This window comes from Microbacterium sp. As-52 (assembly GCF_049949185.1).
Classification (GTDB): Bacteria; Actinomycetota; Actinomycetes; order Actinomycetales; family Microbacteriaceae; genus Microbacterium; species Microbacterium maritypicum_A.
On the sequence record NZ_CP188171.1, the window covers coordinates 3,883,183 to 3,938,809 of the forward strand.

The 55,627-nt window shown below is 68.0% G+C and carries 53 protein-coding genes and 4 tRNA genes (2 of these 57 running past the window's edge); 24 read left to right on the plus strand and 33 right to left on the minus strand.

The window, feature by feature from the left end; genetic code table 11:
* From ACLFA2_RS18735 to ACLFA2_RS18765, 7 genes are all read right to left on the minus strand, one after another.
* Positions 1-456, minus strand: partial view of a shikimate dehydrogenase gene (locus ACLFA2_RS18735; protein WP_401121430.1) — the 5' portion only. 399 nt of this gene lie to the left of the window's left edge; only the first 456 of its 855 coding nucleotides appear in the window; it begins with the start codon at positions 454-456; its stop codon lies off the left edge, out of view.
* Positions 419-1,939, minus strand: a complete 1,521-nt coding sequence (mltG, locus tag ACLFA2_RS18740; protein ID WP_426621794.1) for an endolytic transglycosylase MltG — start codon at positions 1,937-1,939, stop codon at positions 419-421. Before mltG ends, ACLFA2_RS18735 begins: the two co-directional genes overlap by 38 nt.
* Positions 1,940-1,941: 2 nt before the next feature.
* Positions 1,942-2,415, minus strand: a complete 474-nt coding sequence (gene ruvX / locus ACLFA2_RS18745; RefSeq protein WP_021200626.1) for a Holliday junction resolvase RuvX — start codon at positions 2,413-2,415, stop codon at positions 1,942-1,944.
* Positions 2,412-5,072 (minus strand): alanine--tRNA ligase, encoded by a 2,661-nt coding sequence (gene alaS, locus ACLFA2_RS18750; RefSeq protein WP_029259262.1) that lies wholly within the window; start codon positions 5,070-5,072, stop codon positions 2,412-2,414. The genes ruvX and alaS overlap by 4 nt, the downstream gene beginning before the upstream one ends.
* Before the next feature lie 55 nt (positions 5,073-5,127).
* A complete protein-coding gene (locus tag ACLFA2_RS18755) occupies positions 5,128-5,316 on the minus strand; it encodes a hypothetical protein (RefSeq protein ID WP_021200628.1) in 189 nt (62 codons plus the stop codon).
* Between the two features lie 111 nt (positions 5,317-5,427).
* Positions 5,428-6,057, minus strand: a complete 630-nt coding sequence (gene rpsD, locus ACLFA2_RS18760; protein WP_017830546.1) for a 30S ribosomal protein S4 — start codon at positions 6,055-6,057, stop codon at positions 5,428-5,430.
* A 182-nt stretch (positions 6,058-6,239) separates the two neighbouring features.
* Positions 6,240-7,628 carry a replication-associated recombination protein A gene (locus tag ACLFA2_RS18765; RefSeq protein ID WP_029265345.1) on the minus strand — a complete coding sequence of 463 codons (1,389 nt, stop codon included), beginning with the start codon at positions 7,626-7,628 and terminating at the stop codon, positions 6,240-6,242.
* Positions 7,629-7,730: 102 nt separating this feature from the next.
* On the opposite strand from ACLFA2_RS18765, the gene ACLFA2_RS18770 reads away from it, so the two are divergent.
* Entirely contained in the window at positions 7,731-8,033 is a 303-nt protein-coding gene (locus ACLFA2_RS18770; protein WP_029259264.1) for a hypothetical protein, read from the plus strand.
* 42 nt (positions 8,034-8,075) lie between these two features.
* On the opposite strand, the gene ACLFA2_RS18775 is transcribed toward ACLFA2_RS18770, so the two are convergent.
* Both ACLFA2_RS18775 and ACLFA2_RS18780 read right to left on the minus strand, forming a co-directional pair.
* The gene (locus ACLFA2_RS18775; RefSeq protein ID WP_347125819.1) at positions 8,076-8,834 is read right to left on the minus strand and encodes a winged helix-turn-helix domain-containing protein; all 759 of its coding nucleotides are present in this window, start codon (positions 8,832-8,834) and stop codon (positions 8,076-8,078) included.
* A complete protein-coding gene (locus ACLFA2_RS18780) occupies positions 8,834-10,726 on the minus strand; it encodes an NAD(P)/FAD-dependent oxidoreductase (protein ID WP_426621795.1) in 1,893 nt (630 codons plus the stop codon). Before ACLFA2_RS18780 ends, ACLFA2_RS18775 begins: the two co-directional genes overlap by 1 nt.
* Positions 10,727-10,939: 213 nt before the next feature.
* Here ACLFA2_RS18780 and ACLFA2_RS18785 point away from each other — a divergent pair, with 213 nt between their 5' ends.
* Positions 10,940-12,292, plus strand: a complete 1,353-nt coding sequence (locus ACLFA2_RS18785) for a DUF349 domain-containing protein (protein ID WP_021200632.1) — start codon at positions 10,940-10,942, stop codon at positions 12,290-12,292.
* Between the two features lie 64 nt (positions 12,293-12,356).
* Positions 12,357-12,908 (plus strand): type IV toxin-antitoxin system AbiEi family antitoxin, encoded by a 552-nt coding sequence (locus ACLFA2_RS18790; protein ID WP_021200633.1) that lies wholly within the window; start codon positions 12,357-12,359, stop codon positions 12,906-12,908.
* Here ACLFA2_RS18790 and ACLFA2_RS18795 read toward each other — a convergent pair.
* From ACLFA2_RS18795 to ACLFA2_RS18830, 8 genes are all read right to left on the minus strand, one after another.
* Positions 12,895-15,147: a RelA/SpoT family protein gene (locus ACLFA2_RS18795; protein ID WP_426621796.1), complete on the minus strand. Its 2,253-nt coding sequence runs from the start codon at positions 15,145-15,147 to the stop codon at positions 12,895-12,897. The genes ACLFA2_RS18790 and ACLFA2_RS18795 overlap by 14 nt on opposite strands.
* A 66-nt stretch (positions 15,148-15,213) precedes the next feature.
* Positions 15,214-16,203 (minus strand): protein translocase subunit SecF, encoded by a 990-nt coding sequence (gene secF, locus ACLFA2_RS18800; protein ID WP_021200635.1) that lies wholly within the window; start codon positions 16,201-16,203, stop codon positions 15,214-15,216.
* Positions 16,203-17,951: a protein translocase subunit SecD gene (gene secD / locus ACLFA2_RS18805; protein WP_021200636.1), complete on the minus strand. Its 1,749-nt coding sequence runs from the start codon at positions 17,949-17,951 to the stop codon at positions 16,203-16,205. Before secD ends, secF begins: the two co-directional genes overlap by 1 nt.
* A gap of 55 nt (positions 17,952-18,006) precedes the next feature.
* Entirely contained in the window at positions 18,007-18,405 is a 399-nt protein-coding gene (locus ACLFA2_RS18810; protein ID WP_021200637.1) for a preprotein translocase subunit YajC, read from the minus strand.
* A gap of 78 nt (positions 18,406-18,483) precedes the next feature.
* A complete protein-coding gene (gene ruvB / locus ACLFA2_RS18815) occupies positions 18,484-19,509 on the minus strand; it encodes a Holliday junction branch migration DNA helicase RuvB (RefSeq protein ID WP_426621797.1) in 1,026 nt (341 codons plus the stop codon).
* Positions 19,502-20,122 (minus strand): Holliday junction branch migration protein RuvA, encoded by a 621-nt coding sequence (gene ruvA, locus ACLFA2_RS18820; protein ID WP_029259270.1) that lies wholly within the window; start codon positions 20,120-20,122, stop codon positions 19,502-19,504. Before ruvA ends, ruvB begins: the two co-directional genes overlap by 8 nt.
* A 9-nt stretch (positions 20,123-20,131) precedes the next feature.
* On the minus strand, positions 20,132-20,716 hold the full coding sequence (gene ruvC, locus ACLFA2_RS18825; protein WP_426621798.1) for a crossover junction endodeoxyribonuclease RuvC: 585 nt from the start codon (positions 20,714-20,716) through the stop codon (positions 20,132-20,134).
* A gap of 45 nt (positions 20,717-20,761) precedes the next feature.
* On the minus strand, positions 20,762-21,523 hold the full coding sequence (locus ACLFA2_RS18830; protein WP_021200641.1) for a YebC/PmpR family DNA-binding transcriptional regulator: 762 nt from the start codon (positions 21,521-21,523) through the stop codon (positions 20,762-20,764).
* A gap of 86 nt (positions 21,524-21,609) precedes the next feature.
* Here ACLFA2_RS18830 and ACLFA2_RS18835 point away from each other — a divergent pair, with 86 nt between their 5' ends.
* Positions 21,610-22,320 carry an alpha/beta hydrolase-fold protein gene (locus ACLFA2_RS18835; RefSeq protein ID WP_426621799.1) on the plus strand — a complete coding sequence of 237 codons (711 nt, stop codon included), beginning with the start codon at positions 21,610-21,612 and terminating at the stop codon, positions 22,318-22,320.
* The gene (locus ACLFA2_RS18840; RefSeq protein WP_426621800.1) at positions 22,317-23,240 is read left to right on the plus strand and encodes an aminoglycoside phosphotransferase family protein; all 924 of its coding nucleotides are present in this window, start codon (positions 22,317-22,319) and stop codon (positions 23,238-23,240) included. Before ACLFA2_RS18835 ends, ACLFA2_RS18840 begins: the two co-directional genes overlap by 4 nt.
* Here the strand turns inward: ACLFA2_RS18840 and pdxT are convergent, their stop codons facing one another.
* Positions 23,241-23,861, minus strand: a complete 621-nt coding sequence (gene pdxT / locus ACLFA2_RS18845; protein ID WP_426621801.1) for a pyridoxal 5'-phosphate synthase glutaminase subunit PdxT — start codon at positions 23,859-23,861, stop codon at positions 23,241-23,243. It abuts the gene before it with no gap.
* A complete protein-coding gene (gene pdxS / locus ACLFA2_RS18850) occupies positions 23,851-24,744 on the minus strand; it encodes a pyridoxal 5'-phosphate synthase lyase subunit PdxS (protein WP_021200645.1) in 894 nt (297 codons plus the stop codon). The genes pdxT and pdxS overlap by 11 nt, the downstream gene beginning before the upstream one ends.
* A 90-nt stretch (positions 24,745-24,834) precedes the next feature.
* On the opposite strand from pdxS, the gene ACLFA2_RS18855 reads away from it, so the two are divergent.
* Complete coding sequence (locus ACLFA2_RS18855) at positions 24,835-26,142, plus strand: aminotransferase class I/II-fold pyridoxal phosphate-dependent enzyme (RefSeq protein WP_401064483.1); 1,308 nt, start codon at positions 24,835-24,837, stop codon at positions 26,140-26,142.
* Positions 26,143-26,188: 46 nt separating this feature from the next.
* Positions 26,189-27,040 (plus strand): pyridoxal kinase PdxY, encoded by an 852-nt coding sequence (gene pdxY / locus ACLFA2_RS18860; protein WP_426621802.1) that lies wholly within the window; start codon positions 26,189-26,191, stop codon positions 27,038-27,040.
* A gap of 81 nt (positions 27,041-27,121) precedes the next feature.
* On the opposite strand, the gene ACLFA2_RS18865 is transcribed toward pdxY, so the two are convergent.
* Both ACLFA2_RS18865 and thrS read right to left on the minus strand, forming a co-directional pair.
* Positions 27,122-27,676 carry an HIT family protein gene (locus tag ACLFA2_RS18865; RefSeq protein ID WP_426621803.1) on the minus strand — a complete coding sequence of 185 codons (555 nt, stop codon included), beginning with the start codon at positions 27,674-27,676 and terminating at the stop codon, positions 27,122-27,124.
* A complete protein-coding gene (gene thrS / locus ACLFA2_RS18870; protein ID WP_231494447.1) occupies positions 27,673-29,598 on the minus strand; it encodes a threonine--tRNA ligase in 1,926 nt (641 codons plus the stop codon). Before thrS ends, ACLFA2_RS18865 begins: the two co-directional genes overlap by 4 nt.
* Positions 29,599-29,779: 181 nt before the next feature.
* Between thrS and ACLFA2_RS18875 the strand changes: the two genes are divergently transcribed.
* The 6 genes from ACLFA2_RS18875 (at position 29,780) to ACLFA2_RS18900 (ending at position 34,760) form a co-directional block, all read left to right on the plus strand.
* Positions 29,780-30,193 (plus strand): DoxX family protein, encoded by a 414-nt coding sequence (locus ACLFA2_RS18875; RefSeq protein ID WP_021200650.1) that lies wholly within the window; start codon positions 29,780-29,782, stop codon positions 30,191-30,193.
* A 34-nt stretch (positions 30,194-30,227) separates the two neighbouring features.
* Positions 30,228-31,580: a cryptochrome/photolyase family protein gene (locus ACLFA2_RS18880; protein ID WP_426621804.1), complete on the plus strand. Its 1,353-nt coding sequence runs from the start codon at positions 30,228-30,230 to the stop codon at positions 31,578-31,580.
* 64 nt (positions 31,581-31,644) lie between these two features.
* Positions 31,645-32,250, plus strand: coding sequence for a hypothetical protein (locus tag ACLFA2_RS18885; protein WP_021200652.1), 606 nt, complete (start codon positions 31,645-31,647; stop codon positions 32,248-32,250).
* Positions 32,251-32,371: 121 nt separating this feature from the next.
* Positions 32,372-32,989, plus strand: a complete 618-nt coding sequence (locus ACLFA2_RS18890; RefSeq protein ID WP_426621805.1) for a copper resistance CopC family protein — start codon at positions 32,372-32,374, stop codon at positions 32,987-32,989.
* Between the two features lie 11 nt (positions 32,990-33,000).
* Positions 33,001-33,534, plus strand: coding sequence for a copper chaperone PCu(A)C (locus tag ACLFA2_RS18895; protein ID WP_031207674.1), 534 nt, complete (start codon positions 33,001-33,003; stop codon positions 33,532-33,534).
* The gene (locus ACLFA2_RS18900) at positions 33,534-34,760 is read left to right on the plus strand and encodes a Dyp-type peroxidase (protein WP_426621806.1); all 1,227 of its coding nucleotides are present in this window, start codon (positions 33,534-33,536) and stop codon (positions 34,758-34,760) included. The genes ACLFA2_RS18895 and ACLFA2_RS18900 overlap by 1 nt, the downstream gene beginning before the upstream one ends.
* A gap of 164 nt (positions 34,761-34,924) precedes the next feature.
* On the opposite strand, the gene ACLFA2_RS18905 is transcribed toward ACLFA2_RS18900, so the two are convergent.
* The 3 genes from ACLFA2_RS18905 to ACLFA2_RS18915 form a co-directional block, all read right to left on the minus strand.
* A tRNA-Val gene (locus ACLFA2_RS18905) sits at positions 34,925-34,996 on the minus strand.
* A gap of 26 nt (positions 34,997-35,022) precedes the next feature.
* Positions 35,023-35,093 (minus strand) — tRNA-Cys (locus ACLFA2_RS18910).
* 54 nt (positions 35,094-35,147) lie between these two features.
* A tRNA-Gly gene (locus tag ACLFA2_RS18915) sits at positions 35,148-35,220 on the minus strand.
* 151 nt (positions 35,221-35,371) lie between these two features.
* Between ACLFA2_RS18915 and ACLFA2_RS18920 the strand changes: the two genes are divergently transcribed.
* The 3 genes from ACLFA2_RS18920 to ACLFA2_RS18930 all read left to right on the plus strand — a co-directional run bounded on the left by ACLFA2_RS18920 (position 35,372) and on the right by ACLFA2_RS18930 (position 37,688).
* Positions 35,372-35,447, plus strand: a tRNA-Val gene (locus ACLFA2_RS18920).
* A 463-nt stretch (positions 35,448-35,910) separates the two neighbouring features.
* Complete coding sequence (locus tag ACLFA2_RS18925; RefSeq protein WP_426622488.1) at positions 35,911-37,557, plus strand: sodium:solute symporter family protein; 1,647 nt, start codon at positions 35,911-35,913, stop codon at positions 37,555-37,557.
* Entirely contained in the window at positions 37,557-37,688 is a 132-nt protein-coding gene (locus ACLFA2_RS18930; protein ID WP_426621807.1) for a putative transporter small subunit, read from the plus strand. The genes ACLFA2_RS18925 and ACLFA2_RS18930 overlap by 1 nt, the downstream gene beginning before the upstream one ends.
* 141 nt (positions 37,689-37,829) lie before the next feature.
* Here the strand turns inward: ACLFA2_RS18930 and ACLFA2_RS18935 are convergent, their stop codons facing one another.
* Positions 37,830-38,972, minus strand: coding sequence for a PQQ-dependent sugar dehydrogenase (locus tag ACLFA2_RS18935; protein ID WP_426621808.1), 1,143 nt, complete (start codon positions 38,970-38,972; stop codon positions 37,830-37,832).
* A 90-nt stretch (positions 38,973-39,062) separates the two neighbouring features.
* Between ACLFA2_RS18935 and ACLFA2_RS18940 the strand changes: the two genes are divergently transcribed.
* Entirely contained in the window at positions 39,063-39,500 is a 438-nt protein-coding gene (locus ACLFA2_RS18940; protein ID WP_029265328.1) for a GIY-YIG nuclease family protein, read from the plus strand.
* A gap of 75 nt (positions 39,501-39,575) precedes the next feature.
* Here ACLFA2_RS18940 and ACLFA2_RS18945 read toward each other — a convergent pair whose 3' ends face one another.
* Positions 39,576-39,962: an SPW repeat domain-containing protein gene (locus ACLFA2_RS18945; protein WP_021200660.1), complete on the minus strand. Its 387-nt coding sequence runs from the start codon at positions 39,960-39,962 to the stop codon at positions 39,576-39,578.
* A gap of 277 nt (positions 39,963-40,239) precedes the next feature.
* Between ACLFA2_RS18945 and ACLFA2_RS18950 the strand changes: the two genes are divergently transcribed.
* Positions 40,240-41,397: a DUF1611 domain-containing protein gene (locus ACLFA2_RS18950; RefSeq protein ID WP_205810393.1), complete on the plus strand. Its 1,158-nt coding sequence runs from the start codon at positions 40,240-40,242 to the stop codon at positions 41,395-41,397.
* Here ACLFA2_RS18950 and ACLFA2_RS18955 read toward each other — a convergent pair.
* The 3 genes from ACLFA2_RS18955 to zapE all read right to left on the minus strand — a co-directional run bounded on the left by ACLFA2_RS18955 (position 41,363) and on the right by zapE (position 44,378).
* On the minus strand, positions 41,363-41,947 hold the full coding sequence (locus ACLFA2_RS18955) for a type II toxin-antitoxin system PemK/MazF family toxin (RefSeq protein ID WP_021200662.1): 585 nt from the start codon (positions 41,945-41,947) through the stop codon (positions 41,363-41,365). The genes ACLFA2_RS18950 and ACLFA2_RS18955 overlap by 35 nt on opposite strands.
* Positions 41,948-41,967: 20 nt before the next feature.
* A complete protein-coding gene (locus ACLFA2_RS18960; protein ID WP_021200663.1) occupies positions 41,968-43,206 on the minus strand; it encodes an ammonium transporter in 1,239 nt (412 codons plus the stop codon).
* 134 nt (positions 43,207-43,340) lie between these two features.
* Positions 43,341-44,378 (minus strand): cell division protein ZapE, encoded by a 1,038-nt coding sequence (zapE, locus tag ACLFA2_RS18965; RefSeq protein ID WP_029259286.1) that lies wholly within the window; start codon positions 44,376-44,378, stop codon positions 43,341-43,343.
* Positions 44,379-44,524: 146 nt separating this feature from the next.
* Here zapE and ACLFA2_RS18970 point away from each other — a divergent pair, with 146 nt between their 5' ends.
* Together ACLFA2_RS18970 and ACLFA2_RS18975 are read left to right on the plus strand one after the other, a co-directional pair.
* Positions 44,525-45,418, plus strand: coding sequence for a sulfurtransferase (locus tag ACLFA2_RS18970; protein WP_021200665.1), 894 nt, complete (start codon positions 44,525-44,527; stop codon positions 45,416-45,418).
* A gap of 19 nt (positions 45,419-45,437) precedes the next feature.
* Positions 45,438-45,869 (plus strand): SufE family protein, encoded by a 432-nt coding sequence (locus ACLFA2_RS18975; RefSeq protein WP_021200666.1) that lies wholly within the window; start codon positions 45,438-45,440, stop codon positions 45,867-45,869.
* Here ACLFA2_RS18975 and ACLFA2_RS18980 read toward each other — a convergent pair.
* On the minus strand, positions 45,853-47,007 hold the full coding sequence (locus ACLFA2_RS18980; protein ID WP_021200667.1) for an alpha/beta hydrolase family protein: 1,155 nt from the start codon (positions 47,005-47,007) through the stop codon (positions 45,853-45,855). The genes ACLFA2_RS18975 and ACLFA2_RS18980 overlap by 17 nt on opposite strands.
* Before the next feature lie 25 nt (positions 47,008-47,032).
* Between ACLFA2_RS18980 and ACLFA2_RS18985 the strand changes: the two genes are divergently transcribed.
* From ACLFA2_RS18985 to ACLFA2_RS19000, 4 genes are all read left to right on the plus strand, one after another.
* Positions 47,033-47,614: a DUF3000 domain-containing protein gene (locus ACLFA2_RS18985; RefSeq protein WP_021200668.1), complete on the plus strand. Its 582-nt coding sequence runs from the start codon at positions 47,033-47,035 to the stop codon at positions 47,612-47,614.
* The gene (locus ACLFA2_RS18990; protein ID WP_031207679.1) at positions 47,607-48,800 is read left to right on the plus strand and encodes a ribonuclease D; all 1,194 of its coding nucleotides are present in this window, start codon (positions 47,607-47,609) and stop codon (positions 48,798-48,800) included. Before ACLFA2_RS18985 ends, ACLFA2_RS18990 begins: the two co-directional genes overlap by 8 nt.
* 72 nt (positions 48,801-48,872) lie before the next feature.
* The gene (locus tag ACLFA2_RS18995; RefSeq protein WP_021200670.1) at positions 48,873-50,078 is read left to right on the plus strand and encodes a thiolase family protein; all 1,206 of its coding nucleotides are present in this window, start codon (positions 48,873-48,875) and stop codon (positions 50,076-50,078) included.
* An 8-nt stretch (positions 50,079-50,086) separates the two neighbouring features.
* Positions 50,087-52,231, plus strand: a complete 2,145-nt coding sequence (locus tag ACLFA2_RS19000) for a 3-hydroxyacyl-CoA dehydrogenase NAD-binding domain-containing protein (protein WP_031207681.1) — start codon at positions 50,087-50,089, stop codon at positions 52,229-52,231.
* A 214-nt stretch (positions 52,232-52,445) separates the two neighbouring features.
* On the opposite strand, the gene ACLFA2_RS19005 is transcribed toward ACLFA2_RS19000, so the two are convergent.
* The 3 genes in view from ACLFA2_RS19005 to ACLFA2_RS19015 are tightly spaced (at most 1 nt apart) and all read right to left on the minus strand, a layout consistent with a single transcriptional unit that may run on beyond the window.
* On the minus strand, positions 52,446-54,077 hold the full coding sequence (locus ACLFA2_RS19005) for a GMC family oxidoreductase (protein WP_347125787.1): 1,632 nt from the start codon (positions 54,075-54,077) through the stop codon (positions 52,446-52,448).
* The gene (locus ACLFA2_RS19010) at positions 54,070-54,975 is read right to left on the minus strand and encodes a YegS/Rv2252/BmrU family lipid kinase (RefSeq protein ID WP_021200674.1); all 906 of its coding nucleotides are present in this window, start codon (positions 54,973-54,975) and stop codon (positions 54,070-54,072) included. The genes ACLFA2_RS19005 and ACLFA2_RS19010 overlap by 8 nt, the downstream gene beginning before the upstream one ends.
* Position 54,976: 1 nt before the next feature.
* On the minus strand, positions 54,977-55,627 hold the 3' portion of the coding sequence (locus tag ACLFA2_RS19015) for an FAD-binding oxidoreductase (protein WP_235045239.1). 972 nt of this gene lie beyond the right edge of the window; the window shows 651 of its 1,623 coding nt (coding positions 973-1,623); its start codon lies beyond the right edge, outside the window; its stop codon occupies positions 54,977-54,979.

A 55,627-nucleotide genomic window follows, 5' to 3' on the forward strand; every position in this document is an offset into this window, starting at 1 on the left:
CTCGGCTGCGGCGACGAGAGCCGACGCCGCGGTGGCCCCGGCCCCGAGTATCCGGACCCGTTCGACCTCGGCGATGTGCGCCTCGGCGAGGGCATCGACGATCCCTCCGACATCGGTGTTGAACCCGGCCGGCTCGTCTCCCAGGAGGAGCGTGTTGACGGCGCCCGTGAGCTGCGCATGACGATCCCGTGTCGCCGCCGCGCGGAACGCCTCTTCCTTCAACGGCATCGTGAGGGAGAGACCACGCCAGGTGTCGTCCAGTTCGGCGATCGCCGAGGCGAATCCCTCCGCCGAGACCCGGCGCCGTCCGTACTCCCAGTCCAGGCCGAGCACACGATAGGCGGCCGCATGCAGCTCCGGGGACTTGGAGTGCGCGATCGGATCGCCCCAGACCGCCAACCGTGAGCGCGTCACCGTCTCAGCAGCCGCCGTCGGGGTTCGCTCGGCACCACTCACGCCACTTCTCGATTCCCTGCTCGTGCTCCGCCATGGTCTCGGAGAACTGCGTCTCCCCCGTGGCGAGGTTGATCGTGACGAAGTACAGCCACGGGCCGTCAGCAGGCTGCATCGCCGCCTTGATGGCCGCGTCGCTCGGGCTGGCGATCGGTGTCGCCGGCAGGCCGGTGCGCACGTAGGTGTTCCACTCGTTGTCGTCCTCGAGCGCTTCCTTCGAGCTCGACACGACGCCTTCGTGCAGCGACCCGTAGCCGTACTGGGCGGTCGAATCCATCTGCAGCTTCATGTCGATGTCGAGGCGGTTCTGAATGACGCGGGACACCTTCGCGAAGTCGTCGAGACGGCCCTCGCGCTGGATGATCGAGGCGATCGTCAGGATCCGTTCGGCATCAGCCGCCGGCACACCTGCCGCGTCGAGCGACTCTCTGGTGCGGTCGACCATCCGCTGGATCACTTGAGGTGCGGTGACCCCTGGATCGAATTCGTACACTGCGGGGAACAGCCAGCCCTCCAGGCTCGGCGCGTCCACGCCGTAGGCCGAGGGGTCCTGGACCGCAGCCTCGAAGTCGGCGAGCGGAAGCCCGAGAGTCTCGGCCATGCCGGGCAACGAGGAGACGATCGTGCCTCCCTCGGAGACCGAGACGGCATTCGCCATCTTGTTCGCGTCGTCCTTGAGCGCGGCGAGGGCGGCCTCTGCCGTCATCTTCTTCTGCAGGCGGTAGACGCCCGGATAGAACGTGACCGCGAGGTTCTCTTCGACGATGTAGTCGTAGAACACGTCCTCGGTCTTCGTGACGCCGGCCTCATAGAGCGCCGTCGACACCGGCCCCCCGGTGTCGCCCTGCTTGATCGTGACGAGGGCTTCGCCGTTCGCGAGACCGGGCTCCCAGTCCTTCGACTCGCCCCAGCCCATGGCATCGCTGATCTTGTCGCCGTAGGTGTTCCAGGCCCAGGCGCTACCCGCCGCGATGCCGCCGAGCACGGCGAGCACGATGATCAGCGCGATCAGGCAGCCCTTGCGGCGCTTCTTCTTCGGCGCCGCGGGAACATGGTCGTCGTGCGGGGCGAACAGATCGTCGAGCCCGCCTCCGATCACCGGTTCGGGCGTTTCGGCCGCTGCCGAGGTACGACCGGTGCCCGCCGCGGGCACCGCTTGCGGGAGAGCACGCGTGGGAGTCTCTGCGGCGTCGGCCGAAGCGCGAACGGGCGTCGGCGACGGCGCCGCATCCGCGGTGACGGCATCGTCCGCGGACCCACGTACCGGCACAGGGGACGGCTCGGCCGGCGTGCGGGCCGTGCCTCCCACCGGAGTCGCGGTTCCCTCTCCGGCTGCTGCCTCTCGGGCGGCGCGGCGCGAACCGGGCGCCGGAGCACTGTTGTCGACGGTCGGGATCTGCTGCGTCGGGTCCGGCAGATTCTCGAACAGATCCCCCAGGCGGGAATCAGGATCGTGCCGGGGGGTGGCGCTGTCACGTTCAGACATCGTCAGGCGTGCTCCTCGTCAGGCGAGATGGTGGCGCCGGCCGGGTTTCCGGTGCTCTTCTCCATGTCGATCGCCTGCTGCAGAAGCACCACGGCGGCGACCTGATCCACAATGCTACGAGAGTTCTTCTGAGATCTCCCGGAACTGCGCAAAGCGGCGTGCGCGCTCACGGTGCTGAGGCGCTCGTCCACGAGGCGCACGGGGATCCCGCTGCGCACCTGAAGCGCAGCGGCGAACTCTCGCGCATCCGTGGTCGATGGCGTGTCGGCACCCTGCATGTTCACAGGGAGGCCGACCACGAACTCCAACGGGTCGTACTCCCCTGCGATCTGCACGAGGCGGTCGATCGATGCGTCGTCCCGAGGGACCGTCTCGACCGGGACGGCGAGCATGCCATCGGGATCGCAGCGCGCGACACCGACCCTCGCCCTGCCGACGTCGATGCCGAGCCGCACGCCGCGGCGGAACCCGCTCACGCGGCGTGCAGCTCCTGTGAGATGGCCTCGAGCGCCGCGGGAAGCGCCGCGGCATCCGCGCCACCGCCCTGCGCGACGTCGTCACGACCGCCACCGCCGCCGCCGAGCACACCGGCAGCGCGCTTCGCCAACGCGCCGGCCTTCGCGCCCGCAGACCGAGCGGCATCGTTGGTGGCGACGACCACGACCGGACGGCCGTTGACCACAGCTCCCAATGCCACGACCGCGGCATCGGAACCGAGCCGATCGCGCACGCCGTTCACGAGATCGCGCACATCGTCCGCGGACGCCACCTCGCCCAGGTTCTGGGCAGCCAGGCGGAACGCTCCAACGCGGGTCGCGGCCTCGACGATGGCGGGAACCTGACCGGCCCTCTCCTTCGCCTCGAACTGCGCGATGCGCTTCTCCGCCGCTTTCAGACTCGCGGCGAGGTCGGCGATCCGCTCCGGAAGCTGTTCGCGCGGCGTCTTCAGGGAACTGGTCAGCTGCGAGACGATCGCCCGCTCCGCGGCGAGCTCCCGGAAGGCATCGGCACCGACGAGAGCCTCGATGCGACGATTGGATGCTCCGACGGAGGACTCTCCGACCAGGCTCACCAGACCGATCTCGGCACTCGTGCTGACGTGCGTGCCGGCACAGAGTTCGCGCGACCAGGGGCCGCCGATGTCGACCATGCGCACGACATCGCCGTACTTCTCGCCGAACAGCGCCATGGCTCCGGCTTCCTTCGCCTCATCGAGGGAGACGATGCGCGTGGTCACCTCCAGGGCGTCCTGCACTGCACGGTTCGTGATCTCCTCGATCTCGCTCCGCGTATCCGTCGAGAGCGCCTGCGACCAGGCGAAGTCGAAGCGCATGTAGCCGGCACGGTTCAACGAGCCCGCCTGCGTCGCGGTCGGACCGAGCGTGTCGCGCAGAGCAGCATGCACGAGGTGGGTGGCCGAGTGCGCCTGGCGGGCGGCACGACGGTTCGCCGCGTCCACCACCGTGGTCGCGATGTCGTCGACGGCGACGCTGCCGCGCGTGACCTCGACGGTGTGACTGATCAGACCGGGAACCGGCTTCTGCACATCGAGCACCTCGAGCGTGTATCCCGGGCCCACGATCGTGCCCTTGTCGGCCACCTGCCCACCTGACTCCGCGTAGAGCGTCGTCTCGGCGAGCACGACCTCGGCGATCTGGCCCTCGGCGGCGCTGCGCACGGGGACACCGTCGACGAGGAGACCGAGCACACGGGATTCGACCTCGAGCGCGGTGTAGCCGTCGAATCCGGTCTCTCCCAGCGCGCGCAGTTCGCGATAGACGGACACGTCGGCGAGCTGACGCTTGCGATTGCGGGCGTCGTCCTTCGCGCGCTGGCGCTGCTCCTGCATGAGGTTGTCGAAAGCGGCACGATCGACGTCGAGTCCTGCTTCCTCGGCGACCTCGAGCGTGAGGTCGATCGGGAAGCCGTAGGTGTCGTGCAGCAGGAAGGCCTCGGGACCGCTCAGGGTCTTCCCGCCGCCCTTCCTGGTCTCGTCCAGAGCCAGGTCGAGGATCGTCGACCCGGCGACGAGGGTGCGACGGAAGGTCTCCTCCTCGGCGAACGCCGATGCCGAGAGCACAGACCAGTCCCTCTCGAGTTCCGGATAGGTGGTCTTCATCACATCGCGGGATGCGGCGAACAGCTCGGGGAACACCGGCTCGTCGACACCGAGCAGGCGCATCGAGCGGACCGTGCGACGCATCAGACGGCGCAGGATGTACCCGCGTCCCTCGTTGGACGGACGCACGCCGTCGGAGAGGAGCATGAGCGAGGAGCGCACGTGGTCCGCGACGACACGGAACCGCACGTCGTCCTCGTGCTGCGCGCCGTAGGGCCGTCCGGAGAGCTCGACCGCACGGTCCAGCACCGGCCGCACCTGATCGGACTCGTACATGTTGTCGACACCCTGCTTGAGGAAGGCGACGCGTTCGAGGCCCATGCCGGTGTCGATGTTCTTCATCGGCAGCTCGCCGACGATGTCGAACTCCGTCTTGCTGCGGATGTTCTCGATGAAGTCCTGCATGAACACGAGGTTCCAGATCTCCAGGAACCGCGAGTCGTCGACAGCCGGGCCGCCGTCCTTGCCGTAGGCGGGACCGCGATCGAAGAAGATCTCCGAGTCGGGACCACCCGGTCCGGGCTGGCCGGTGTTCCAGTAGTTGTCCGCCCGGCCCAGGCGCTGGATGCGCTCCGGCTTGAGCCCGATGATGTCGCGCCAGATCGCCTCGGCCTCGTCGTCGGTCTCGTAGACGGTGACCCACAGGTCCTTCTCGTCGAAGCCGAGACCGCCGTCGGACTCGGAGCTCGTCAACAGCTCCCAGGCATAGCGGATCGCGCCTTCCTTGAAGTAGTCGCCGAACGACCAGTTGCCGAGCATCTGGAAGAACGTGCCATGACGGGCAGTGCGGCCGACCTCTTCGATGTCGTTCGTGCGGATGCACTTCTGCACGTCGGCGATACGCGAGTGCGGAGCAGGGACGACACCTGTGAGGTACGGGATCATCGGCACCATTCCGGCGACCGTGAACAGCAGGGACGGGTCGTCACTGACCAGGGAGGCCGAGGGGACGATGAGGTGGTCGTTCTTCTCGAAGAAGTCGAGATAGCGCTGCGCGATTTCCGCAGTTTTCATAAGGTTCCGGGTGTCCTTGCGTGAAGATGCCGCGCCGAGGCGCCGCTGCGGTGGTTCAGTTGTCGCCCGGCTCCGTGAGCCGTGCCTCCTGCTCGCGGTAGGCGTCGCTGAGGATCGCGGTGAACCCGTTGATCCGGGCGTCGACCTCGGCGAGGATGTCATGACCGCGCGGGTCCTTGTTCATGAAGTGAGCCGCGACGAAGCCGCCGATCACACCGATCAGGAACCACAGCACGTTCTTCATGTCGTCATCCTTGCCCTTGACCCGCGAAGGCGCGGTGTCACCATCGTATGCGGAAACGACAGGAGGCGTCGGGAATCCCGACGCCTCCTGCCTGATTGCTCGATCGCTGGATCAGCGAGCCGCGTAGTACTCGACGACGAGCTGCACTTCACAGGTCACGGGGACCTCGGCGCGCTTCGGACGACGAACCAGACGCGACTGGAGCTTGTCGAGCTCGACCTCGAGGTAGCCGGGAACGGGGGGCAGGACCTCGGCGTGACCGCCGGCTGCCGCCACCTGGAAGGGCTCGGTGCCCTCGCTCTTGGCCTTGACGTGGATGAGCTGACCCGGCTTCACGCGGAACGACGGGCGGTCGACGAGCTGGCCGTCGACCAGGATGTGGCGGTGCACGACGAGCTGGCGAGCCTGTGCGGTGGTGCGGGCGAAGCCCGAACGCACGACGAGAGCGTCGAGACGCATCTCGAGGAGCTCGACCAGGTTCTCACCGGTCAGGCCGTCCTGACGACGAGCCTCGTTGAAGGTGTTGCGCATCTGCTTCTCGCGGATGCCGTACTGCTCGCGAAGACGCTGCTTCTCACGCAGACGGACGGCGTAGTCGCTGTCTGCCTTGCGCTTGGTGCGGCCGTGCTCACCCGGAGCGTACGGACGCTTCTCGAGGTAGCGGGCGGCCTTCGGGGTGAGAGCGACGCCGAGGGCGCGGCTGAGACGCACCTTGCGGCGGTCCTGGGACTTCGTGGTCACGAAGTTTTCCTTCCGATGACGTGGTCGCGTCTTTCACGACTCACGGACGTATCGTCCGCGTTCTGCCTTGGAGCGCACGCCGGGGCGCCAGCAAGGTGTGGTGTGAACGAGGAGATGCCCGAAAACTCGGTTTCGAGCCGCTCAAGTCTAACAGATCGCTTTTCCGCGCCGGATCCGCAGGGTCAGCGGTCTCCGAGGATGCGGCGGATCCGCTCGAGGCGCGCACCGATGTCGCGCTCCGCACCGAGGTTCTTGGGCTCGTAGTAGTGCCGACCGTCGAGTTCGTCCGGCAGATACTGCTGGGGCACGACGCCGAACTCACTATCGTGCGAATAGACGTAGCCGCGGCCGTGGCCCAGACGTTTGGCGCCCGGGTAGTGCGCATCACGGAGATGCAGCGGAACCCGACCGAAACCGCCGGCGCGGATGTCGGCGATCGCCGCGTCGATCCCGACGTACGCGGCGTTCGATTTGGCGGTGGTGGCCAGGTAGACGGTCGCTTCTGCAAGGGGGATGCGACCTTCCGGCATGCCGATGAACGCCACGGCATCTGCAGCCGCCACGGCGATGGCCAGGGCCTGCGGGTCGGCGAGACCGACGTCTTCCGATGCCGAGATCACCAGGCGCCGGGCGATGAAGCGCGGGTCCTCCCCTGCCTCGATCATGCGGGCGAGGTAGTGCAACGCGGCATCGGGGTCGGACCCTCTGATCGACTTGATGAAGGCGCTGATGACGTCGTAATGCTCGTCGCCTTGCCGGTCGTAACGCAGCAGGGCCTTGTCGACCGCCTGGGAGATGTCATCGGCCGAGACCTCGGGCACCGACGCACCGGGCACCGACGCACCGGGCGCCGACGCATCGTTCCCCTCGTCGTCCGCGTCCGCGGCCGTCGCGTGGGACAGTGCGACCGCGGCGCCGGCCTCCAGCCCGGTCAGGGCGCGCCGCGCGTCACCCGAGGCCAGCCGCACCAGAGCCGACCTCGCTTCGTCGCTGAGAGCGACGGATGCGTTCAGACCGCGGGGGTCGGTGACCGCACGATCGACGAGGAGGCCGATGTCGTCGTCGGTGAGCGGCTGCAGCGTCAACAGCAGCGAACGCGAGAGCAGCGGTGAGATGACGGAGAACGACGGGTTCTCTGTCGTCGCGGCGATCAGGATCACCCAGCCGTTCTCGACTCCGGGGAGAAGGGCATCCTGCTGCGCCTTGGTGAAGCGGTGGATCTCGTCGAGGAAGAGGATGGTCGTCTGCCCGTAGAGGTCGCGCTGCGTGACGGCTTCCTGCATGACCTCGCGCACGTCTTTCACCCCCGCCGTGATGGCGGAGAGTTCGACGAATCGCCGACCGGACGATCGTGCGATGGCCTGAGCGAGAGTCGTCTTCCCGGTTCCCGGCGGTCCCCACAGGATGATCGACACGGCCCCGGGGGCTGTCGCTTCGGGGTCGGCGAGTGCGACGATCGGCGATCCCGCACGCAGCAGATGACGCTGGCCCGCGACCTCCGCGAGGGACACCGGACGCATGCGCACGGCGAGGGGCGTCTGCCCGGAGAGCAGCGCAGCAGGGGACGTCATCCCTCCAGGCTAACGTCGGCCCCCGACACTTCGGTGAACCTCCGCATCCGGGTAGGCTCTCAGGCGACGTCGTGGAGCGGCGTTCGGATGGGAGAGCAGGGCATGGCCGCACGCGGTTCCAAGAACGCACAGGCGCGCACATCGGCGGAGCGCGCGCGACTGCACACCGCACGCACCCAGTGGCACGAAGGGCAGATCCGCCGCCGTGTCCGTGACAACACGATCGCCGCCGTCGTCGGCAGCCTCATCGTCGTCGCAGCGATCGGCAGCCAGGTCGTGCACGCCCAGGTCACCGCGCCCGAACCGGAGCCCACCCCCACTCCCTCCGTCGAGCCGACCACCGCTCCGACCGAGACACCCGCGGAGACGCCGGCCCCCGTCCCCTCGGACGCACCGGCGGAGTGACCGCCGACGCGGTTGATCGCCCCGACCACCGATGCCCTCGGCTCACGACTCCGATACGGCGAGGCGATAGCCCCGCTTGACGACGGTCTGGACCAGGTCGACGCCACCCAACGACTCCCGCAACCGGGCGACGGCCACCTCCACCGCCCGTCCGCTGCGCTCGCCGCCGGGTAGCTCACGACCGAGCTCCCTTCGCGAGAGCACGCGTCCGCGGGCGAGGAACAGGGCCTCGATCAGGCCCGCTGCGCCACGGGACAGCGGAAGGAAGCGCCCGTCCAGCACGACGCCCCCGCTGCGCACCTCGAGGCTTCCGGCATCGGTGCGCACCGATCCTGCACCGCTTCCGTAGTGTGCGACGACGCATCCGACGAGACCCGTCGGTCTCTCCCGCTCGACGTATCGTGCGATCAGGCCGGCGTCCTGAAGGCGGCGAGCCTCGCGCTCGTCATCCGAGACCAGGAGCAACCGGCCCGCTTCGGCACGACGACGATGCGCTTCGAGCGCGCCGCTCCTCGTCGCCGCGTCGATCCATGACGCGGACGACGCGGTGAAGATCACGGCGTCGGCGCCCCCGGACCCCGCGCGATGCACCGCACGGTGCAGCACGCCCGTCGGGGTGGTCATCGGACGGGATGTCACGACGCGCATCACGTCCGCGCCCGCGGCGCCGAGTACGCGGTCGAGCTCATCCGCTCCGGCGGAACGATTCCCGGCCGCGGATGCTCCTGCCGCCCTCGCCTGGGCGGAGATGATGATCCTGCATCCTGCGAGCACCGGGCGTGCCCCCGAACGCCCGGTCATCACGCGGGATTCTCGGCGCGAAGGGAGACGCCCCGCCGCGGATCGGCGCTCCGACCCCGATCCCTCCAGCCGATCGCGATCGTCGTGCCGTCACCGCGATGCGGGGACTCGGATGAACTCGGATCCGCTGATACCGCGCCGTGTGCGCGCCGCGTCGGTGACGCGGAGTTCGGGTCGGCTCCGTCCGGCAGAGGGGGTGAGGACGCGAGGCCCGCGGCGGTGAGGCTATGCCGCAACCGCGCCTGCTGGTCGTGGGAGACGCCCTGCAGTTCGATCCGGGAGTCGACGATCCGCAACGTCAGGCCCAGGTCCTCCGCAAGACGCCCGATGTCGACGAGATGCCCCGGCGTGAGCTCCGTCCCCGTCACCGTCGACAGCCGCACTCGGCTCCCCTCCGATCGGACCGGGCCCGTGTGCGAATCGAGCCCCTCCTGTGCGCCGCGCGTGCTGAGCGGAGAGCGCTCCGTCGCCAGTTCCGCGAGCGCGCGTGCCACAGCCAGGGTGCAGCGCTCGCACTCCGGGTCGCGCCCGAAGCAGGCTCCGACCGCGCTGAACGTGAACACCTCGTCCGCGCGGAGCACCGCCAGGAGCTCCTGCGACGACATGCCGATGTGCACGCAGACCGCACGGGAGTCGTCAGGATGCGCTGCCCGGCGCAGTTCGGCAGCGAGCTCGCCACGCGCCGGTCCACCGACGAGCCGACGAAGAACGCCAAGACCGCTCGTATCGCCCATGAGAATTCCGCCGAGGAGCGTCTGCGCATCGTCGGTGAGCACGAGCTTTCGGTAGACACCGGTGCCTCGCGAGCGATGCGTGACGACCTCGACGGCGTCGGGATCGGCGTCGCGCGTCGCCGGCTCGCCGAAGCACGCGAGATCGACGCCCGCGATGGTGCGGTGCACGTCTCGTCGGTGCCCGCCGAAGCGTTCCCCTCCCCCGAGCAGACGCGCGGCCGCCACCTCCGCCATGGCATATGCGGAAGCGGCGGCGTCGACGCAGCGTCCGTCGACGCAGGCCGCCTCACCGATCGCGAGGATGCGCGGATCCGATGTCGTGCAGTGATCGTCGACGATCACTCCTCCCTGCGGGTGCACGTCGAGTCCGGCATTGCGCGCGAGTTCGTCCCGAGGTCGCACGCCGACGGTGAAGACGACGAGGTCGGCGCGTTGGAAGGTACCGTCCTGGAACTCGAGCGCCGTGACGGCTCCCGAGTCGTCCGGATCGAGCCGCGTCGTCCTGGTCCGAGTGCGGACAGCGATGCCCCGTTCTTCGAGGGCGCCGCGCAGGACGTCTGCTGCAGCTTCGTCCAGCAGGGAGGGAAGGAGACGATCCGCGTACTGCACGATCGTCGCGCCGACGCCGGCGTCGTCGAGTGCTACAACGGTGTCGATTCCGTGCTGCCCGCCACCGATGACAACGCCTCGCAGCGGACGGCCGAGGGCACGCGATCGCGAATCGACGAAATCCCGCACCGACTCCGCGTCCTCGATGGTGCGCAGGACGAAGCAGCCGGGGAGGCGAGCCCCTGACACCGCCACCCGCGCCGCGAACGACCCGGTGGCCAGCACGAGCACGTCGTAGGAATAGGAGCGTCGGGATCGTGTGCGCACCACCCGCGCCGACCGGTCGATGCGGAGCACGCGGTCGTCACGGATCAACCGCACACGGTCGTCGCGGAACACCGTTCGGTCGAGCTGGAGATCCTCGACCTCCCGGCCGGTGAGGACACCCACGAGAGCGGATCGGTCGTACGGGCCATGTCCCTCATCGCCGATGACCGTGACCCGCACCGCCGCACCCGGGTCGCGAAGCAGGCGCTCCACGAAACGGTGCGCCGCCATCCCCGCGCCGACGACCAGGATCTCGTGCGGCGGGGAAGTCGTGTCCTTCATACTGCTCCTGTCGACCGGAAGACTGTCGTGCTCGCGACGATAGGAGCATCGTGTTTCCCGGAGATGACGGAGAATGTGTCCTGCGTCGAAAGTTCTCCTCACAGAACGGTAACGATCATCGAAGTCCTGGGACCTCACCCGCGACGCTCCGGCGTACTAGGCTGAGCCTCGTCCTTTCCGCCTCCCGCGGCCCGGCCGCGCAAGGAGAATCACGTGTCTGCCAACGAGCCCACGAAGCCGACTCCCCCCGTCCCCGGCCCCCCTGCCGTACCGATGCCGCGCAAGGCGCCGACGCCGGCCGCCGTCGCGCCCGTCGCCCCGGTGCCTGCGGCATCCTCGACATCAGCGGAATGGGGTCGCGTATCCGAAGACGGGACCGTCGAGGTCAAGGAGGGCGAGGCCTGGCGCGTCGTCGGCCAGTACCCCGATGGGACTCCCGACGAGGCCCTCGCCTACTTCGTCCGCAAGTTCGATGACATCGCCTTCAAGGTGCACGCTCTCGAACAGCGTCATCAGGCCGGCGGAGCGTCGGCGAGCGATCTCGCCAAGCAGGCCTCGCACCTGATCGACGAAGCGACCGATGCCGCGGCCGTCGGCGACCTCGCCGGCCTGCGCGATCGACTCAACGCCTTGACCTCGTCCCTCTCCGAGGCGACCGAGCAGGAGGCACAGCACGCCAAGGAGCTCGTCGACAAGGCGATCGCCGAGCGCACGGTCCTCGTCGAACGTGCCGAGGCCATCGCCGCCCGCGATCTCAGCAAGGTGCAGTGGAAGCAGGTCACGGCCGAGCTCGGCGAACTGTTCGATGCCTGGCAGGCGCAGCAGCAGAACGGGCCGCGCCTGTCGAAGGGCATCTCCCAGCAGCTCTGGAAGCGATTCCGCGACGCTCGCGCCGTCGTCGACAAGCAGCGCCGCGCGTTCTACTCCGAGCTCGACGACGCGCACAAGGTCGCCCGCGACGCGAAGACCCGTCTGGTCGAGCGTGCCGAGGCACTCGCCCCGCGTGGCACGGACGGCATTCCCGCGTACCGGAACCTGCTCGACGAGTGGAAGGCATCGGGCCGCGCCGGCCGCAAGGCCGACGACGCTCTCTGGGCGCGCTTCAAGGCTGCCGGCGACGCGCTCTACGCCGCCCGCGCCGAGCAGGCCGCCGCAGAGGAAGCGGATTCCGCCCCGAAGATCGAAGCCCGCGAGGCGCTCCTCGAAGAGGCGAAGGCCGTGGCCGACGAGTCGAACATCAAGCGTGCCCGCGCTCTCCTCACCCGCATCCAGCGGCAGTGGGACGAGATCGGTCGCATCTTCCCTCGGGAGAAGGAACGTGCGCTCGACGACAAGCTCCGCGCCATCGAACAGGGGCTCAAGGGCCGCGAAGACGTGGACTGGAAGAAGAACAACCCCGAGACCAAGGCTCGCGCGAACGACATGAGCTCGCAGCTGCTCGAGGCCATCGAGAAGCTCGAGGCCGAAGTCGCCGCGGCAGAGAAGTCGGGCGACAAGAAGGCGGCCAAGGCGGCAACGGATGCCCTCGAGGCACGCCGCGCGTGGCTCAGCGCCCTCGGGAGCTGACCCGTTCTCCACAGGTCGCTCAGCACTGCTGAAGAGACGGGGTGCACTACGTCAGACTGACGTGATGCACCCCGTCTTCCTGTATGTCCCCGGCGATCGGCTGAGCCTGTCCGAACTCAGCGCCGCGCGGATCGACGGCCATGTGGTCGAGGTCGGCGAGGTCTACGTCCCGGCTGACCTCATCGAAGGACCGGATGTCAGGGCAGGTGCAGTCGGGTCCCTCGTGCAACCGGGAACCGCAGCCGCGGGTCCGACTGCTGCCTGGATCCACGGCGCCGGTGACACCCCGCCCGTCGTGCACCATGTGCGACGCTGCGTCGAGAGACGGATCCGCGCGAGCACCAGCGCACGCCTCGTGTTCCACGACACCGTGCTCCCGGCGTCTGACGTGCAGGTGCTCGGCGGAGTCCGAGTGGCGCGGCCGGAACGGACGATGCTCGATCTCGCAACGGCTCTCCATCGCGACCCCCGAATGCTGACCTGGATGGAACGACTCGCGCTGGTGTTCCCCGATGCCCCGGCGGCCGCAGCCGACGTACTGCGCGGCATGAGCCGCGTTCCGGGAAGCAGAGCGGGATCGGCGGTGCTCGAGAGACTCGCCCTCAGGAGGAGGTGACGCGGTAGACGTCGTACACGGCGTCGATCCCGCGTACGGCGTTGAGCACACGGTCGAGGTGCACGGCATCGCCCATCTCGAACACGAACCGACTCAGTGCCAGACGCTCGTCGGTCGTCGTGACCGTCGCCGACAGGATGTTGACGTGGTGCTCGCTCAGCACGCGGGTGACGTCGGAGAGCAGCCCGGAGCGGTCGAGCGCCTCGACCTGGATCTGCACCCGGAACACGCTCTTGGTGGTGGGCGCCCACGACACCTCGACGAAGCGGTCCTGCTCCGCACCGAGGGCCTTCACGTTCACGCAGTCCGCTCTGTGCACGGAGACACCACTGCCGCGGGTCACGAATCCGACGATCTGGTCCCCGGGGACCGGGGTACAGCACTTGGCGAGCTTCACGAGGATGTCGTTGGCTCCGCGCACGAGCACGCCCGAGTCACCGGATCGCGGCTCCCGGGTCTGGACGCTGCCGGGAAGGTCGATGGCACCGGTGGTCGGATCGTTCGCCGCGACGAGAGCGGTGACCTTCTCCAGCACCGACTGCGTGGACACGTGGCCTTCACCGACAGCGGCGTAGAGCGCCGAGACGTCTTCGTAGTGCATGCCCCGCGCCACCTCGGTGAACGAGTCATGGCTCATCAGGCGCTGCAACGGCAGGTTCTGTCGGCGCATCGCGCGCGCGATGGCCTCCTTGCCCTGCTCGATCGCCTCTTCGCGGCGCTCCTTCGTGAACCACCCGCGGATCTTGTTGCGGGCGCGGGTGCTCGCGACGAAGCCGAGCCAGTCCTGGCTGGGACCGGCATCGGGGTTCTTCGAGGTGAAGACCTCGACGACGTCACCGCTCTTGAGCTCGGACTCCAACGGCACCAGGCGTCCGTTGACCTTCGCGCCCATCGTGCGGTGCCCGATCTCGGTGTGCACGGCATACGCGAAGTCCACGGGAGTGGCGCCGGCGGGGAGTCCGATCACCCGCCCCTTCGGCGTGAAGACGTAGACCTCCTTCGCGCCGATCTCGAACCGGAGCGATTCGAGGAACTCGCCCGGATCGGCGGTCTCCGCCTGCCAGTCGGAGATGTGCGCGAGCCACGCCATGTCGGTGTCGGAGGCACGGACCTCGGTCTTGCCACCGCCGTTCATCCGCTCCTTGTACATCCAATGCGCCGCCACACCGTACTCGGCCTGCTGGTGCATCTCGTGGGTGCGGATCTGGATCTCGACGGTGCGGCCGGCGGGGCCGATGACGGTGGTGTGCAGCGACTGGTAGAGGTTGAACTTCGGCGTCGCGATGTAGTCCTTGAAGCGCCCGGGCAACGGGGTCCAGCGCGCGTGGATGGCGCCCAGCACCGCGTAGCAGTCGCGCACGGAGGCGACCAGGACGCGGATGCCGATCAGGTCGTAGATGTCGTCGAACTCACGCCCGCGGATGACCATCTTCTGGTACACCGAGTAGAGCTGCTTCGGACGCCCGACGACCTTGCCGCGGATGCGGAGGTCGCGCAGATCCTCGTCGATCTCCTCGACGACCTGGTTGAGGTACTTCTCGCGCTGCGGAGTGCGCTGCGCGATGAGACTGTGGATCTCGTTGTAGATCTTGGGATGCAGCACCGCGAAGGAGAGATCCTCGAGCTCCGACTTGATCGCCTGGATACCGAGACGATTCGCCAGCGGAGCATAGATCTCCAGAGTCTCCTTGGCCTTCTTCGCCGCTTTCTCGGGCGGGACGAAGCCCCAGGTCCGCGCGTTGTGGAGGCGGTCGGCGAGTTTGATCAGCAGCACCCGGATGTCCTTCGACATCGCCACGATCATCTTGCGCACGGTCTCGGCTTGGGCGCTCTCGCCGTACTTGACCTTGTCGAGCTTGGTGACGCCGTCGACGAGCATCGCCACCTCGTCGCCGAACTCGGCGGTGAGGTCCGTCAGGGCATAGCCCGTGTCCTCGACGGTGTCGTGCAGCAGTGCGGCCGCGATCGCCCGTGGGCCGAGTCCGAGCTCCGCGAGGATCTGCGCGACGGCGAGCGGATGCGTGATGTACGGCTCGCCGCTCTGCCGCTTCTGCCCCTCGTGCTTCTCCTTCGCGACGGCGTAGGCCCGTTCGATGACAGAGAAATCACCCTTCGGGTGATTCGCGCGGACGGTGCGGATCAGGTTGTCGAGATCGTTGATCCTCGACGCGCGGGAGAAGATGCGGGGAACCAGCCGTCGCAGACTCGAGCCCTGCGATGACGTCTGCGGTTCCGCCATCTACTCACCTCCTGATCGATCAATCCTACGCGTGCTGTGCGGGACCGGGCCCGCTGAGGAACCCGATCAGACCTCGACGGCCGCCCTGCTGCGAGCCTCGCGGATGCGGGCGTCGCGGGCTTTCAGCTGCGGCTCGTTCTCGCGGAACAACGAGTAGAGCGGAGCAGCCACGAAGAGCGTCGAGTAGGTCGCCACCAGGATGCCGACGAAGATCGACAGCGAGATGTCGGTGAGCGACTCCGCACCGAGCCAGAAGGCGCCGATGAAGAGCACAGCGCCGACCGGCAGCGCCGCGACCACAGAGGTGTTGATGGAACGCACGAGCGTCTGGTTCACCGCGAGGTTCACCGACTCCCCGAACAGCCGGGCGGACTTCTCCCCGTCTTCCGTGGTGTTCTCCCGGATCTTGTCGAACACGACCGTGGTGTCGTACAGCGAATACGCCAGGATCGTCAGGAAGCCGATCACCGCGGCGGGCGAGATCTCGAAGCCGGCCAGCGCATACACGCCTACCGTGATCACCAGCACGTCAAGCAGACCGATGATGGCCGCGGCCGACATCTTCCACGTGCGGAAGTAGATCGCGAGGATCAGGAACGTGAGGGCCAGGAAGATCGCGAGGCCCCACAGGGACTGCTTCGTGACGTTCTCACCCCACGCGGGTCCGATGAACGACGACGTGACGTCGGACGGATCCACACCGTAGGCCTCTGCCAGAGCTTCGCCGACCTGCTGGGTCTCGGCCGCACTCATCTGGTCGGTCTGGACGCGCACATCCTTGCCGCTGACGACGACGACCTTGGTGGCGGCCCCCGGTACGACCGACTGCACGGCGGTGGTGGCGGTCTCCTGGTCGAGGCTGTCCGGTGCCTGCACCGTGAACTGCGATCCGCCGGTGAACTCGATCGAGAACTGGATCGGACGGATGAGCGGTACGAGTGCCGAACCGACGACGAGGGCGATCGCGATGATGAACCACAGCCGGCGCTTGCCGACGAACGGGAAAGACGTCTTGCCCGAATAGAGGTTGTTGCCGAACTCATTCATGGAAGGCATCAGGCGTCTCCCTCACTTCCGGCGTTGGTGGGTTTGTCGCCCGCGAGGGCCTCGGCGCGTTTACGTTCGGCGATGGTCTGTCGACGATCCGCCTCACCGCGCGAGCGGGCGTTCTTCGCACCCCGACCTGCGGATGCAGTGGTGACCTCGCGGTACTGCGACCGGCTGCGGTAGACGGCACCGAGAGCCTCGGGGTCGAGACCGGAGAGCTTGTGTCCGCCGCCGAAGAAACGCGTGCGAGCGAGCAGCTGCATGACCGGGTGCGTGAAGATCACGAAGATGAACACGTCGATGAGCGTCGTGAGTCCGAGCGTGAACGCGAATCCCTTCACCGTGGCGTCGGCCAGGATGTAGAGGACGAGCGCGGCCAGGATGTTGATCGACTTGGAGATGTAGATCGTCCGCTTCGCGCGACCCCAGCCGTCCTCCACCGCGGCGGTGATGGACTTGCCGTCACGGAGCTCGTCTCGTATTCGCTCGAAGTACACGATGAACGAGTCGGCCGTGAAGCCGATGGAGACGATCAGACCGGCGACTCCCGCGAGCGAGAGCCGGAAGCCGATGCGCCACGCCAGGATGCAGATGATGATGTAGGTCAGGATCGCCATCACCGCGATCGACGCGATGATCACCGACCCGAGCGCTCGATAGACGATCAGGGAGTAGATCGCCACCAGCGCGAGACCGATGAGCCCGGCGATCAGACCGATCTGCAGCTGCTGGGTGCCCAGCGTCGCCGAGATCGTGTCCGAGCTCTGGACCGTGAAGCTGAGCGGAAGGGCACCGAACTTGAGCTGGTCGGCCAGGGTGGTCGCCGACTCCTGCGTGAAGCTGCCCGAGATGCTGGGGCGCCCGTCGAGGATCTGCCCGTTCATGCGCGGGGCGCTGATCACGTTGCCGTCGAGCACGAACGCGAACTGGTCACGCGGGGTGAGACCGTCGATGCGGTTCTGGTTCAGCCGCGTGCTCACCTTGCCGAACGCATCGGCACCATCGGCGTTCATCGTGAGCTGGACGAGCCATGCACCCGACTTCGGGTCGCGGCCGGCTGCGGCATCGGTGATCGCGGTGCCGTCGAGCTCGGCCGGTCCGAGGAGGTACTTCGCTGACCCGTCGGCCGAGCACGCGATGAGCGGCTCGTCCTTCGGCGCCTTCGCGGCGTCGTTGTCCGGGTTCGCGCAGTCGTAAGCCTGGAACTCCGCTGCCAGCTTGTCCGTCACCCAGGAGAGGTCGCTCGCGTCGGTCGGCTCAGCCGTCGGCGTCGAGTTGAGTCCCGGGTCCGGGCTGGGGTACGGCGTGGAGTTCCCGTCCTCGCCGACGAACTCGTTGGTCGCCGCCGTCGTGTACAGCACGGGCCGGAACTCGAGCTGCGCACTGGACTGGATCCGCTCCCGTGTCTGCGCGTCCGCCTCGCCAGGGATCTGGACGACGATGTTCTGGCCGCCCTCGGTGGTGATGTCCGCCTCGGCGACACCGGAAGCGTCGACGCGCTGACGGATGATCGCCGCCGCCTGGTCGAGCTGCTCAGAGGACGGCGCCGCGCCGTCCTCGGTCTCCGCGCTCAGAACGATCTGCGTGCCGCCCTGCAGGTCGAGGGCGAGCTCAGGCGACCACGAGCTCGCAGCCTCCCCGTTGCTGTCCTTGAAGACGTAGACGCCCAGCGCATTGATGCCGAAGAGCACGCCCGTCACGAGGAGCAGGCCGAGAAGGACCCGCCAGGCGTGACGGACGGGAGAGGATGAAGCCACGTGTGTTCAGCTTTCTGGAAGGACGGAGATCCGAGCGGCCGTGTCGGCCCCGGGCTTACTTGTCGTCGGCGTCGCGCTCGAGGCGGGCGCGGGTCTCCTCGGGGGTCTCGACGGCCGGAGCGATCGACTCGTCGGCGACCGACGGGTCGACGACCTCATCGGCCGGAGCGTCGACGATGGCGTCCTTGGGCTCGACGACGCGCAGGATGGCCTGGCTGTGGACGTCGATGATGGTGCCGGGAGCGATCTCGACGAGTGCCGGCGTGTCGAGGTCCTCGGGGTCGTAGGAGACGATCGTCCCGTAGATGCCTCCCTGAAGGAGCACCTTGGCGCCCGGAACGGTCTTGGTGGCCTTCTCCTCCTGCTCGGCCTTCATCTGCTTCGTGCGCTTGCGCGTGTTGAAGATCATGAAGACGAGGAGGACGGCGAGAAGGCCGAAGAGCAGGAATTCCATGGGCATGGGGGAAGCGCCTTTCTCAGGTGCACGCTCCAGCCTTTGGGCGCGCGAAGGTAACCGGGAAGTCTTCAGTGATTATAGGTCATCCAACTTAAGCATCCCGTCCGGATGCGGGACGCCCAGATGCGAGTACGCCTCGGGCATAGCCACGCGGCCCCGAGGAGTGCGCCCGAGGAAGCCGATCCGCACGAGATACGGCTCCACCACGCTCTCCACGGTCTCCGCCTCCTCGCCGACGGCCACCGCGAGCGTGCTGAGCCCGACCGGGCCGCCACGGAACCGCCGGACGAGCGCTTCCAGGACCGCGCGGTCCAGGCGGTCCAGACCGATCGGGTCGACGTCGTACAGCTCCAGAGCCGCGCGCACCTCGCGGATCGTGGCCACTCCCCCCGTGTGCACCAGGGCGTAGTCGCGCACGCGGCGGAGCAGGCGGTTCGCGATGCGTGGTGTGCCCCGCGAACGCCGGGCGATCTCGGAGAGCGAGTCGGTCGGCAGATCCACACCGAGGACCGCAGCCGACCGGGCGATCACCTGCTCCAGCTCCGACTCCTCGTAGAACTCGAGGTGCCCGGTGAATCCGAAGCGGTCGCGGAGCGGGTTGGGCAGCAGCCCGGAGCGCGTCGTCGCGCCGACCAGGGTGAACGGCGAGAGCTCGAGCGGGATACTCGTGGCCCCCGCGCCCTTTCCCACCATGATGTCGATGCGGTAATCCTCCATCGCGAGGTAGAGCATCTCTTCTGCGGAGCGCGCCATGCGGTGGATCTCATCGATGAAGAGGACCTCGCCGGGGACCAGGCTCGACAGCAGGGCGGCGAGGTCACCGGCATGCTGGATCGCCGGGCCGCTCGAGAGACGCAGCGGACGCTCGCTCTCGTGCGCCACGATCATCGCGAGCGTCGTCTTGCCGAGTCCCGGGGGGCCCGCCAGGAGGATGTGATCAGCGGGACGGCTCTGGATGCGGGCCGCTTCCAGGAGCAGCTGCAGCTGACCGCGGACCTTCTGCTGTCCGACGAACTCCCCCAGGCTCGTCGGGCGCAGGGCGCCCTCGATCGCGAGTTCGCTCTCGTCGGACGGCTCACTGGCGTCGAACGGATCAGACACGCGCCTGGCCTCCCTGAGCCGGCCCGAGAAGGGCGAGAGTGCGTCGGAGCAGCGCGGCGACCGATGCACTCTCCGCCTCGGTAGCCTCTGCCGCGGTCTGGGCTGCGGCTTCCGCGGCCACCTTCTCCGACCAGCCGAGGCCGACGAGCGCTGCGGCCACCTGCGTCACGACGTCCGTGCCTCCCGTGGCGGCCGGCCTCGACGGCGCGGCGAAGGCCTGCACCTTGCCGGCGAGCTGCAGCACGATGAGCTTGGCGGTCTTGGGACCGATCCCGGACACCCGCCGGAACGGGGCGTCGTCTTCGGCCGTGACGGCTTCGGCGATCTGATCACCCGTGAGGTGCGAGAGCACACCGAGCGCCGACTTCGGACCGACACCGGTCACACCGATCAGCAGACCGAAGATCTCCAGCTCACCCCGGTCGGCGAAGCCGAACAGCGACAGCGAGTCCTCGCGGACGATGAGACTGGTGTGCAGCAGGAGCTTCTCCCCCACCACGGCCGTGTGCGCCACATCAGTGGGGACGGCGACGGCGAATCCGACTCCGCCCACGTCGATGACGACCTGATCGGATGTCGCGTGCAGGACGACACCGTGCAGAGAGGAGATCATTCTCTCAGCCTACGGCGTCGCTCGTAGGTATGTTCGACCGACACGCTTCTCGGCATCGGCCCAGGCCTGTTGCGCCGGAGTCAGCGCTCCCTGGCCGGGGGATGCAGCGCCTCCGCGTCGCCAGGCGTGGCACAGGGCGATCGCCAGGGCGTCGGCCGCGTCGGCCGGCTGCGGGAGCGCGTCCAGCCGCAGGATGCGGGCGATCATCGTCTGCACCTGCCGCTTGTCCGCCGCGCCGTATCCGGTGACGGCCGCCTTCACCTCGCTGGGGGTGTGCGTCGCCGCGGGGAGCCCGGACTCGGAGGCGATCAGCAGCGCGACGCCGCTGGCCTGCGCCGTGCCCATCACCGAGTGCGTGTTCTGCTGAGCGAACACACGCTCGACGGCCACCGCATCCGGGCGATGCTCGGCAATCACGGCACGGATCCCGGCGGCGACGATCGCGAGGCGATCGCCGGGCTCGGCATCCGGGGACGAGCGGATCACCCCCACGTGCACCAGCGTTCCTCGACGCGAGGTGTCGACGTCGACGACGCCGACACCGCACCGGGTGAGCCCGGGGTCGATGCCGAGCACGCGCAGAGAGGAGGTCACTTCCCCAGGCTAGGCCGCGGCACCGACATGGACCGTCCGGCGCGCCTACGCCTCGTCGTTCTCCAGCTCGGCCTGCACCTCGGGGGTGAGGTCGAAGTTCGTGAACACGTTCTGCACGTCTTCGCTGTCTTCCAGAGCGTCGATCAGACGGAAGATCTTGCGAGCAGTGTCGGCGTCGATCTCGACCTTGAGGTTCGGAACGAACTCGACGTCGGCGGATTCGTAGTCGATACCCGCCTCCTGGAGCGCGGTGCGCACGGCCACCAGGTCGGTGGCTTCGGTGATGACCTCGAAACCCTCGGCATGCGGCTCGATCTCCTCGGCGCCGGCCTCGAGTGCCGCCATCATGACGTCATCCTCGGTGGTGCCCTCGGAGCCGACGACGATGACGCCCTTGCGGCTGAAGTTGTAGGCGACGCTGCCCGGGTCCGCCAGCGTGCCGCCGTTGCGGCTGAGAGCCGTGCGCACCTCTGCGGCCGCGCGGTTCTTGTTGTCGGTCAGACACTCGATCATGAGAGCGACACCGTTGGGTCCGTAGCCTTCATACATGATCGAGAGGTACTCGACGGCCTCGCCGCCGATGCCCGCACCGCGCTTCACCGCGCGGTCGATGTTGTCCTTGGGGACGGAGGTCTTCTTGGCCTTCTGCACCGCGTCGAAGAGCGTCGGGTTGCCCGCAAGGTCGGGCCCGCCGAGCTTCGCGGCGACCTCGATGTTCTTGATGAGCTTGGCCCAGGACTTCGCGCGCCTGGAGTCGATGATGGCCTTCTTGTGCTTCGTGGTCGCCCACTTGGAATGCCCGGACATAAGTCTCCGCTCGTCGTATCCGCGTGAGCTCGCACTCAGCGCGTCGTCCAGTCTAACGAACCGCGCAAGTGGAGCAGGATGGATGCATGCGCCGATCGCGACACATCACCCCTGCATCCCATTCGTCGGACGTGCATGACGGCGAGCCGTCACCGGCCGACTCCTTGCGGTATCTGGTGCATCTGCCGAACGACTACGAAACGGATCCGGACAGGCTCTGGCCCCTCGTGCTGTTCCTGCACGGTGCGGGCGAACGAGGATCCGACGTCGATCTCGCCGCGGTGCACGGGCCGCCGAGGCTGGCAGATGCCGGCCACGAGTTCCCCTTCATCCTCGTCACACCGCAGTGCCCCGAATCGAGTCAGTGGGTCGCCGAGCTCACGACGTTGTTCGTGCTGCTCGACGAGGTCGCCGCGGCGCACCGCATCGATCCCGCCCGCGTAGCCGTGACCGGACTCAGCATGGGCGGGTTCGGGACCTGGAGCCTCGCCGTGCGCTACCCCGATCGGTTCGCGGCGATCGCCCCGATCTGCGGAGGACTGTGGATGCAGAGCGCTGCCCCTATCCGCGCCCTGCCCACGTGGGCGTTCCACGGCGACGCCGACGACGTCGTGCCGATCTCCGCGACGGAGCAGATCGTGGCGGAGCTCAGATCGCTCGACGCCGACGTGCGGTTCACGCGCTATGCGGGCGTCGGTCACGATTCCTGGACCGAGACGTACGCGAACCCCGAGCTCTACAGCTGGCTGCTCTCCCACCGGCAGAACGATCACGACACGGAGCGGGCGGCACCATGAAACCGGGAGCGGACCGCCTCCGACCCGCCTGGAGTGCCCTCCCCGCTTCGCTGCGCACGCAGATCGTCGGTGTGATCGGTGGCGACTTCGTGGGGGACGAACCCGCTCATGGCGGCTTCAGCGCGTCCTATGCGGGCGTCGTGACGACCACCGCCGGTCACGCTTTCGTCAAGGCCTGCGGCGCAGACTGGCACGCGGACTCTCTGCACTTCCTTCGCGAGGAGTTGCGCACGCTCGCACATCTGCCGCCATCTGTCGCCCCGCGTCTCCGTGGCGCCATCGACGACGCCGTCGGTACCGCGCTCGTGATCGAGGCCATCGACGGACGCCATCCCGGCCGACCCTGGACGACCGAGGACCTGCATTCCGTGGCACGGGCCCTCCGCACCCTGTCGACCACCCCCGCGCCATCGGCGATGCCCCGCGCGGAGGACGGCATGATCCCGGGTTTCACACGATGGCGCGAGATCGCAGCGGATCCACCGCTCCTGGAGGCGCTCCCCCACGGCCTGTCCAGCCGCGTGCGCGCGCTCCTCTCGATGGAGGACTGCTTCCAGGACGCGCTGCACGGCGACGTCATCGTGCACGACGACGTGCGATCCGACAACATCCTGATCAGCGACGGGCGCGCCCATCTCCTGGACTGGCCACACGCGCGACGAGGTGCCGCGTGGATCGATCTCCCCTGTCTGCTCCCGAGCGTCGAGGCGTCCGGGGGGCCGTCCTGCGAAGAGGCCTGGGCCATCTTCGCAGAGCACGGCGCGCCACCTCAGGCTGCACTGCTCCCCGTCATCTCGGCGTTCGCGTCGTTCCTCTGGTATCAACAGGCGCAGCCCGACATCCCTCAGCTTCCGGGCCTCCGCGAGTTTCAGCGTGCACAGGCGGATCCGGCTCTGCGCTGGCTCGCCACACTGATCTGATCACACCTGCGGCGGTGCCGTCACTCGTCGACGTGCTTCCACCCGTGCGAGGAAGCGCTGGTGAAAGCGCCTCTCCCCCGTGATCTCGGGGTGGAAGCTCAGCCCGAGCAGATTTCCCTGCTCCACCGCGACCACGCGGCCGTCGTCCAGCTCAGCCAGCACCTCTGCACCCGGGCCGACCGATTCGACCACGGGACCGCGGATGAATGCCGCGGAAACGGGTTCGCCCTCGAAGGCGGGAACATCGAGCACAGCCTCGAACGACTCGACCTGACGGCCGAAGGCGTTCCGGCGCACGACGACGTCGAGTCCGCCGAATGACTCCTGGCCGTCGATCGCGTCGACGATGTCATCGGCGAGCATGATCAGTCCCGCGCATGTTCCCAACACCGGCATCCCCGCCGCGATCGCGTGACGGATCGGCTGCTGCATGCCGAAGATGCGGGAGAGCTTGTCGATCACGCTCGACTCGCCGCCCGGGATCACGAGTCCATCGACGGAGGAGAGCTCATCGGGTCGACGGACCAGGACCGCATCGGCACCCAACTGCGCGAGCAGGGCGGCGTGCTCTCGCACGTCGCCTTGCAGCGCGAGGACGCCGACGCGGGTCTTACCAGCCACGCTCGGCGAGGCGGTGCGGGGCCGGGAGATCGCTGACGTTGATGCCGACCATGGCCTCGCCCAGTCCGCGCGAGACCTCGGCGATGACCTTGGCGTCGTCGAAGAAGGTCGTCGCCTTGACGATCGCCTTCGCGCGCTCAGCCGGGTTGCCCGACTTGAAGATGCCCGATCCGACGAACACGCCGTCGGCACCGAGCTGCATCATCATCGCGGCATCCGCCGGGGTCGCGACCCCGCCGGCGACGAACAGCACGACGGGGAGCTTGCCCGTCTCGGCGATCTCCGCCACGAGCTCGTACGGCGCCTGCAGCTCCTTCGCGGCGACGAAGAGCTCGTCCTTGGGCAGCGCCGTGAGCGCGGCGATCTCGCCGCGGATCTTGCGGATGTGCTTCATCGCCTCGGAGACGTCGCCGGTGCCGGCCTCGCCCTTGGAGCGGATCATCGCCGCCCCCTCGTTGATGCGACGCAATGCCTCGCCGAGGTTGGTCGCTCCGCACACGAACGGAACCGTGAAGCCGTACTTGTCGATGTGGTTCACGTAGTCGGCCGGCGAGAGCACCTCGGACTCGTCGATGTAGTCGACACCGAGCTCCTGCAGCACCTGCGCCTCGACGAAGTGACCGATGCGCGCCTTCGCCATCACGGGGATGGAGACCGCATCGATGATGCTGTCGATCATGTCGGGGTCGCTCATGCGGGAGACCCCACCCTGCGCGCGGATGTCGGCCGGGACGCGCTCGAGCGCCATCACGGCGACCGCGCCGGCGTCTTCGGCGATCTTCGCCTGCTCTGCCGTGACGACATCCATGATGACGCCGCCCTTGAGCATCTCGGCGAGGCCGCGCTTGACGCGCGCGGATCCGGTGGTTGTCTGCTCTGCCATGGGGAACTCCTGTCGGATGCACCGAAGTCGGTTTTGATCTAGATCAAACATAGCACTGTCCGATTCGACCTAGAATCGCTGAGGAGGACCATGAGCGACCAGATCACAGGCACCACCGCATCGGACATCGCCGACAGCGTGCGTTCCCTGCGCGACCGCGGAATCCTCCAGGCCGGTGCGGTGCTCCCCCCGGTGCGGGAGCTGGCTGCCACCCTCGGCGTCAATCGGAATACTGCCGTCGCCGCCTATCGACAGCTCGCGCAGGCGGGCCTCGTGATCTCCCGTGGGCGCGCCGGAACCGTCGTCGCCGGGATCGAGGCCGTGGCTCAGGAGGGCTATGCCCCCGACACCGTGCTCCGCGACATCGGCACGGGAAACCCCGATCCGCGCCTCATCCCCGACCCGGCGCCGGCGCTCATGACCATCGCGTCCCGTCCCGTCCTCTACGGCGAGCCCGTGATCGACCGCGGTCTCGAAGAGTGGTCCCGGGACTGGATCTCGACCGACCTCGACGACGTCGACTTCCGCATCACCGTGACCAGCGGCGCCGTCGACGCTGTCGAGAGGCTGCTCGCCCAGGCGCTCATGCGTGACGACGCGGTCGCTCTGGAAGACCCGTGCTTCCTGGCGAGCATCCACACCGTGCGCCTGGGCGGATACCGGGCCGTCCCCGTGCCTGTCGATGCCGAGGGGATGACGGTCGACGGCCTGCGTTCCGCGCTGGAGGCCGGCGTCCGCGCCATCATCTGCACCCCGCGCGCTCAGAATCCGACCGGCGCGAGCCTCACCGCATCGCGTGCCGCCGACCTTCGTGCCGTGCTCGCCGACCACCCGTACGTGCTGATCATCGAGGACGACCATTTCTCGATGCTGTCGCAGCGCCCCTACGAGTCCCTCATCGGCCCCGACCACCGCCGTTTCGCCCTCGTGCGCTCGGTGTCGAAGTTCCTGGGACCGGACATGTGCCTCGCCATCGCCGCCACCGATCCGGAGACCGCGGAACGCCTCGCGATGCGGCTGAGCCCCGGCACCACCTGGGTGAGCCATCTCCTTCAGCGACTCGCCCTCACGCAGTTGACCGACGATGCGGTGATGGCCGAGGTCGCCGCCGCCGCCGCGCACTACGCGCAGCGCAACGCGGCGTTCGCCGCGCGACTGCGTGAGAGCGGCGTCGATGCGACGGTGTCCGACGGCATGAGCCTGTGGATCGAGTTCCCCCGGCCCGCGCGGACCGTCGCCGACCGGCTCATGCGCCGCGGTTGGCTCGCCCGCACCGGAGACGACTTCGCGCTCGATGAGAAGGCCGGGCCGTCGCATCACCTGCGCCTGACGGTGCACGACCTCTCGGACGACGAGGCCGAATCACTGGTCGCAGACCTCGTCGCCGCCGGGCGATGACCATCCGTCGCGGGCACGGGCCCGCCCTGAACGAAGGAGTCGGAGAATGAAGATCCTCTCCATCCAGTCAGCCGTGGCCTTCGGACACGTGGGGAACTCCGCCGCCGTGTTCCCTCTGCAGCGCATCGGCGTCGAAGTTCTCCCGGTCTACACCGTGAACTTCTCGAATCACACCGGCTACGGCGCCTGGCGCGGACCGATGATCGCTCCCGACGATGTGCGCGAGGTCATCACGGGCATCGAGGAACGCGGCGTCTTCGGCCAGATCGACGCCGTCCTCAGCGGCTACCAGGGCGGAGAGGGCATCGGCGACGTGATCATCGACGCCGTCGCGCGCGTCAAGTCCGCGAACCCGAACGCCGTGTACGCCTGCGACCCGGTCATGGGCAACGCGAAGTCGGGTTGCTTCGTGGCGCCGGCCATCCCGGTGCTGCTGCGCGAGCGCGTCGTTCCGGTCGCCGACATCATCACGCCGAACCAGTTCGAGCTCGGCTTCCTCACCGACACCGAGCCCGACACGCTCGAGTCCACGCTCGCCTCGGTCGATCTCGCGCACGCGATGGGTCCGCGCACCGTGCTCGTGACGAGTGTTGAGCGCCCCGACCGCGAAGAGGGCACGATCGAGATGCTCGCCGCCGACGGGAAGGGCGCCTGGCTCGTGCAGACCCCGCACCTGCCGATGAAGGCGAACGGCTCAGGAGACGTGACCGCGGCACTGTTCACCGCCCACTACGTCGAGACGGGCAGCGCGAGGATCGCGCTCGAGCGCACGGCATCGAGCGTGTACGACCTGCTCAAGGCCACGCTCGAATCCGGTGAGCGCGAGCTGCAGCTCGTCGAGGCACAGGAGTTCTACGCGAACCCGCAGATGCAGTTCACCGCCCGCCAGGTGCGCTGAGGCCCGTACTCGCTCTCGCCGCTCCCCCGCTCGACGGATGCCCGCCGGACGGGTGGGCGTTGAGGGACGAAGCCGTCGGCCTCAGTGGTCGGATTCTGGCCAGGCCGCTGCCACGGCCTCGCGCACCTCTCCGAGGAGCTGGGGAAGCGCCTTGGTCTTCGCGATGATCGGGAAGAAGTTCGCGTCCGACGTCCAACGCGGCACCACATGCTGGTGCAGGTGGGCGTCGACGCCGGCGCCGGCGACCGCGCCCTGGTTCATGCCCAGGTTGAAGCCGTCGCATCGGGACACCTCACGGAGAACCCGCATGGCCGTCTGCGTCAGCGCTCCGATCTCGGCGACCTCTTCCGGCGTCGCCTGGTCGTAGGTGCCGATGTGGCGGTACGGGCAGACCAGGAGATGTCCCGAGTTGTAGGGGAAGAGGTTCAGCAGCACGTAGGCCGTCTCGCCCCGGGCGACGACCAACCGCTCGGCATCCGGGAACTTCGGGGCCTCGCAGAACGGGCACTCCTCGCGCAGCGGCTCCGGCCCCGCCTGGATGTACGCCATCCGGTGCGGGGTCCACAGCCGCTGGAACTCGTCCGGTACGCCGGCGAGGCGACCGGCGTCCTCCAGCAGCTGCTCCCCTTCGGTCACGCCAGATCCCCTGCCTTCAGCACGAGCGCGTGCGAAGCGATGGCGGCGTTGATCCGGCGCACGGCGTCCGCGACCGGGACGCCGTTCTCCTGCGTGCCGTCGCGGAAACGGAACGACACCGTACCCGCGGCACGATCCTGCTCACCGACGATGAGGATGACGGGCACCTTCGCCGTCGTGTGGGTGCGGATCTTCTTCTGCATGCGGTCATCCGAGTGGTCGACGTCGGCCCGGACGCCCGCAGCGCGCAACTGCCCGATGACGTCGTCCAGGTAGTCGCCGTACTGCTCGGCGACCGGGACGCCGACCACCTGGCTGGGTGCGAGCCAGAGCGGGAAGTCGCCGGCATAGTGCTCGAGGAGGATCGCGAAGAAGCGCTCGACGGAGCCGAGGAGCGCGCGGTGGATCATCACCGGCCGGTGCTTCTGCCCGTCGGGTCCGGTGTACTCCAGCTCGAAGCGCTCCGGCTGGTTGAAGTCGAGCTGGATGGTCGACATCTGCCAGGTGCGCCCGATCGCGTCACGTGCCTGTACGGAGATCTTCGGTCCGTAGAAGGCCGCGCCGCCGGGGTCGGCGACCAATTCGAGGCCGGACTCGATCGCGACCTCACGCAGCGTGTCGATCGCCGTCGACCACTGCTCCGGCTCGCCGAGGAACTTCGGGTTCCCCTCCTCGTTCGTCGACAGCTCGAGGTAGAAGTCATTGAGGCCGTAGTCGCGGAGCAGGTCGAGGACGAGGTTCAGGTTGGTGGTGAGTTCTTCCTTGACCTGGTCCTGCGCGACGTAGATATGGGCGTCGTCCTGCGTCAGACCGCGCACTCGGGTCAGTCCCGACAGCGTGCCGCTCTTCTCGTAGCGGTAGACCGTCCCGAACTCGGCCAGGCGCAGCGGCAGCTCACGATAGGAGCGCCCGCGCGAGCGGAAGACGAGGTTGTGGAACGGGCAGTTCATCGGCTTCAGGTAGTAGTCCTGACCCTGGCGGGTGATGTTCCCCTCCTCGTCGACGATCTCGTCGAGGTGCATAGGCGGGAACATGCCGTCGGCATAGGTCTGCAGGTGACCCGACGTCATGAAGAGGTCCTTCTTCGTGATGTGCGGGCTGTTCACGAGGTCGTACCCGTTGCGCAGCAGGTGCTTGCGCAGGTTCTCCTCGATCTCGTAGCGGATGATGCCGCCCTTGGGATGGAACACCGCGAGTCCCGAGCCGATCTCGTCGGGGAAGGAGAACAGGTCCATCTCCGCACCGAGCTTGCGGTGGTCGCGGCGCTCCGCCTCGGCGATGCGCTCCTGATAGGCACGCAGCTCGTCCTTGGTCGGCCATGCCGTGCCGTAGATGCGCTGCAGCTGCGGGTTCTTCTCGCTGCCGCGCCAATACGCGGCGGCGATGCGCGTCAGGTCCCAACCGTTACCGATCATGCGCGTGTTGGGCAGGTGCGGGCCGCGGCAGAGGTCCTTCCAGACGACCTCGCCATCACGGGTGGTGTTGTCGTAGATCGTCAGCTCGCCTTCGCCGACCTCGACGGAGGCGCCCTCTGCGGCTTCCTTCCCGCCCTTCAGACCGATGAGCTCGAGCTTGAACGGCTCGTCCGCGAGCTCGGCCCTGGCCTCGTCGTCGGTCACGACACGGCGGACGAAGCGCTGTCCCTCGCGGACGATGCGCTGCATCTCCTTGGAGATCGCCTTGATGTCCTCCGGCGTGAACGGGGTCTCGACCCCGAAGTCGTAGTAGAAGCCGTCGGTGACGGGCGGGCCGATGCCGAGGTTCGCCTGCGGGTTGATGCGCTGCACCGCCTGCGCCAGCACATGGGCTGCCGAGTGACGGAGGATGTTCAGCCCGTCCGCACTGTCGATCGTGACCGCTTCGACCACATCGGTGTCGGTCACGGTCGTGGCGAGATCCTTGAGGTCGCCGTTGACGCGCATCGCGACGACGTTTCGGTCAGTGAACAGGGCGAAGCCGTCATTCGGCCGGGCGTTTTCAGGCACAGAAACTCTCCATCTGGGTCGATACCCAGGTTACTCGCATGACCCGGTCCTCCTGACCGTCCTCGTCCGCGCCGCACGACGTCCACGCCGCCTCGCGAGCATCACGTAACGTGAACGGATGGACAGAGCAGTCGCACGATGGATCCTCGCGATCGCGCTCGGCGCGATCGGGGTCGGCCACTTCCTCAGCACCCGCGGATTCCGGGTGGTGGTGCCGGACTGGGCGACCCGCCTGACCAAGCTGGACAAGGACACGATCGTGATCGCCTCCGGTGCCACGGAGGTCGCTCTCGCCACCGGCCTGCTCACGCTGCCGAAAGAGCGGCGCCGCATCGGCTGGGCGACCGCCGCGTTCTTCGTCGCCGTGCTGCCGGGGAACATCCACCAGTGGCGCACGAAGCGCTCGACCCCGGGACTCGACACGGATGCTCGCCGATTCGGCAGGCTCTTCCTGCAGCCGCTTCTCGTTCTGTGGGCGCTGTGGGCGACCGGAGACGAGAACCCGCGCCGCCGCGACCGCCGTCGTCGTTGAACGACCGAGCCCGACCTCCAGGAGAATTGTCCCCATGACGTCCCCCTCCATCGTCTGGTTCCGCGATGATCTCCGACTCGCCGACAACCCTGCGCTGCGGGCCGCGATCGAACGAGGCGAAGCGGTCATCGCGCTGTATGTGCTCGACGAGGAGTCACCGGGCATCCGTGCGCTCGGTGGCGCTGCGCGCTGGTGGCTGCACCACTCTCTGGCGTCGCTGGACGAGCGGCTCCGCGAGCGCGGTGGCGCACTCGTGCTCCGTCGCGGCCCGGCCGAGCGCATCGTGCGTGAGATGGTGACGGAAGTCGGAGCGGGTGCCGTCTATTGGAATCGCCGTTACGGAGGTGCCGAGCGCGCGATCGACTCCGCGCTGAAGGCGTCCCTCCGGGCCGAGGGACTCGAGGTCGCCTCCTTCGCCGGCTCTCTGCTGCACGAGCCGTGGACGGTCACGACGGGCAGCGGCACGCACTACTCCGTCTTCACTCCCTTCTGGCGGGCGTGCCTCGCGCTCCCCGCGCCCCGCGCTCCGCTCCCGGAGCCGCGAACGGTCGAGGGCCCGCAACGCACTCCGGCAACCGAGGCCCTCGAGGACTGGAGCCTGCTGCCCACCGCCCCCGACTGGGCCGACGGCCTGCGCGAGATCTGGGAGCCCGGTGAACCCGCCGCGCGACGGCGTCTACGCCATTTTCTCGACGAAGACCTGGGGCACTACGACCGCGCACGCGATGAACCCGCTTCCGGTGCCACGTCGCGGTTGTCACCGCACCTCCGCTGGGGCGAGATCAGCCCGTTCACGGTCTGGCACGAGGCGGTGGGTGTCGACGGTGCGGGAGGTTTCCTCTCCGAACTGGGCTGGCGCGAGTTCGCCTGGCACACGTTGTACCACTCCCCCGATCTCGCCTCGGAGAACCTGCGACCGGAGTTCGACGCCTTCCCCTGGCCGCCGCTGGACCCCACCCACCTCGATGCCTGGCAGCACGGTGAGACCGGCGTGCCTCTGGTCGACGCCGGCATGCGAGAGCTCTGGCACACCGGCTACATGCACAACCGGGTGCGGATGGTCGTGGCTTCCTTCCTCGTGAAGAACCTGCTCATCGACTGGCGCCGGGGTGAAGAGTGGTTCTGGGACACGCTCGTCGACGCCGATGAAGCCAGCAATCCCTTCAATTGGCAGTGGGTCGCCGGATCCGGCGCCGACGCCGCTCCGTACTTCCGTGTGTTCAACCCCGAACTCCAGGCGAAGAAGTTCGACCCCCAGAACCTCTACATCTCGCGCTGGGCCGCAGACGCCCCCGCCGAGCCGATCGTCGACCTGGGTGACACACGCAAGGCGGCACTCGCCGCGTACGACGTCGTCAAGCGCACCCCACGCACTCGCCGCGAGTGACCGGAGGGCCTGTCACCTGATGGCCGGAGAAGGACGCGCGCGCCGTCCGTGCCAGACTGGAGCCGTGACCGAGTCCAGGAAGCCAGCCGTCATCCGCGGCTTCGCTGCCTCGTCGCTGGCGATCTTCGTCGCACTCGCGGGGCACGTGTCGGGTGGCGGGCAGATGCCCGGTGCGCTCGGCATCGTCGTGCCGTGGGTGTTCTCGTTCATGATCTGCGTGCTGCTCGCCGGCCGCTCACTGTCGCTCATCCGCCTGACGCTCTCGGTCGCGGTGAGCCAGTTCCTGTTCCACACCCTCTTCGTGCTCGGAACCGTCACCCCCTCCGGTGTCTCCGTCCCGCACGTGCACGGTGCGCCTCTCGTGATCCCCGCGACGCCCGGCCTCCCGGAGGCTGTCACCGCCGACGCATCGATGTGGCTGGGCCACGCGCTCGCGGCGCTGCTAACAGTGTCCGCGCTGTATCGAGGCGAGCGGTTGATCATCGCCGCACGCAACCTCGCCGTGCAGCTGGGGCGATGGCTGCGCCGCCGGGTCGATCACGTGCTGGTCCTCCCGGCTCTCCGCCTCCCGCGCGCTCTCCGCGGCATCTTCGACGTCGCACGCACGGGCGATCTCGTTCTCCTCGCGACCCTCAGAGGCCGCGCTCCTCCCCTCTCCGCAGCGATCTGATCCGCGCCCTGGGCTTTCACCGGTCCTGTGGTGCGTCACCTCCGTGCGCCGTTCCTCGCGCACGGGTTCTGAACGCATGCATGCACGTCGCTCACGCGACGTCTGATGAGAGGCCATTCCCATGTCCCCTGTCCGCAGAATTGCGGCCGGGCTGGCGTTGGCGACGGTCGCGACCCTCGCGATCGCCACGCCCGCGTCCGCCCACGACCAATTGATCACCAGCTCCCCGGCCGCCGACGAGCAGTTGGCTGTCGCGCCGGAGAGCATCACGATGACCTTCTCCGGTGAACTCCTGGTGCTCGACGAGTCACTGACCGGGGCTGTCGTCCTGGTCGTCGACGCCTCGGGGAAGGACTGGGTCTCCGGTGACGTCACGGTCGCCGGCCGCACGGTGACAGCCCCGCTCGAGCCGGGCATGCCTACCGCCGGCTACCAGGTGCGGTGGCAGGTCGTGTCGGAAGACGGCCATCCGATCGCCGGCGTCGTCCCGTTCACCGTGGGCGATGCCGAGCCGATGGCAGCCCCCGCATCCGGCGGCGCGGCGGAGACCCCGGCGGCATCCGCAGAACAGCCGGATCAGAACGCAGCAGATTCCAGCGGCATCGTCAGGGTGCTGCTCATCGGCGCAGGCGGGGCGGCAGCAGCCGTCCTCGTCCTCGTCCTCATCCGATTCCTCCGCCGTCCTCGGACGGCAGCCGCTCCGCCGGAAGACGGCGGCTCCGCGGCAGATGACCTGTGAAAGGCACCACTGTGAACACCAGCAAGAATCTTCCCCGCCTCGCGGCCGTGATCGCGGTCTCCCTCCTCGCTCTCACCGGGTGCACCCCGGAGAGCTCCCCGACCGAATCCGCATCCCGCCCCGCGGGTGACGCCGTCACGATCGAGGATGCGTGGGTGAAGTCCGCGGAAGAGGGCATGTCCGCCGGTTTCGGCACCCTCGTCAACAGCGGTGACGACGACGTGACCGTCGTCTCCGTCACATCCGAGGCGTCGGACATGCTCGAGCTGCACGAGACGGTCGAGAACGAGGCCGGTGAGATGGTGATGCGCGAGAAGGACGGCGGGTTCGTCATTCCCGCCGGCGGGAAGCTCGCCCTGGAGCCGGGAGGCAACCACATCATGATGATGGACCTGACCGGTCCTCTCACGGCAGGCAGCGACGTCACCTTCACCCTCACGTTCTCCGACGACTCCACGTATGAGTTCACCGCTCCCGTCAAGGACTACTCCGGCGCGAACGAGAACTACGAGGGCGGCGAAGAGCAAGACGGCTCGGGGCAGTGATGTCGGCGCCCGCCGAGGGCGCCCGCTCCCGCCGCGCCGGGTCGACCCGGCGACAGTTCCTCCTCGGAGGAGCCGTCGCCGGCGTCGGCGCGGTCGCGGCCGTCGGAGTGGATCTCGCCCTGAACAGTCAGGAGAACGGTGCGAAGCCGGTCTCCACGCCGATGAACGGTGAGCAGACCGTTCCGTTCTTCGGCACCCACCAAGCCGGTGTCGACACCGCGGCGCAAGCCCACGGTGTCTTCCTCGGGCTCGATCTCCGCGAGGATGTGGACCGCGACGGGCTCACTCGCCTGATGCGGATCCTGACGGACGACGCAGCTCGTCTGACGCAGGGGCTCCCCGCCCTCGCCGATTCCGAGCCGGAGCTCGCGCTCTCGCCGGCGCGGCTCACGATCACCTTCGGCTTCGGACCCGGTCTCGTCGCGCGCGCCGCGAGCTCCGGCCCTGCGTGGCTCGCACCGCTCCCGGCTTTCGGGGTGGATCAACTGCGACCGGAATTCTCGGATGGAGACCTGCTGTTGCAGATCGCCGGGGACGATCCGTTGACGGTTGCCCACGCGACACGGATGCTCCTGAAGGACGCCCGCGGCTTCGCGAGCATCCGATGGACGCAGCAGGGGTTCCGCCGCGCCTACGGCACGGAACGCCCCGGGACGACGATGCGCAACCTCTTCGGACAGGTGGACGGCACGACCAACCCCGAACCGGGCACACCGGACTTCGACGAGGTCGTGTGGAGTGCGGACGGCTGGCTGGCAGGCGGCACCGGCATGGTGATCCGCCGCATCCGCATGGACCTCGACAAGTGGGACCGCCTGGACCGCGGCGGCCGCGATGCCTCTGTGGGGCGAACACTCGCCAACGGGGCACCGTTGACGGGGACGGACGAGTTCGACGAACCCGATTTCGAGGCGACGACGTCGATAGGGTTCCCCGTGATCCCGCAGTTCGCACATATCCGGCGGGCCCGCGGCGACGGGGAGGAGCGCATCTTCCGGCGCGCGTACAACTACGACGAGCGTCCGATCGGCGCCGAGGTCTCCGAGTCGGGGCTGATCTTCGTCTCGTTCCAAGCCGACGTCGAGCGACAGTTCATCCCGATGCAGCGCCGGCTCGACGAGCTCGACCTGCTGAACGAGTGGACCGTGCCGATCGGCTCCGCCGTGTTCGCGATCCCGCCGGGATGCGCGGAAGACGGATTCATCGGCGACACGCTTCTGACGTGATCGGCTGCGGGCGTGCCCGGGCCCATCCGGGCACGCCCGCAGCGGCGGGCGGCACTCCCCCGACGAGGAACGGCCTGCTTCGGAAACCGGTGGGCGCGACATCCTCGGAGTACGAGAGTCTTTCGAGACACGAAAAAACCCCCGGAGATCCGGGGGTTTCAGTGTGCGCGATACTGGGATCGAACCAGTGACCTCTTCCGTGTCAGGGAAGCGCGCTACCGCTGCGCCAATCGCGCCCGTTGGGGCTTTTCAGTTTTCCGTGAGGTGGCGACGGGATTCGAACCCGTGTAAACGGCTTTGCAGGCCGGTGCCTAGCCGCTCGGCCACGCCACCGTGTGGATTGACCCCACGTGCGGCAGACCTTCCGAAGAAGCCCTACTGCACTCGAGCGGATGACGAGACTCGAACTCGCGACCCCAACCTTGGCAAGGTTGTGCGCTACCAACTGCGCTACATCCGCATTTCGTTCCCGGTTGTCCCGGGCACTCATGAAACATTAGCCGAAGATCCGCACTCCGCCAAACCGGCAGCGAATCTCGCGCGTGTCTCGCCGAGTGGTCCGCGAGGCCTCCGAGCGTCCGGTAGTATCGGTTGACGTACCCCACGGGTATGGGCGATTGGCGCAGTTGGTAGCGCGCTTCCTTCACACGGAAGAGGTCATCGGTTCGAGTCCGGTATCGCCCACCACATCGCCCCCGGTTCTCCCGGGGGCTTTTTCGTCCCCTGCCCGCTCCCCCGGCGGCGTTCCTGGGAACTTGCTATGGTCGAGAGACGCTCTCACCCCCTGAGCGATGGTCGTGGCTCCGCCGCGATCTCACGCGTCAGACGCCGACCGGCGACCACGCGATCACCGAATCCCGTTCGAGGATGCACCGCTGTTCGGTGCGCCCGGAAACGGACGTCCTCGAAAGGAGCCGCACCCCGGGCTACTCGTCTGTGTGCTGTGATGCGCCTCAGTGGTCCAGGTTCGTTCTCGCCATGCCGACCCTTCTCCACTCCCCGCAGAACCCTCAACACCAGACGACGCATTACTCCCCCACTTAGCGGGACTCCTTCTCCATCGACAGGCGGCATCGCCGCACCAAGACGAGAAAGCGAGTACCCGGTGGAAGACTTCCACACACTGTCAGGACCGGTCGTGATCCTGCTCATGCTGCTGTTCTTCGGCGGCAGCCTCTACATGTCCATCCGCATCTCCCGCAGAAAGGAGAACGCCGACGGATACATGACCGGTGGCGGCAAGATCGGGTTCGGCATCTCCGCCGCCTCGATGACCGCTACCTGGATCTGGGCATCCTCGATGTACGCCTCCGCGACATCCGGATACACCTACGGCATCTCCGGCCCCATTCACTACGGCCTCTGGGGTGCACTGATGATCCTCCTCATCTATCCGTTCGGGCGCCGCATCCGCACGGTCGCACCCCACGCGCACACCATCGCCGAGGTCATGTTCGCCCGCCACGGACGTTCGAGTCAGCTCATGCTCGCCGGCTCCAATGTGCTCGGCAGCCTGATCAGCCTCACGTCGAATCTGATCGCCGGAGGCGCGCTCGTCTCGATGCTGTCGCCGTTCACCTTCACACAGGGCATCGTCGCGATCGCGATCGGCGTGCTCGCCTACACGCTGTGGTCGGGCTTCAGGGCGTCGGTGCTCACCGACTTTGCGCAGGTCATCGCCATGCTGGGGGCCGTCGCGATCATCGTTCCGGTGATCTTCTTCACCGCGGGTGGCCCCGAGCTGTTCGTCACCGGCGCAGCGAATCTCACCCCGCAGCAGGGCGACTTCTTCTCTTCCGACGCGTTCTTCAACCAGGGCGCTCCCTACATCGCCGCGGTGCTCGCCTACGCGATCGGCAACCAGACCATCGCGCAGCGACTGTTCGCCGTGCGAGAGGACCTGATCAAGAAGACATTCGTCACCGCGACATTCGGGTACGGCGCGTCTATCATCGGGATCGGCATGCTGGGAGTGCTCGCCCTGTACGCAGGGATCCAGCCGATGGACGGCGACGTCAACAATCTGATCCCGCAGATGGCCTCGACATACCTGCCCCCGCTGCTGATCTGCGTGTTCTTCGTCATGATCATCGGCTCGTTGTCGTCGACCGCGGATGCCGACATGACGGCTCTCTCGTCGATCATGATGGCCGACATCTACGGGCAGAACATCGCGGGCAAGAAGAACGCCAATCCGAAGACGATGCTGCTCATCGGCAGACTCACCATGATCGGCGCAACCGCCGCGGCACTCGGCTTCGCATCGATGCAGTTCAACATCCTCGACCTCCTGGTGTTCGTCGGTGCACTGTGGGGAGCGCTCGTGTTCCCGGTCATCGCGAGCTTCTACTGGGACCGCGTGACGAACGCCGCGTTCAGCATCGCCGTGATCGCCGCGCTCGCCGCGTTCCTGCCCGTGCGTTTCGAGTGGATCTCCCTGTCGGGGGGCTGGGGTCTCGCGAGTGACGTCCTCTCCGTCGTCGGGATCGGGGTGGTCCTGGCCCTGATGTCGTTCGGCTTCTTCGGTCTGCGGGTGGCGCTTGTGGTCGGGACGCTGGCCACGCTGGTGTCGGCGCCGTTCGCGATCGGCTTCCTGCACCAGTACCCGGTGTTGTCGGGGTCGCTGGTCGCATACGCGGTGAGCACGTTGGTCTGCGTCGCCCTCACGATGACGAACCGGACGCGGAGATTCGACTTCGACCTGATCAAGGAGCGCACCGGCAGCTTCGACACCGGGGATATCACACGAAGCGCCGATGTGAAGGGCGACGCCACGCTCGCCGGGAAGGACGCCTGATGGAGACCATTCTGTTGACCACGTACGTACTGGTGTGGCCGATCATCGTCGTCGGGGTGCTCACCGTCGTGATTCGGGCTTTCGTGAAGGACGCCAAGGAGGCGAAACGCGAAGGGCGCGACATCATCTGATCATCGATGGCTCCGCACAGATGTCGACAAGGCGTGTGCGGAGCCATCGGCGCACTGCCCCCGCGCCTGCACCTCTCCCGCTCGGACGAAGCGGATTGCCCCGATGCCGCCCGTCGTCGCGCGTCGCCGCCCTCCGTGGCCCTACTCGATCGGAATACGCAGGACCCGGTCGTCGCGCTCGCGGGGATCGCCCCGCCCGTCCGTGTTGTTCGTGAGAACCCAGAGTGCCCCGTCTGGCGCGACCACGACGTCGCGAAGCCTCCCGAGCGATTCGACGAAGTATTCCCCGGCGGTGCGCACGTCGGAGAGCGGCACCTCCCTGAGCCGCTCTCCGCGGAGATTCGCGATGAAGATCGATCCCGATGCGATCGTGATGCCGCTCGGACTCGCGGTGTCCGGCGACCACTGCTGGACCGGATCGACGAACCCTTCATGATCGGCGATCCCCTCGACCGTCGGCCACCCGTAATTCCCACCGGCCTCGATCACGTTCAGTTCGTCCCAGGTGTCCTGGCCGAACTCGCTCGCGTAGAGCGTGCCCTCGTCGTCCCACGCCAGGCCCTGAGGATTGCGGTGGCCCAGGCTGTAGACGGGTGATCCCGGGAAGGGGTTGTCCTCCGGCACGTCCCCGTCCGGTGTGATGCGGAGGATCTTCCCGGCCAGCGAGTCCCGATCCTGAGCCCCCTCACGGTCGCCCGCGTCGCCGACCGTCACGTAGAGCATGTCGTCGGGGCCGAACGCGATGCGTCCGCCGTTGTGATTCCCGGCGGCGGGGATCCCGGAGAGGATCGTCTCGGATTCGCCGAGCTCGAACGAACCCGGCGCCCCCGACAACGCGAAGCGCTGCACCCTGTTCTCGCCGACAGCCGTCGAGTACGCGTACAGCCAATCGTCCCGCAGCGCGATACCGAGCAGTCCCCCCTCTCCTCGAGGCGCGACGCCGTCGATCATCCCGAGCTCGCGAAGCCTCCCGTCGCCGGAAACCTCGACGATGCGGGCGGTGTCCCGTTCGCTGATCAGCGCCGTGCTCCCGAAGAAGGCGATGGACCATGGGGCCTCCAGTCCAGCCGCGACCGTGGACGCGCGCCCCGGAACGATGCTTCCCGATCCGGCGGACGGCGAGGGTGCGAGCGGCGCGGGAGAGGACGAGGCGGGGGACGTAGGAGCGCACGCGGCGAGAGCGATCGCGATGAGAGCAGTCGAGACGAGAGCGCCCGCCCCGCGAGCGACCGCGGCGACACGCGGATCGACCGGCGTCCTCTGCGCCCTCCGCGTCGTCGTCATCGCCGATCCCTTCGTCCTCCGTTCGAGAGTAGGCGAGCGGCGCGCACCGCAGAAGAGGCAGGTGTCCGAGGGGGCGCGTAGCCTGCCACGGTGTCGAAGGAACAAGCTCTCCCGGGCCCGTGCACCCTCTGCGGAGGAACGCGCGGTGCCCGGGGTGACGACTCCTGGCGCTGCGCCTCCTGCGGATGGCGCTACGGGGACGTCCCCGACGCCGATCTCCCGCTCCCCCGAATCGACGTCGTCTACTACATCCGTTTCGACCGTCGGGTGAAGATCGGCACGAGCCGACGACCGCGACAACGGCTGGCGAGCATCCGACACGACGAGCTCCTCGCCTTCGAGCCGGGCGGACGCCCGGTCGAGCAGCAGCGACACCGCGAGTTCGCCTCGGACCGCGAAGGCGGAGAGTGGTTCACGTTGACGGACGATCTGCGGACGCACGTCGACGCCCTCCGCCGCGAGGGTGAGCCGTGGCTGCTCTACGGGCGATGGCTGAGCAACGCGCTCCGCGGTCTCGATGCCTCGTGACCTGCGCCAGGACGTGACGGTGCCGGGCGACTGCTTCGGGAAGTCCAGTCGCCCGGCACCGCGTCTCTGCGGGGATCAGGCCGTGGCCGCATGCCCCCTGGTGGTCGCCGGCTGCGGCTGCGAGAACAGCACCACGACGATCACGGCGACGCCGACGACGACGTGCGGGAGCCAGACGTTCAGCGCCTCGCCCGCGAACCCGAAGATCCACGGCGAGAGGGCGAGGAAGAGGCTGGCGACGATGTCGAACACCAGGTGGACGGGCATCGGGATGAAACCGAAGGGGCCCCATTCGTACTTCGTGAAGAGGCTGTACACGATCAGCCCGACACCGAGGACGATCGGGATGATGACCGCTGCTCCGCCCACGTTCGCGAAGCCGAACAGCCAGGGAGCGGCGATCAACGCGACGCCGACGATGTAGTCGAGAATTCCGTGGACCTTGGTGGGGATGAAACGCATGATTCCTCCTTGTGTGGCGCCGCTTCCGCGACTCACCACTGGTTCGAAGCCCGCCACGGATCGGATTGCCTCCCCGCCTCGGAGGACGATCGACCTGCGGGCCGGGGAGCTCGACTCGAGTCTCTCGACGGCGCACTCGCGGCCCGGTCCCAGGCAGCCCTGCTACGTTGAGCATGCCGGTATCTCGCCGGCATCAGGGAAGACTTCTCGTCGACCAACGGGCCTCCTGGGTCATTTCGTTCTCCGTCGCCTCCTCTGTGTGAGCCCGAGGAGCATCATGCCCACCCCGTCAGTCCCCTCTTTTCTCGACCCTGCGCACGCCTGGGCGGCGCCCATCGCCCTCCCCGTCGGCACCACGGCCATCGTGTATTGCGAGGGCCAGTTCGGCGAGCAGGACGGCAAGACCGCGAACGGTCTGGTCCGACACTCGGAGAAGTACGAGATCCTCAGCGTCATCGACAGCACCCACGCGGGTGCGGACGCCGGGGTGCTCCTGGACGGTCTCGCGAACGACATCCCGATCCTCGACGGACTCCCGACGGCGATCGCTCATGCAGGTCACGTGCCGGACTACCTGATCTGCGGTGTCGCACCGGCTGATGGGCTGCTCTCCGCCGACCAGCGCACCGTGCTGCTGGACGGCATCGCCCGCGGGATGCACATCATCAACGGCCTGCACGAGTTCCTCACCGACGATGCCGAGTTCGTCGCGGCTGCCCTTCTCGCCCAGGTCACGATCACCGATATCCGTCGCCCCCGGGACAAGAAGGATCTCCATCTGTTCTCCGGCCGCATCTTCGACGTGACCTGTCCGCGGATCACCATCCTCGGGACCGACGGCGCGATCGGCAAGCGCACCACCGCGACGATCCTCGTGAAGGCCCTCAACGATCGTGGCGTCCACGCCGTGATGGTCGGCACCGGACAGACCACGATCATCCAGGGCGGCCGCTACGGCGTCGCGCTCGACGCCCTCGTGCCCCAGTTCTGCTCGGGTGAGGTCGAGAACCAGGTGGTCGCGGCGTTCGAAGGCGAAGACCCGGACGTCATCATCGTGGAGGGCCAGGGCGCGCTCAGCCACCCCGCATACATCACCTCGGCGCACATCCTCCGCGGCAGTCAGCCTGCGGGGGTCATCGTGCAGCACGCCCCGGGCCGGACGGTCCTGGGCGATTTCCCGATGGTCGCGATGCCGACGGTCACGAGTGAGATCGCCCTGATCGAGGCTTTCGCCGACACGAAGGTCATCGGCGTCACAGTGAACCATGAGAACCTCACGGCGGAGCAGCTCGCCGCCGCCATCGACGAGATCGAGCTCGACACCGGACTCCCCGCCACCGACCCGCTGACCCGACCGCTGGCGGAGCTCGTGGAGATGGTGCTGCAGGCGTTTCCGACGCTCAGCCCGCGACGGACCACCCGTAGCGCCGCGTGAGAGCCGCTCCGACCCGGTCATAGCGCCCCCGATCGAGAACGGCGGCCTCTCGCCGCAACCCGCGCTCGTGCACGCTGTACAGCTGCTCGACATCCACCCAGGACTCTCGACCCTGAGAGTCCCAGTCGCCCGTACCGATCGACAGATAGTCGCGGTCACCGTCATGGGGCTTGCTCGTCATCCGCACCGCGTACACGCGCTCTGCGGACTCCCGTCCGATGACGAGCACGGGACGATCCTTCCCGCGACCGTCGTTCTCCTCGTAGGGAACCCAGGTCCAGACGATCTCTCCCGCGTCCGGTGCGCCGTCCCGCTGCGGTGCATAACCGACCTGCAGGTGCGTGATCCGATCCGGATCGATGCGGACGGTGTCGGTGCCGCGCGCCCGTCCCGGGTCGGTGCCACCGCCCGCGGGCGTCGGGCGCTCCTGCGGGGTCCGTAGACGCGCGTCCGGGCGTCTCGGATCTGATGTCCGAGACGCCCGGCCGGAGCCCACTGCCTTGAGCAGGATCTCCGCGAGTGTTGCCAGGATGCCGTTGGTCTTGCTCACACGGTCACCCTAACCGCTGATCACGCGTCTGCGAGTGCGTAGCCCTCCTCGCCGTGCACGACCTGGTCGACACCGGCGATCTCGTCTTCGTTCGTGACGCGGAAGCCGATGGTCTTCTCGATCGCGAAGCCGATGATGAACGCGACGATGAAGGAGTAGATCAGCACTCCGAGCGCCGCGATCAGCTGTACGGCGAGCTGGCGGGCGTCGCCGCCGACGAACAGTCCCGTCTCGGTAGCGAAGAAGCCGAGGTACAGCGTTCCGATGAGACCGCCGACGAGGTGGATGCCGACCACGTCGAGCGAGTCGTCGAATCCGAGGCGGAACTTCAACTCGATCGCGAGGGCGCACACGACACCGGCGAGTGCGCCGAGAAGCAGAGCCCAACCCGGCGTCAGGTTGGCGCAGGCCGGGGTGATCGCGACCAGACCGGCGACGGCACCGGACGCTGCACCGACCGAGGTGGGCTTGCCGTCCTTGATCTTCTCGACGAGGATCCAGCCGAGGATGGCGGCCGCCGTGGCGCCCAGGGTGTTCAGACCGATGAGTCCGACGCCGCCCATGTCTTCGGCCAGCCATTCCGCTCCCGCGTTGAAACCGAACCAGCCGAACCACAGCAGGGCGGCCCCGAGGAGCGTGAGCGGCACGTTGTGCGGCTTCAGGATGCCCTTCTGGAACCCGATGCGCTTGCCGAGGACCAGGGCGAGTGCCAGAGCCGCGGCGCCCGCGTTGATGTGCACGGCGGTACCGCCGGCGTAGTCGATCACGCCGATGCCGCTGTCCTCGCCGAAGAGCGTGGTGCCGAGGTTCATGATCCAGCCACCGCCCCAGACCCACGCGGCGACCGGGAAGTAGCCGACGGTCGCGAAGATGCCGGCGAAGATGAGCCAGCTGCCGAACTTCGCACGATCCGCGATCGCTCCGGAGATCAGCGCGACCGTGATGATCGCGAATGTGGCACCGTAGGCCACCCCCAGGAGCGCGACGTTCGAGCCCTCACCGGCCGCCAGGCTCGACAGCCCGAAGTCCGCGAAGGGGTTGCCAGCGAAGGCGGTCGGGCTGTCGACCGCGCTCATCGAGAAACCGAAGAGAATCCAGAGCACGGCGACGAGTCCGATGGAGCCGAAGCTCATCATCATCATGCTGACGACGCTCTTCGCCTTGACGAGACCGCCATAGAAGAAGGCGACGCCGGGCGTCATGAGCAGCACCAGCGCTGTCGCGGTGATCGCCCACGAGATGTTGCCGGGAGCATCCATAGGAAAACCTCACATCCGAAGTAATTGAGAGCTTCAGTGTGACGACCTGCGGTTTCGTCAATGCGTGAGGTTTGTTTCCCCGCTGTTACAGCGCGGCTCCGCCCGTGAACATCGCGTTACGCGCGCCTGCAGGCTTACGCAGAATGTGTCAGGGCATTGAGTCGGGAGATGGCGCGGAGGTACTTCTTGCGGTACCCGCCGGCGAGCATCTCGTCGGAGAAGACCGCGTCGAGGCCGAGCCCGGTGGCCACGATCGGGATCTGCGCGTCGTACACACGATCGACGAACGCGACGAAGCGCAGCGCCTCCGACTGATCGGTGAGCTGGCGCACGCCGCGCAGGCCCACGCTTCCCAGTCCGTCGATCAGCCTGATGTAGCGCGAGGGGTGCACCTGCGCGAGATGACGGATCAGATCGTCGAACCGGTCGTCCGACGCTGCGCCCGCAGCGCCGGCCCTTTCGATCGCCGTCTCGTACGCGTCGTCGTCGAGCACCACCGCGTGTCCGTCGAGGGCGCGCTGGCGGAAGTCGACGCCATCGATGCGCAGCGTCTGGAAGCTGTCGGACATCGCATGGATCTCGCGCAGGAAGTCCTGTGCGGCGAAGCGCCCCTCGCCGAGCGCGTTCGGCGGGGTGTTCGAGGTCGCGGCGAGCCGGGTCCCCGTCGGCACGAGCTCTCCCAGAAGGCGGGTCATCACCATCGTGTCGCCCGGGTCGTCGAGCTCGAACTCGTCGATGCACAGCAGGTCGGCACCTTTGAGCAGATCGACGGTGTTCTTGTAGCCGAGTGCGCCGACCAGGGCGGTGTACTCGATGAACGAGCCGAAGTATTTCCGGCGGGCGGGCATCGCGTGATAGATCGAGGCGAGCAGGTGCGTCTTCCCGACGCCGAAACCACCGTCGAGGTAGACGCCGGGCTTCAGCTCGGGCTCCTTCTTCGCCCGGCTGAACAGCCCTCCGCGCTTCGCGGGGGTGCCGCGCCCGGCGAAGCGCATCAGCGTCTCCTTCGCCTCCTCCTGCGAGGGATATGCGGGATCGGCGCGATAGCTGTCGAACGTCGCGGTGTCGAACTGCGGCGGCGGCACCAGGCTCGCCAGCATCTCGGGTCCGCTGACGGTCGGCTGGCGCTCGGTGAGGTGCACGATTCCCGTGCGGCTGGTCGGGTCGGTCATCACGGTCCTGAATCAGGTGCTCACCTGTGTCGAAGTCTTACGAATCGGGCGCAGGGTGCTCGGCGGGGATCTATCGTCGAAGGGACGGATCAACACTACGCCGTCTGCAGCCGCACCCTCGTCCGCTCAAACGCTTCGGAGATCCCATGGCCATCGAGTTCGATTCCTCCTCCCCCAAGTTCGCCGAGTACGCCGAACCCGGCCGGCTCGTCACCACCGAGTGGCTCGCGGAACGGCTGGGGACTCCTGGACTCGTGGTCGTCGAGTCCGACGAAGACGTGCTCCTCTACGAAACCGGCCACATCCCGGGCGCGGTGAAGGTCGACTGGCACACCGAACTCAACGACCCGGTCGTGCGCGACTACGTCGACGGCGAGGGCTTCGCCGAGCTGCTCAGCCGCAAGGGCATCGCACGCGACGACACGGTCGTCATCTACGGCGACAAGAACAACTGGTGGGCCGCCTACGCCCTCTGGGTGTTCTCGCTGTTCGGCCACGAAGACGTGCGTCTGCTCGACGGCGGACGCGATCGGTGGATCGCCGAGGGGCGCGAGCTCACGCGTGAGGCAACGAACCGGCCGCCCACGGAGTACCCCGTCGTCGAGCGCGACGACTCGATCATCCGTGCATACAAGGAAGATGTCCTGGCCCACATCGGCAGCCCGCTGATCGATGTGCGCTCCCCAGAGGAGTACAGCGGAGAGCGCACGACGGCGCCCGCGTATCCCGAGGAGGGAACCCTCCGCGCCGGTCACATCCCGACCGCGCAGAGCGTGCCGTGGGCGAAGGCGGTGGCCGAGGACGGCGGCTTCCGCAGCCGTGCGGAGCTCGACGCGATCTACCGCGACGGCGCAGGGCTCCGCGACGGGGATGATGTCGTCGCCTACTGCCGGATCGGCGAGCGGTCGAGCCACACCTGGTTCGTGCTCAAGCACCTCCTCGGCTTCGAGAACGTGCGCAACTACGACGGATCCTGGACAGAGTGGGGCAGCGCGGTACGCGTGCCCATCGTCACCGGTTCCGAGCCCGGCACACTCTGAACATGTGACAATGACAGGGATGAGCACAAGCGACGTTCCTGACACTCTCGCCGAGATCCGCGACGGCTTCCTGGAGACCCCGGAGCCCGATCGCCTCCTGCTGCTGCTCGAGTTCTCGGACGAGCTTCCCGACGTCTCCGACGAGGTCGCGGCCCACCCGGAGATGTACGAGCGCGTCGCGGAGTGCCAGTCGCCGGTGTACATCCATGTCGAGGTGAACGATGACATCGTGACGATGCACGCGACAGCCCCGCCCGAAGCTCCGACGACCCGCGGGTTCGCAAGCATCCTGGTGCAGGGTCTCACCGGCCTCACCGCAGACGAGGTGCTCGCGATTCCGAATGACTACCCGCAGTCGATCGGTCTCACGAAGGCCGTGTCCCCTCTGCGCATCGGGGGCATGACCGGGATGCTGATGCGGGCGAAGAACCAGGTCAGCCAGAAACGCTGAGAGCCTGTGATTCGAGCCAGTCCGTGATCGCGGTCGTCCAGCCGGTCTGGTCGTAGTTCCACAGCTTCGTGTGGCGTGCCACCGTGAACTTCGGCATCGTCACGAGATCCGGACGTGCCTCCTGCAGCGCGTGCGATGAATCCGCCGGCACGAAGCCGTCGTCGTCGCTGTGCAGGATCAGCACGGGCGCGGTCAGTTCGTCGGCACGAGCGACCATGTCCAGACGATCGAAGTGGATCGGTTCGTCCGCTCCGCTCAGGCGCGCGGTCAGAGGCATCTGGAGTGCCCCCATCGCGAGTTCCGGCAGCGGCGCACGCACGCCGGCCAGTTTCGCCTGGAACCGCAGCACCGTGCGCCAGTCGACCACGGGAGACTCGAGGATGATCCCGGCGATGCGCTCCCGGTGGCCGGACGTCACTGCGGCCTGCAGCGATACGGCGCCCCCCATGGACCAGCCCATCAGGATCACCCGCTCGGCGCCGTGTCGGAGCGCATAGGCGATGGCGGCGTCGACGTCACGCCACTCCGAGGCTCCGAGGGCGTAGGCACCCGCCCTCGTGCGCGGGGCCTCGCCGTCGTTGCGGTACGACACGACCAGGTTCGGCAACCCCGCGGCGTGCAGCACCGGCACCGCCCGCAGGCACTCGGCGCGGGTCGCTCCGCGTCCGTGAACCTGAATCACCCAGGTCGACGACGACGCCGGGAAGTACCAGGCAGGGCATGGCCCTGCGGGAGAGCCGATCAGCAGGTTCTCCCAGCGCAGATGGAGCTCGCTCGGAGACGAGTAGTAGTAGCCGCTGAAGGCCGCGGCACGATCGACACGTGCGCCGGGTTCGATCTGGGTGAGGAGCTTGCGCCGTACGGCCGAACCATCGGCGCTGAGCACCGCCCCGAGTTTGACGTAGCCGTAGGTGCCCGTCGTGAACAGGCCGTAGCGACCGGGAAGCTCGGTGTCGGGTGTGCGCTTCAGCTCGATGGTCTGGGCACCCGTGTCGACCGAGAGGATCTCCGTGTCGGTCGCGCGGCGCATGGGCGTGACGACCCGACGGGCCACGGCGAACACGACGAGAGCGAGCGCTGCTCCGAACGCGAACAGGGCAGGGACAAGGAGCGTAACGGCGTGCCTGAGACTCTTCATCGCTTCCTGACTCTAGCCTGTTGCCGTGACCGCACACCCCGAGGCCGGGACGCCTTTCGAGAGCGCCGTGGCCGAACTGCGCGAGACCGAGTTCCGCGATGACATCACGGTGCGCGAGATCGCCACGCCACAGGGCCTCGCGCCTTTCGCCATCGCCCTCGCCGCCGACGTGCGCCCGGAGGGTGACGGCGAGTCCGTGTACGGCACCGGCCGGTTCGTCCTGCTGCACGATCCGGACGAGCCGGGAGCCTGGGGAGGCTCGTGGCGCATCGTCATCTTCGCGCAGGCGCCGCTCGAGACCGAGATCGGCACCGATCCGCTTCTCGCCGACGTGACGTGGTCATGGCTGGTCGATGCTCTCGACTCGCGCCAAGCGGTCTATCACTCGGAATCGGGCACGTCGACGAAGACGCTGTCGAAGGGATTCGGCGGGCTCGCCGTCGAAGGAGACGGCGCCCAGATAGAATTGCGGGCGTCCTGGACTCCGGAGGGCCCGTTCCGACCGCACGTCGAAGCATGGGCCGAGCTGGTCGGAATGCTGGCGGGGCTTCCGCCCGGCTCCGAGGGCATCGCCGTGATCGGCGCGCGAAAGGCTGTACGTGACTGAATACTCCGTGATCTCGGATGCCGAGGAGTTCCGCGCAGCCTGCGCCGTGCTCGCCGCCGGTACCGGACCCGTCGCCGTGGACGTCGAGCGGGCGTCCGGCTTCCGCTATTCGCAGCGCGCCTATCTGGTGCAGGTGTTCCGTCGCGAGGCCGGCGTCTTCCTCTTCGACCCGCCGGCGATCGGCGATTTCGCACCTCTCCAGGAGGCGATCGGTGACGTGGAGTGGGTGCTCCACGCGGCGAGCCAGGACCTGCCGTCCCTTCGCGAACTGCGCCTCGAACCGCCGGTGATCTTCGACACCGAGCTCGCCTCGCGCCTGCTCGGCCACGAGCGTGTCGGCCTCGGTGCCGTCGTCGAGGACACGCTGGGCATCATGCTCAAGAAGGAGCACTCCGCCGCCGACTGGTCGACACGCCCGCTCCCCGATTCCTGGCTCGAGTACGCCGCCCTCGACGTGCTGCACCTGATCGACGTCCGCGACGTCCTCGTTCTCGAGCTCGAAGAGCAGGGCAAGACCGAGTTCGCCGCCGAGGAGTTCGCCGCCACCCTCGCCCGCGCTCCCAAACCGCCGCGCGAAGATCCCTGGCGCCGCCTCAGCGGCCTGCACCAGGTGCGTGGAGCCCGGAACCTCGCCGTCGCCCGTGCCCTCTGGCAGGCACGCGAAGCGTACGCGCAGGAGCAGGATGTCTCCCCCGGACGACTCGTGCCCGACCGCTCCCTGGTGGCGGCGGTGCTGGCGAACCCGCAGTCGAAGCAGGCGCTGGCCGGCCTCAAGGAGTTCCAGGGCCGCGCGAGCCGCACGCAGCTCGACCGCTGGTGGCAGGCGATCGTCGAAGGCAGGGCGTCGGAAGAGCTTCCCCGCGAACGCGTTCCGAGCGACACCCTTCCGCCCCCTCGCGCGTGGGCTGACCGGAATCCCGAGGCGGATGCACGACTCAAGGCCGCCCGTCCGGTCGTGGAGGCCGTCGCCGAGGAGCTGGGCATGCCCACCGAGAACCTCCTCACTCCGGAGCACCTGCGCCGCGTGGCCTGGGACCTGCCCGGTGAAACCCCCGAGGCGATCGCGGACGCGTTGGCAGCGCTGGGTGCCCGACCCTGGCAGATTGCACAGACCGCACAGAAGATCGCTGCCGCCTTTGTAGAGGCGGCGCAAACGCCCGACACGACGCCCGCACCGGCTTCGTAGGTTCGACCCAACCGATTCCTCCCCGTTTCGCGGGCTTCATAGACTGAGGCCACGCACTAACTTGGAGGCAGAGTGGCCGAGATCTCGGACGTCTTCTTCGTCGATGGAGTACGCACCCCCTTCGGGCGCGCCGGCGAAAAAGGCATGTACTGGAACACCCGCGCAGATGACCTCGCCGTGAAGGCGACCATCGGCCTGATGGAGCGCAACGCCGCCGTCCCGGCAGACCGCATCGATGACGTCGCGATCGCCGCGACGAGCCAGACCGGCGACCAGGGGCTGACGCTCGGACGCTCGGTGGCGATCCTCGCCGGGCTTCCGCAGACCGTGCCCGGCCTCGCGGTCGAGCGCATGTGCGCCGGCGCCATGACGAGCGTCACGACCATGGGAGCCTCGATCGGCGTCGGCATGTACGACTTCGCCCTCGCCGGCGGTGTCGAGCACATGGGTCATCACCCGATCGGTGGCAACGCGGATCCGAACCCGCGCTTCGTCGCCGAGAAGATGGTCGACCCCGGTGCACTCAACATGGGCGTCACCGCCGAGCGCATCTTCGACCGGTTCCCGCACCTGACCAAGGAGCGCTCCGACCGGTTCGGCATGCTGAGCCAGCACAAGGTGCAGGCGGCGTACGACGCCGGCAAGATCCAGCCCGACCTCGTGTCGGTCGCCACCAAGGGTGCCGACGGCGCCTGGGGTCTCGCGACCGAAGACGAGGGCCGTCGCCCGCAGACGACGATGGAAGACCTCGCGGCCCTCAAGACTCCCTTCCGTCCGCACGGGCGTGTCACGGCCGGCACCTCCTCCCCCCTCACCGACGGCGCCACGATGTCGCTGCTCGCCGGAGGTGGCGCGGTGAAGGAGTTCGGACTCGCGCCGAAGATGCGGATGGTCTCGTTCGCGTTCGCCGGCGTGCAGCCGGAGATCATGGGCATCGGACCGATTCCGTCGACCGAGAAGGCGCTCAAGAAGGCCGGACTGACGATCGCCGACATCGGGCTGTTCGAACTCAACGAGGCGTTCGCCATCCAGGTGATCTCGCTGCTCGACCACTTCGGCATCGCCGATGACGATCCCCGCGTCAACCAGTGGGGTGGCGCGATCGCACTCGGACACCCGCTCGCGGCGTCCGGTGTGCGTCTGATGATCCAGCTCGCCGCGCAGTTCGCCGAGCGTCCCGACGTCCGCTACGGTCTGACCGCCATGTGCGTCGGTCTCGGTCAGGGCGGTTCGGTCATCTGGGAGAACCCGCACTACGACGGCAAGAAGAAGAAGTGAGCGCGAACGTGACCAACTACGACGAGATCGACTTCTCCCCCATCCAGGCACTCACCGAGGGCGAGGTCATCACGCAGTCGCCGGTGCGCGACATCCGTCTCGCGTCCGGCAAGGTGCTCGCCCTGATCACGCTCGACAACGGCCGAGACCACACGCGTCCGAACACGCTGGGTCCCGCGACGCTGACGCAGCTGGGCGAGACGCTCGACGGCCTCAAGGCGCGCGCCGCGGCCGGCGAGATCCAGGCTGTCGGCATCACCGGCAAGCAGTACATCCTCGCGGCCGGCGCCGACCTGTCCGACATCAGCAAGGTCGGATCGCGCGACAACGCCCGCCTGATCGCGCAGCTCGGACACAAGGTCCTCGGCACGCTCAGCGACCTCGGCGTGCCGTCGTTCGCCTTCGTGAACGGCCTCGCCCTGGGCGGCGGCCTGGAGATCGCGCTGAACTCCAGCTACCGCACCGTCGACTCCTCTGCTGCGGCGGTGGCACTGCCCGAGGTCTTCCTCGGCATCATCCCCGGTTGGGGCGGCGCCTACCTGCTGCCGAACCTGATCGGCATCGAGAACGCCCTCGAGGTCGTCATCTCCAACCCGCTCAAGCAGAACCGGATGCTGAAGCCGCAGCAGGCGTTCGACCTGGGCATCTTCGACGCGATCTTCCCCGCGGCGAACTACCTCGAGAACTCGCTGGCCTGGGCGGATGCCGTCCTGGGTGGCAAGAAGGTCGAGCGCAAGAACGAGCCCGGCAAGATCGAGCGTCTCACCAAGTGGCCGATCGCCATCAAGATGGCGCGCGGGATGCTGGAGTCGAAGATCGGCACCATGCCGAAGTCGCCGTATGCGGCCCTCGACCTGCTCGACAAGGCCAAGGGCGGCACCAAGGCCGAAGGCTTCGCCCGCGAGGACGAGGCACTCGCCGAACTCGTCACGGGCGACCAGTTCGCTGCATCCATGTACGCCTTCGACCTCGTGCAGAAGCGCGCGAAGCGACCGGTCGGAGCTCCCGACAAGGCGCTCGCGAAGAAGGTCACCAAGGTCGGCATCATCGGCGCCGGTCTCATGGCGAGCCAGTTCGCACTGCTCTTCGTGCGCAAGCTCCAGGTGCCCGTGCTCATCACCGACCTGGATCAGGCACGCGTCGACAAGGGCGTCGCCTACATCCACGAGGAGATCGGCAAGCTCGAAGCGAAGGGACGCCTGGACTCCGATTCGGCGAACAAGCTGCGCGCGCTCGTCACCGGCACCACCGACAAGAGCCTGTACGCGGACTGCGACTTCGTGATCGAGGCCGTGTTCGAAGAGGTCGGGGTCAAGCAGCAGGTGTTCGGCGAGATCGAGAAGATCATCGCCGAGGACGCGATCCTCGCGACCAACACGTCGTCGCTCTCCGTCGAGGAGATCGGATCGAAGCTCGCTCACCCCGAACGCCTGGTCGGCTTCCACTTCTTCAACCCTGTCGCGGTGATGCCGCTGATCGAGATCGTGAAGACACCGGCGACGGACGATGCGGCTCTGTCGACGGCGTTCGTGGTCGCGAAGAACCTCGGAAAGAACGCGGTCCTCACCGCCGACGCCCCCGGCTTCGTCGTGAACCGACTGCTCGCCAAGGTCATGGGCGAGGCGGCTCGCGCCGTCTACGAGGGCACCCCCATCGCCGATGTCGAGAAGGCCTTCGGCCCGCTCGGCCTGCCGATGGGCCCGTTCCAGTTGATCGACCTCGTCGGCTGGAAGGTCGCCGCCCACGTGCAGGACACGATGGTGAAGGCCTTCCCCGACCGCTTCTACGCCAACGAGAACTTCCATGCGCTCGCGGAGCTCGACACCGTCGTGGAGAAGGACAAGGGCGGGCGCGTCATCGGCTGGAGCAAGCAGGCGGAGAAGGTTCTGAAGCCCGCCGTCGGCAAGAACCCCGCAACGGCGGCGACGATCCTCCAGCGGGTGCAGGACGGTCTGGCGCAGGAGATCAAGCTGATGCTCGACGAGGGCGTCGTGCCCGAGGTCGAGGACATCGACCTGTGCCTGATCCTCGGCGCCGGCTGGCCGTTCATCGACGGTGGTGCTTCACCGTACCTCGACCGTGAGGGAGCCTCGGAGCGGGCCTTCGGCGGCTCGTTCCACACCCCGCAGATCCGCGGCGTCGAGAGCCGCTGATCGTCGGACGCCATCCCGCGAAGCGCTCCACAGGATTCCTGGCGAATCCGGTGGAGCGCTTCGTCGTCCGCCGCATAAGCACGCACACCTCCGAGCCGCACATCGCGCTGCCGCTCCCTGGCGTGAGCCCCGTCGGCGTGGCCCACTGCCGGCGCTGGCCGGCGTCGTGGGCCCTGCATGATGCCCCTGCGCCGCAGGCCCCGATCGCCGAGACTCAGCTCGCGGGCTGAGCCGGTCGGGGGTCTTCGTCACCACGTCGAGGCCAGTACGACAGCGCCCGTTCGGCCAGCGCGGTGATCGTGAGCGAGGGGTTCACGCCGGGATTCGCGGGAACGGCCGCCCCGTCGACGACGTGCAGGCCGGGGTGTCCCCAGACCCGGTGATATGCGTCGACGACCCCTTCCGCGGGCGACGCCGAGATCACCGCACCGCCGAGGAAGTGCGCCGTGAGCGGGATGCCGAACACCTCCGGCCAGGATCCGCGTGCGGCCGCAGACACCCCGCCGTCCGCCTCGACCCGCGCGGCGATCGCCGCAGCAGCCGTATGGGCTTGGGGCAGATAGCTCGGGTTCGGCTCCCCGTGTCCCTGCGCACTCGTCATCACGAGGCGACCGAAGCGGCGGCGCAGCGAGAGGGTGAGCGAATTGTCCGCCGTCTGCATCACCAGCGCGATGATTCCACGCTCGCTCCAACGGCGGAGACTCCCGAGCCGCCACTGTCTCACCGGTGAGCGGAGCACCTGCGCGACCAGACGGCGCAGGCGCACGCCCAGCGGCTGTCCGCCGGGGACGATGACGGTCGCCAGCGCACCCATCAGGTTCGATCCCGGACCGTAGCGGACGTTCTCGACGTGCGTGCGATCGTCTATGTGGAACGAGGTCGTGATCGCGACGCCCCGGGCGAGCTCGAGCGATTCCGGGACGCTCGTGGCGACCGCGCCGTCCAGCGCCTCGGAGTTGGTTCGGGTCAGCTGCCCCACGGCGTCGGAGACCCGCGGCAGCGCCCCGGACGCCTTCATACGGTGCAGCAGCTGCTGCGTACCCCAGGTGCCGGCGGCCAGCACCACCTGCCGGGCGGTCACGGTTCTCCGCTCATGCCGGAACCAGGCTCCGCTGCGCTGCGTCGTCACCGCGAACCCACCCCCGGGGAGCTCCCGCACCTCGCTCACCGTTCGCAGCGCCTCGATCGCGACCCCTCGGCGCTCCGCGAGATGCAGGTAGTTCTTCATGAGCGTGTTCTTCGCGCCGACGCGGCAGCCCACCATGCAGTTGCCGCAGAGGGTGCAACCGGTGCGATCAGGGCCCTCACCGCCGAAGAACGGATCCGGAGTGCGCTCCCCCGGCTTCCCGAACCAGACCCCGACGGGCGCGTGGCGGAACGTCGCACCGACGCCGAGGTCGTCCGCGGCGCCGGCCATGATCCGCTCCACCGGACCCGTGTGCGGGTAGCGCTCCACGACGCCGAGCATCCGCTTCGCCGTGGCATAGTGGGGTGCCAACTCGGACTCCCAGTCCGCGATGCCCTGCCACTGGGGGTCCGCGAAGAAGGCCGCCCCCGGCTGGTACAGCGTGTTCGCATAGTTGAGTGATCCGCCACCCACCCCGGCGCCCGCCAGAATCATCACGTGCGGCAGTCGGTGGATGCGCTGCACACCGTAACAGCCGAGCACTGGTGCCCACAGGTACCGGCGGACGTTCCAGTTGGTCTTCGCGAAGTCATCGTCCTCGAAGCGGCGACCCGCCTCGTAGACGCGGACGCGGTAGCCCTTCTCCGCAAGTCGCAGAGCGGCCACGGAACCTCCGAATCCGGAACCCACGACCACGACATCCTCGTCGAACTCAGTCATCGCTCCCCTTCGGCACCATCATCGTGAGCGCGCCCGGCAGCACCGCGATGGTGCACTCATCCTCGCCGATCCGCTCGCCGTCGGCATAGACCACCAGGCCGGTGGCCGACACCGTGACGGACCGTGCACGACGATGCGCCACCTCGTCGCGCGCGAGATGCGTCCCGCGGAGCAGCAGGGGGAAGAGACGAAGCAGGCGCAGCCGGCCCAACGGGGCGACATGGACGATGTCGAGGAGCCCGTCGTCGGGGACGGCCCCGGCGCAGATCGGCATCCCGCCGCCGTAGCTGGAGGTGCTGCCGGCCGCGATCAGCGTACCCGGCTCGCTTCTCGGCGGCTCGCCATCGATGGCGAGGGTGAACTCCATGGGACGCAGCCGCACGAGTTCGATCAGCAGGGCGAGGTAATAGCGAGGCGCACCGTGCGGCCAGCGGAGCCGGTTGGTGCGATCGCTGACCTTCGCGTCGAAACCCAGCGCCGCGATGGTCAGGAATTTCCTGCTGCCCTTCCCGGTGCGGACCACGCCGACGTCGATCGACCGGGGCACGCCCGTGAGAGCGAGTTCGGCGGCAGCCCGTGCGTCGCTGCGTGGGAGTCCGAGAGCGCGGGCGAGGTCGTTCCCGGTCCCGGCCGCGACCAGCACCACGGGGACCGATGCCGCACATACCGTGTCGAGCACACCGGACAGTGTGCCATCACCACCGACGACGACCAGCGCTCGCGGATCGTCTGCCACGGCCGCGACCGCGAGCCGTGCGGTGTCTTCTGCGGATCCTCCCGCATAGGCCCGCACCTCGACACCACGATCACGAAGATGCAGAACAGCAGCTTCCGCCGCTCGCCCGCCCCGCCCTTTGCCGGAGAACGGATTCGCGAGCACGGCGATGTGCTCGGCCATGTCAGAGCGTCCGCTCGATGGGGATCACAGCACCCGGGTTGAGGATGCCCGACGGATCGAGTTCGCGCTTGATCGCACGGAGGATACGGACGCCCGTCTCGCCGATCTCCGCACGGAGCCAGGGCGCATGATCCCTGCCGACCGCGTGGTGATGGCTGATGGTCCCCCCCGACGCGACGATCGCATCGTTGACGCGCGCCTTCACGACTTCCCACACACCGAGCGGGTCCGAACGGATGCCGGCGAGCACGGTGAAGTACAGGGAAGCCCCGGTCGGGTAGATGTGGGAGACGTGGCACATGATGTACGACTTCGCCCCGGCGTCGGCGAAGCCGTCTTTGAGTGCAGAGTCGACCGCCGAACGCAGTGTCTGCAGGTTCGACCATGTGGTCGCGGTCTCGAGCGTCTCGCAGAAGACACCGGCGTCGAGCAGCGAATCCCGCAGGTAGGGGCCGTCGAACCGACCTTTCAGCCAGTCCTCCGCTGCCCCTTCACCTGCCGAGACTCCGCCGGCCGCAGCGAGCTGGATGCTGGCGCGGGCACGCCGCTCGGCGATACCGTCACCTTCGTACACGGTCACCACGCTGGCGCCCTTCGCGAGAGCCCTGCCGATCTTGCCGACCTGCGCGAGACTCACCGCCGTCTCCGCTTC

What these genes read in the sequence shown, in the direction of transcription:
- mltG (WP_426621794.1), bottom strand. Translation starts at nt 1,939, where the DNA reads ATGTCTGAACGTGACAGCGCCACCCCCCGGCACGATCCTGATTCCCGC.
- alaS (WP_029259262.1), bottom strand. Translation starts at nt 5,072, where the DNA reads ATGAAAACTGCGGAAATCGCGCAGCGCTATCTCGACTTCTTCGAGAAG.
- ACLFA2_RS18755 (WP_021200628.1), bottom strand. Translation starts at nt 5,316, where the DNA reads ATGAAGAACGTGCTGTGGTTCCTGATCGGTGTGATCGGCGGCTTCGTC.
- ACLFA2_RS18765 (WP_029265345.1), bottom strand. Translation starts at nt 7,628, where the DNA reads ATGACGTCCCCTGCTGCGCTGCTCTCCGGGCAGACGCCCCTCGCCGTG.
- ACLFA2_RS18770 (WP_029259264.1), top strand. Translation starts at nt 7,731, where the DNA reads ATGGCCGCACGCGGTTCCAAGAACGCACAGGCGCGCACATCGGCGGAG.
- ACLFA2_RS18775 (WP_347125819.1), bottom strand. Translation starts at nt 8,834, where the DNA reads ATGACCGGGCGTTCGGGGGCACGCCCGGTGCTCGCAGGATGCAGGATC.
- ACLFA2_RS18780 (WP_426621795.1), bottom strand. Translation starts at nt 10,726, where the DNA reads ATGAAGGACACGACTTCCCCGCCGCACGAGATCCTGGTCGTCGGCGCG.
- ACLFA2_RS18790 (WP_021200633.1), top strand. Translation starts at nt 12,357, where the DNA reads ATGCACCCCGTCTTCCTGTATGTCCCCGGCGATCGGCTGAGCCTGTCC.
- ACLFA2_RS18795 (WP_426621796.1), bottom strand. Translation starts at nt 15,147, where the DNA reads ATGGCGGAACCGCAGACGTCATCGCAGGGCTCGAGTCTGCGACGGCTG.
- secF (WP_021200635.1), bottom strand. Translation starts at nt 16,203, where the DNA reads ATGCCTTCCATGAATGAGTTCGGCAACAACCTCTATTCGGGCAAGACG.
- ACLFA2_RS18810 (WP_021200637.1), bottom strand. Translation starts at nt 18,405, where the DNA reads ATGGAATTCCTGCTCTTCGGCCTTCTCGCCGTCCTCCTCGTCTTCATG.
- ruvA (WP_029259270.1), bottom strand. Translation starts at nt 20,122, where the DNA reads ATGATCTCCTCTCTGCACGGTGTCGTCCTGCACGCGACATCCGATCAG.
- ACLFA2_RS18830 (WP_021200641.1), bottom strand. Translation starts at nt 21,523, where the DNA reads ATGTCCGGGCATTCCAAGTGGGCGACCACGAAGCACAAGAAGGCCATC.
- ACLFA2_RS18835 (WP_426621799.1), top strand. Translation starts at nt 21,610, where the DNA reads ATGCGCCGATCGCGACACATCACCCCTGCATCCCATTCGTCGGACGTG.
- ACLFA2_RS18840 (WP_426621800.1), top strand. Translation starts at nt 22,317, where the DNA reads ATGAAACCGGGAGCGGACCGCCTCCGACCCGCCTGGAGTGCCCTCCCC.
- pdxS (WP_021200645.1), bottom strand. Translation starts at nt 24,744, where the DNA reads ATGGCAGAGCAGACAACCACCGGATCCGCGCGCGTCAAGCGCGGCCTC.
- ACLFA2_RS18855 (WP_401064483.1), top strand. Translation starts at nt 24,835, where the DNA reads ATGAGCGACCAGATCACAGGCACCACCGCATCGGACATCGCCGACAGC.
- pdxY (WP_426621802.1), top strand. Translation starts at nt 26,189, where the DNA reads ATGAAGATCCTCTCCATCCAGTCAGCCGTGGCCTTCGGACACGTGGGG.
- thrS (WP_231494447.1), bottom strand. Translation starts at nt 29,598, where the DNA reads ATGCGCGTCAACGGCGACCTCAAGGATCTCGCCACGACCGTGACCGAC.
- ACLFA2_RS18875 (WP_021200650.1), top strand. Translation starts at nt 29,780, where the DNA reads ATGGACAGAGCAGTCGCACGATGGATCCTCGCGATCGCGCTCGGCGCG.
- ACLFA2_RS18880 (WP_426621804.1), top strand. Translation starts at nt 30,228, where the DNA reads ATGACGTCCCCCTCCATCGTCTGGTTCCGCGATGATCTCCGACTCGCC.
- ACLFA2_RS18890 (WP_426621805.1), top strand. Translation starts at nt 32,372, where the DNA reads ATGTCCCCTGTCCGCAGAATTGCGGCCGGGCTGGCGTTGGCGACGGTC.
- ACLFA2_RS18900 (WP_426621806.1), top strand. Translation starts at nt 33,534, where the DNA reads ATGTCGGCGCCCGCCGAGGGCGCCCGCTCCCGCCGCGCCGGGTCGACC.
- ACLFA2_RS18925 (WP_426622488.1), top strand. Translation starts at nt 35,911, where the DNA reads ATGCTGCTGTTCTTCGGCGGCAGCCTCTACATGTCCATCCGCATCTCC.
- ACLFA2_RS18930 (WP_426621807.1), top strand. Translation starts at nt 37,557, where the DNA reads ATGGAGACCATTCTGTTGACCACGTACGTACTGGTGTGGCCGATCATC.
- ACLFA2_RS18935 (WP_426621808.1), bottom strand. Translation starts at nt 38,972, where the DNA reads ATGACGACGACGCGGAGGGCGCAGAGGACGCCGGTCGATCCGCGTGTC.
- ACLFA2_RS18945 (WP_021200660.1), bottom strand. Translation starts at nt 39,962, where the DNA reads ATGCGTTTCATCCCCACCAAGGTCCACGGAATTCTCGACTACATCGTC.
- ACLFA2_RS18950 (WP_205810393.1), top strand. Translation starts at nt 40,240, where the DNA reads ATGCCCACCCCGTCAGTCCCCTCTTTTCTCGACCCTGCGCACGCCTGG.
- ACLFA2_RS18960 (WP_021200663.1), bottom strand. Translation starts at nt 43,206, where the DNA reads ATGGATGCTCCCGGCAACATCTCGTGGGCGATCACCGCGACAGCGCTG.
- zapE (WP_029259286.1), bottom strand. Translation starts at nt 44,378, where the DNA reads ATGACCGACCCGACCAGCCGCACGGGAATCGTGCACCTCACCGAGCGC.
- ACLFA2_RS18970 (WP_021200665.1), top strand. Translation starts at nt 44,525, where the DNA reads ATGGCCATCGAGTTCGATTCCTCCTCCCCCAAGTTCGCCGAGTACGCC.
- ACLFA2_RS18975 (WP_021200666.1), top strand. Translation starts at nt 45,438, where the DNA reads ATGAGCACAAGCGACGTTCCTGACACTCTCGCCGAGATCCGCGACGGC.
- ACLFA2_RS18980 (WP_021200667.1), bottom strand. Translation starts at nt 47,007, where the DNA reads ATGAAGAGTCTCAGGCACGCCGTTACGCTCCTTGTCCCTGCCCTGTTC.
- ACLFA2_RS19005 (WP_347125787.1), bottom strand. Translation starts at nt 54,077, where the DNA reads ATGACTGAGTTCGACGAGGATGTCGTGGTCGTGGGTTCCGGATTCGGA.
- ACLFA2_RS19010 (WP_021200674.1), bottom strand. Translation starts at nt 54,975, where the DNA reads ATGGCCGAGCACATCGCCGTGCTCGCGAATCCGTTCTCCGGCAAAGGG.